Source organism: Saccharopolyspora montiporae (assembly GCF_015209505.1).
Taxonomy (GTDB): domain Bacteria; phylum Actinomycetota; class Actinomycetes; order Mycobacteriales; family Pseudonocardiaceae; genus Saccharopolyspora; species Saccharopolyspora montiporae.
In genome coordinates this window covers 1-56,345 of the sequence record NZ_JADEYC010000007.1, presented here as the reverse complement: position 1 = coordinate 56,345, position 56,345 = coordinate 1, and the positions used below count along the sequence as shown (strand labels likewise).

The window sequence follows — 56,345 nt, the reverse complement described above, 5'->3', positions numbered from 1 at the left end:
TCAGCCAGCCCGACGCGCCCGTCCTGGGCGCCCCCGGCCCTGGACCCGGAGCGCATGGAGGTCGCGCTGCGCTCGCTGGAGCTGACCGTGCGCGGCCGTCTGGACGGTCTGCTGCAGGGGAACCACCTCGGCCTCGTGCCCGGCCCGGGGACCGAACCGGGTGAGGCGCGCCCCTACCAGCCCGGCGACGACGTGCGCCGGATGGACTGGGCGGTCACCGCGCGCACCGGTGAGCCGCACCTGCGCCAGTCCATCGCCGATCGCGAGCTGGAGACCTGGGCGGCCGTCGACCTCTCGGCCAGCCTCGACTTCGGTTCCGGAGCCTGCGACAAGCGCGAGCTCGCGATCGCGGCGCTGGCCGCGATCATCTTCCTGACCAGCGGCGGCGGCAACCGCGTCGGTGCGGTGGTGGACAACGGTTCCGGCCCGGTGCGCATCCCGGCGCGGGGCGGGCGTGCGCACGAGCGGGCCGCGCTCAAGCGCGTCGCCGAGCTCCCGCGGGCGGCCGAGGGCACGCGCGGGGACCTGGCCGCGCTGCTGGAGTCGCTGCGCCGCCCGCCCCGGCGGCGCGGGATGGCGGTGGTCATCTCGGACTTCCTCGGTCCGCTGGAGTGGCAGTCGGCGCTGCGCGGGATCGCCGCGCGGCATTCGGTGCTGGCGGTGGAAGTGCTCGACCCGCGCGATGTCGAGCTGCCGGACGTGGGCACGGTGGTGCTGTCGGACCCGGAGACTGGCAAGCAGCGGGAAGTGCACACGACGCCGGTGCTGCGCCGGGAGTTCGCGGCGGCGGCCGCGGCTCATCGCGACGAGGTGGCGACGGTGCTGCGGCGCGCCGGGTGCGGGCATCTGGTCCTGCGCACCGATTCGGACTGGATCGCCGATGTGGTGCGGTTCGTCGTGGCGCGCAAGCGCGGGTGGTCCGGGGGAGTGTCCTGAATGCTGAGCCTGTCCGGGTTCGCCTCGCCGTGGTGGTTGCTGTTGCTGCTGCCGGTCGCGGCCCTGATCGCGGCCTACGTGTGGGCGCTGCGCAAGCGCAGGCGGGAGGCGCTGCGGTTCAGCAACATGGCCGCGCTGGATCGGGCTGCTGCCGCGAGCCGGCGCGAGTGGGTCAAGCACGTGCCGCCTGCGCTGCTGGCGGTGGCGCTGATCATGCTGACCGTGGCGCTGAGCGGTCCGACCTCGGAGCAGCGGATCCCGCGCAACCGGGCGACGGTGATGCTGGCCGTGGACGTGTCGCTGTCGATGAAGGCGACCGATGTGGAGCCGAACCGGTTGGAAGCGGCCAAGGGAGCGGCCAAGGAGTTCGCCGACAAGCTCACGCCCGGGATCAACCTCGGGTTGGTGTCGTTCGCGGGGACCGCGACGGTGATGACGATGCCGACCACCGACCGCGGCGCGGTCAAGCAGGCCATCGACAGCCTGAAGCTGTCCGAGGCGACCGCGACCGGGGACGGGATCAACGCGGGGATGCAGGCGATCGACTCGTTCGGCAAGATGGTCGGCGGTCCGGGCGGGCCGCCTCCGGCGCGGATCGTGCTGATGGCCGACGGAGGTCAGACGATCCCGCGCGAGATGGATGCGCCGCGCGGGGCGTACACGAAGGCGAATGAAGCGCGGGACGCCGGTATTCCGATTTCGACGATCTCGTTCGGCACCAAGCACGGCACGGTGGAGATCGAGGGCCAGCGGGAGTGGGTCGAGGTCGACGACGCGGCGATGGACGAGATCGCGCGGCTGTCGGACGGGGAGTTCCACAAGGCGGCGAGTGCCCAGCAGCTGCGCGAGGTTTACGACACGCTCGGTGAGCAGATCGGCTACGAGACCAAGCGAGCCGATGCCAGCAGGCCGTGGTTGGTGCTGGGGACGTTGGCCGCGATCGTGGCGGCGGGGGTGTCGATCTTCTTCGGGCGACGACTGCCCTGAGCGCGCGGTGGGCCGAGCCCGGTGCGCTGGGTTAGGTTCGGTGCGTGGCCGATCAGGTGGTCTCCGGGCTCGATGAGGTGCCGCTGCTGGTCGAGTTGGGCACGGCGCTGCTGCTGTCGAGCGCGATCGGACTGGAGCGCGAAGGCCGGGCCAAGAGCGCGGGATTGCGCACGCACGCCCTGGTGGGCATCGGTGCTGCGCTGTTCATGCTGGTGTCGAAGTACGCGTTCGGTGATCTGTTGGCGGTGGACCACGTGTCCTTCGACCCGTCGCGGGTGGCGGCGCAGATCGTGTCCGGCATCGGGTTCATCGGCGGCGGGCTGATTTTCGTGCGCCGGGATGCGGTGCGCGGGCTGACCACGGCGGCCACGGTGTGGGTGGTCGCTGCGGTCGGGATGGCCTGCGGTGGTGGGCTGGTGGTGCTGGCTGCGGCCACCACGGGGGTGCATTTCCTGGTGGTGCTCGGCTATCCGTGGTTGTTGCGGGTGCTGGGCCCGGCCGGGCGGGCGCCGCGCCTGCTGCGGGTGGGCTACCTGGACGGGTACGGGGTGCTGCGCGGTGTGCTGACGATGTGCACGAGTGCGGGCTGGACGGTGATCGACCTGCAGGTCGAGCGTGAGGATTCCGATGCGGACCAGCGCACGGCCGTGGTGGCGGTGGGTCTGCGCGGCAAGGGGTCGGTGAGTGACCTCGTGCGCGGTGTCGGCGAGTTGCCGGGTGTGCTGCACGTGGCCGCGGGCGAGTCCCCGGAGTCGGGGTTCTGACCGGTCCGGGGCTCGCGCCGTTCCGCACCCGCCTGCGGTCACTGCGCCGAGGCGCGGACCTGCTGCATGTCGACCTCGCGGGCTTGCCGGATGAGGTCCTCGAACACGTGCTCGGGCAGCGCGCCGGCCTGCTGGAAGATCACCGTGCCCTCGCGCACGATCGCCAGCGTGGGGATCGACTGGACTTCGAAGGCCTTGGCCAGTTCGGGCTGGTCCTCGGTGTCGACCTTGGCGAAGGTGATGTCGTCGTGCTGGTCGGCGGCGCGTTCGAAGACGGGCGCGAACATGCGGCACGGACCGCACCAGGAGGCCCAGAAGTCGATGATGACGAAGGTGCCACCGGAGACGACGTCCTCGAAGTTGTCGGTGGTGAGCGTGACGGGTGCCATGATGTCTCCTCCCTGGTCGCGATACCGGAGTGGGGTATCTGCTGCCGGGCTCAACGCGGGGGAGCGGGTGCGCATTCCCGCAGGTGGCCGCCGGGGCGGCGGCGTATGTTGCGGGGCATGGGTGAGGTGCTGGTGGGCACGGCGTCGTGGACCGACCGGACCCTGGTGCAATCGGGCTGGTATCCACCGGGGGTGAACACGGCGGCCGAGCGGCTGCGGTTCTACGCCGAGCACTTCCCGCTGGTCGAGGTGGATGCGACCTACTACCACCCGCCGGCCGAGCGCACCGCCGAGCTGTGGGCCGAACGTACTCCGGCCGGGTTCACGTTCAACGTCAAGGCGTTGAGCTTGTTCACCCGGCACCCGACCCGCCCGGAGGCGTTGCCGGTCGATCTGCGCACCGAGCCACCGCCGAACCGCTCGACGCTGTACCTCAAGGACGTGGCCGACGGCGTCGTCGAGCAGATGTGGCAGCGGTTCCTCGGTGCGCTGGAGCCGTTGCGCGCGGCGGGAAAGCTCGGGGCGCTGCTGCTGCAGTTCCCCCAGTGGTTCCCGATTTCGCGGGCCAACAAGGACTACCTGCTGGCCTGCCGGGACCGGGCCGATCCCGTGCCGGTGTGCGTGGAGTTCCGCAACCACACGTGGCTCGACGAGCGCAATCGCGCGGAGACGCTGGATTTCCTGCGTCGGCACGAGGTGCCCTACGTGGTGGTGGACATGCCGCAGGGCCACGCGAGTTCGATACCGCCGGTGGTGGCGGCGACGGCAGAACTAGCGGTGGTGCGGTTCCACGGCAGGTCGCAACACTGGGACAGCCGTGATGTGCACGAGCGGTTCGGCTACCACTACGCGCCGGAGGAACTGGCGGCGTGGGTACCGGACCTGCGTGAGCTGTCCGGGCAGGCCCGCACCACGCACGTGCTGATGAACAACTGCTACAGCGACTACGCGCAGACCAATGCGGCGGATCTGGTGCGCATGCTGGGGTGAGCGCGTCAGTCGTGACGGGGCGGATCCAGCGCGCGGGCGAGGAGTTCGGCCAGGTGCAGCGGTTGCGCGTCCGAGGTCTGGCGCAGTTGGGTGCGGCAGCTGAAACCGTCGGCGAGGACGGCGGTGCCCGGGTCGGCGGCGCGGACGGCGGGCAGCAGGGCGTGTTCGGCGCAGGCCACGGATACGTCGTGGTGCCCGCGCTCGAAACCGAAATTGCCTGCCAGACCGCAGCATCCGGCGTCGAGCACCCGGGTCGGCGAGCCGGCGGCCTCGGCCACCGCCCGGTCGGCGCGGTATCCGGTCTCGGCGTACTGGTGGCAGTGCACCTGGGCCAGCAGCGGTGGGCCGGACTCGGCGGGACGAGCCCAGCGCGCGGTGGTCGGTTCGAGCAGTTCGGCGAAGGTGGTCGCCGCGGTGGACACGCGCTGCACGTCGGGGTCGTCGGGGGCGAGTTCGCCGGCGTCGGCGCGCAGGAAGGCGGTGCAGCTGGGTTCCAGGCCCACCAGCGGTGCGCCGCGCTGCAGGTGGGGGCGCAGGGTGCGGGCGGTGCGGCGCAGCACGGTGCGGGCGGTGCCGAGTTGGCCGGTGGAGTGCCAGGTCAGTCCGCAGCACACCGATCCCTGCGGCAGCTCGACGGCGTGCCCGAGTTCTTCGAGCACGGCCACCGCGTCGCGGCCGATGTCGGGCTCGAAGTGGTTGGTGAAGGTGTCCGGGAACAGCACCACGCGACGGGAATCGCGGGGGCGCTGCCTGCGGGGCCGTTCGGCGAACCACGTCTGCAAGGACTGCTGCGCGGGTTGCGGGATGTCGCGGCGGGGTTCGATGCCGCCGAGACGTTTGAGCAGGTGCTGCAGCGGGGAGGACAGCGCACGTGCGGTCAGCCGGGGTGCCCGCGAGCCCAGTGCCAGCCACAGCGGCAGGAAGCCCATCGAGTAGTGCGCGGCCGGCCGCAGTCGGCGGCGGTAGTGGTGGTGCAGGAACTCGGCCTTGTAGGTGGCCATGTCGACCCCGACGGGGCAGTCGGTCTTGCAGCCCTTGCAGGACAGGCACAGGTCGAGCGCGTCGCGGACTTCGGGGGAGCGCCATCCGCGGGTGATGACCTGTCCGGACAGCATTTCGAACAGCAGGTGCGCGCGGCCGCGGGTGGAGTGCTGCTCTTCGCCGGTGGCGCGGTAGCTGGGACACATCACGCCGCCGGTGCTGTCCAGGCATTTGCCCATACCGACGCAGCGGCGGGTGGCCGGGGCGAGATCGCCGCCGTCGTCGGGCAGGGCGAGTTCGGTGCGGCTGGGGATCACCGGTGGGGCCACGATGGTGCGCAGGTCGGCGTCGACGGGGCGGGGGCGCACGATCTGGCCGGGGTTGAGCAAGTCCTCGGGGTCGAAGGCGGTTTTGAACCGTTCGAAGGCGGTGATGATCTCGGGCGGGTACATGCGCGGCAGCAGGGCCGAGCGGGCGCGGCCGTCGCCGTGTTCGCCGGAGACCGAGCCGCCGTGACCGACCACGAGGTCGGCGGCGGCTTCCAGGAAGTCGCGGTAGGTGGTGCCGCCGGACCGGCTCAGCAGGTCGAAGTCGATGCGCACGTGCACGCAGCCGTCGCCGTAGTGGCCGTAGGTCACGCCGCGCAGGCCGAACCGGGCCAGCAGCGCGTCGAAGTCGCGCAGGTAGCTGCCCAGCGCCTCGGGTGGCACGGCGGCGTCTTCCCAGCCCGACCAGCGTTGGGTGCCGTCGAGGAGGGTGGCGTAGCCGGATCCTTCCTCGCGGATCTTCCACAGCGCGGCGGTGCGCGCCGGGTCGGTGTGCACGACGTGGTCGGCCCGCTCGCCCAGGGCGGCGGCGATGCGTTCGGCGCCGGCGCGGGCTTCGGCTTCGTCGGCGCCGCCGGTCTCCACGAGTAGCCAGCTGCGCCCGCCCGGCAGCAGGGGAAGGGCCGGCGAGCGCGGGTTGCGGCGGCGCACCACGTCGACGAGTTCGGCGCTGAGCCCTTCGATGGCCAGGGCGTTGAGTCCGCGCAGGCGGGGGACTTCGTCGGCGGCGGCGTAGGTGTCGGCGAAACCGAGCACGGTGACGGCGCGGGCGCGGGGTGCCTCGACGAGGTCCACGGTGGCGCCGAGCACGGTGGCGCAGGTTCCTTCGGAGCCGACCAGGGCGCGGGCGAGGTGGAACCCGTTCTCCGGCAGCAGGTGGTCGAGGTTGTATCCGGACACGCGCCGGGTCAGGTCCGGGAACCGGGTGCGCACTGCCGGAGCGGTTTCGTCGCGCAGGTCGCGCAGCGTCCGGTACAAGGTGCCGGTGCGGTCGCCGCGCAGGCAGGCGCGTTGCAGATCGGCTTCGGAGGTGGCGCCGACCTGCAGCCGGGTCCCGTCGGTGAGCAGCACGTCGAGTTCGCGGACGTTGTCGACGGTTTTGCCCCAGGCCACCGAGTGGGTGCCACACGAGTTGTTGCCGATCATGCCGCCGAGGGTGCAGCGGCTGTGCGTGGAGGGATCGGGCCCGAAGGTCAGCCCGTGTTCTGCGGCGGCGGCGCGCAGGGAGTCGAGCACGACGCCGGGCTGCACCCGGGCGGTCCTGCGGTCCGGGTCGAGGTGCTCGATGTGGTCGAGGTGGCGGGCGAAGTCGAGGACCAGACCGGGGCCGCAGGCGTTGCCGGCGATGCTGGTGCCCGCGCCGCGGCTGGTGATGGGCACACCGTGTTCGCGGGCCAGCGCGGTGGCCGCGGCGACGTCGTCGGTGCTGCGCGGCTGGACCACCGCCACGGGGACTTGCCGGTAGTTGGAGGCGTCGGTGCTGTAGAGCGCGCGATGGCCGGGATCCGTGCGCACCGGGCCGGCCAGCGCGCGGCGGAGTTCGGCGGCGAAGGCGGCGTGCGGGTCGGCCATCGACGACTCCTCGGCGTCGTTGCGGGTGCTCGCAGCGCAGTCTGCCTGGCGGGCGGGCTGTAGGTGAACCACGACACGAGTGCTCGTTTTCTGTGCGGAGGCGACAGGCGTCGGCGGTGCGCGGGCCGATACTGTCGCTGCGGACGAGCACCGGGGGTTGAAGGGAGATCCACATTGGCACGGTCCGTACTGGTGACCGGCGGCAATCGGGGCATCGGGTTGGCGATCGCCGAGGCGTTCCAGGCCGCGGGGGACAAGGTCGCGGTCACCCACCGCGGATCGGGAGCTCCGGACGGGTTGTTCGGTGTGCAGTGCGATGTCACCGATCCGGACCAGGTGTCGGCGGCATTCGACGAGGTCGAGGCGGTGCACGGCCGGGTCGAGGTGTTGGTGTCCAACGCGGGGATCACCGAGGACGGTCTGCTGCTGCGCATGGGTGAGGAGCAGTTCGGGCGGGTCGTGGACGCGAATTTGGCCGGTTCGTACCGGGTCGCCAAGCGGGCGGCGAGCAGCATGCTGCGCAACCGGTCGGGACGGATGATCTTCATTTCCTCGGTCGTGGGGTTGTCCGGGGGAGCCGGTCAGGCCAACTACGCGGCGAGCAAGGCCGGTCTGGTGGGGTTGGCGCGGTCGGTGGCCCGCGAACTCGGTTCCCGGTCGATCACGGCGAACGTGGTGGCGCCGGGGTTCGTGCGTACCGACATGACCGAGGAGCTCTCCGAGCAGCGCCGCGCGGAGATCCTCGGGCAGGTCCCGATGGGTCGGTTGGCGGATCCGGCCGAAGTGGCGGGCACGGTGCAGTTCCTGGCGTCGGATGCCGCGGCCTACGTCACCGGCGCGGTCATTCCGGTCGACGGTGGTTTGGGCATGGGGCACTGATCGCCGCGGCGTAGCCGGTGTGGTGGGGGCCGGGTCGGCCCGGAGGTCGCGGGTGCCGTTCGGCACCCGCTGTCGAATGCGGAGGGTTTCTCGTGAGCGGATTGCTCGAAGGCAAGCGGATTCTGGTGACCGGGGTGATCACCGACGCGTCGATCGCGTTCCACGCGGCGAAAACGGCCCAGGAGCAGGGTGCCGAGGTGGTGTTGACCGGGTTCGGTCGGCTCAGCCTGGTCGAGCGGATCGCGTCGCGGCTGCCGAAACCGGCGCCGGTGGTCGAGCTCGACGTCACCGACGACGGGCAGCTGGAGTCGCTGTCCGAGCGGGTGGGCGAGCACGTGTCCGGATTGGACGGTGTGCTGCACTCGATCGGTTATGCGCCGCCGTCGTGCCTGGGTGCGGATTTCATGGCCGCACCGTGGGAGGACGTGTCCACGGCGGTGCAGATCTCGGCGTATTCGCTGAAGTCACTCAGCGCCGCGGCCCTGCCGCTGCTGGGGCAGGGCGGGTCCATCGTGGGCATGGACTTCGATGCCCGGGTGGCGTGGCCGGCCTACGACTGGATGGGTGTGGCCAAGGCGGCGCTGGAGTCGACGAACCGCTACCTGGCGCGCGAGCTGGGCCAGCAGGGCGTGCGGGTGAACCTGGTGTCGGCGGGCCCGGTGCGCACCATGGCGGCCAAGTCGATCCCCGGGTTCGGTGAGCTGGAGGACAGCTGGGGGACGCGTGCCCCGTTGGGTTGGGACGTCAACGATCCCACCCCGGTGGCGCAGACCGTGTGCGCGGTGCTGTCGGACTGGTTGCCCAAGACCACCGGTTCGATGATCATGGCCGACGGCGGGGTGCACGCGCTGGGGATCTAGCGGACACGCCGCCCCCGGTGCCCGCTGCGTGGTTGCGCAGCGTCATCATGGACGGGTGACTTTCGATGCGCTGCTGTTCCTGTCGTTCGGGGGCCCGGAGGGGCCCGAGGAAGTTCGCCCGTTCCTGGAGAACGTGACGCGGGGGCGGGGCGTGCCGCCGGAGCGGCTGGACGAGGTCGCCGAGCATTACCACCACTTCGGCGGTGTCTCGCCGATCAACCGGCTCAACCGGGACATCATGGTCGCGTTGCGCGGCGAGCTGGAATCGGCGGGGCGTGATCTGCCGGTCTACTTCGGCAACCGCAACTGGCACCCGATGGTCGAGGAGACGGTGGCGCAGATGGCCGCCGACGGGGTCGGGCGCGCGCTGGTGTTCGCGACGTCGGCGTGGGGCGGCTATTCGGGGTGCCGCCAGTACCACGAGGACATCGCCCGGGCGCGCGAGGCGGTGGGGCCGCGGGCGCCGGAACTGGTGAAACTGCGCCAGTTCTTCGACCACCCGCTGTTCGTGGAGGCCAACGCCGATGCGGTGCGGGCGGCGTTCACCGAGCTCGGGGCCGAGCCGGGGCAGGCGCGGCTGGTGTTCACCGCGCACTCGATCCCGCTGCGCGCCGACGAGGAGATCGGCCCGGACGGTGCGCCGAACTGGTATTCCCGCCAGGTCGCCGAGGCCGCGCGGCTGGTGGCCGGCCAGGTCGGGGTCGACGACTACGACGTGGTCTGGCAGTCGCGGTCGGGTCCGGCGCACGTGCCGTGGCTGGAGCCCGACATCGGCGATCACCTCGACGAGCTCTACGCGCAGGGGGTTCCTGCGGTCGTGGTGAGCCCGATCGGGTTCGTCTCCGATCATCTCGAAGTGGTCTGGGACCTGGACAACGAGGCCGCCGAGCTGGCCGAGGAGCTCGGGATCCGGTTCCGCCGCGCGGCCACGGCCGGCACGGATCCGCGGTTCCCGCAGATGATCGTGGACCTGGTCGCCGAGGAGACCTCGGATGCGCCGGTGCAAAAGCTCTCGGACATGCCGACAGCCGGGCGGGGTGTCAACGGGGAACCCTGCGACGACGCCGGCTGCTGATCGCGGCCGGTCAGCTCCGCGGGGCGCTGTCGGCCAGCACGCGCACCATTTCCGCGACGGCCGCGCAGCGCGCCGAGCGCACCGCGTCGAACAGCGGGCGCAGCGCGTCGGTGCGCTTGCGCATGGCCGAGGCCGAAACCGCGGCGCCGGGCGCGTCCTCGGTGGCGACCTGCAGGATGGCCTGGACTTCGGCGGCGCGCTGCAACACCCGCACGGCCCGCTGCGGCGAACTGGCCGGCCACGCCGGTGCGGGCCGGGACTCCACCGCTCGGGCGATCTCCTCGCGCACCCCCGGGCGCTGCTTGGCGACGCCGAGGTCGACCAGCGTGCTGGCGGCTTCGCGCATGGTCGAGGACATGCCGTGTTCAGCCTCGCCGATGGGCACGTGCTCATCGGGGCGCCGTTCGCCCAGCGGGTGCGCGGTCCAGCGCAGGATCCCGTCGGCCACCTGCTCGGGCACCAGGCCGACGGCGGCGTCGGGCAGCACTGCGGCCTCTCCGGCCCGCATGGCCTGCCGCGCGAAGTCGGTCGATCCGTCCAGTCCGCGGACGTCGCCGGAGACCGGCAGCACCAGCACGCCCTGCCCGGCTCCGGCTCTGCGCAGCGCGGCGAGCAGCAGGGCGGGGCCGGCAGGGGTCTCTTCGGGTCCGGGCAGCTCCAGCCGGGTGGCCAGGGCGGGGTCGGCCGCGCGCACCTCGTGCATCTCGGCCCAGATCTGCAGGGCGTCGAGCACGTCGTCGGCCGCGGCGGCCCCGTGCAACCAGGCGGAGCTCCAGACGACCATCGTGGCGCTGGGGCAAGGCACGCCGAAAGGGTACGTTCCGGTGCCCGTCCCGCGCGTCGAGGGGTTGTACTCCCGAAGCTGTCCTGAGCAGCGACGTAGGGCCGCCTTCCATGCGCCCGTGTTGCCGCGGTCGCTCGGCGGGAGGTTCGGCGCCGGCCGCGGCGCCGGCCGCGGAGCGGGCCGCGGAGCGGGCCGGTGGCGCGGGCTACGGTCATGCCTGCTGCCGTTGCGGGGTATCTGCAACACCGCATGTCGCGGTCGGACACGGTCAGTGCGCGACGGTGCTCATGTGCGGTCGAGGCTCCTCGCGCGGCACGGCACGCACGTCAGTCGCGTCGGCGTCGTCGACGTCAGGTGGCGGAGAAGTCGGGCAGGGTGATCGTGCCGTCGTCCGCGAGTGCGAACCCGGGGTTGTAGGCGATCTCCCACGCGTGGCCGTCGAGGTCGCAGAACGCGCCGGCGTACCCGCCGTAGAACGTCTCGCCGGCGGCGCGCGTGATCGTTGCTCCCGCATCCCGCGCAGCGACGAGGATCTCGTCCACCTCGGTCGGCGAGCGCACGTTGTGCGCCAGCGCTACGCCGCCGAAGCCGTCAGCTGCCGGGTTGCTGATGCCGAGATCGGCGGCGAGTTTGTCCCGCGCCCAGAGGCTGACCGCTAGGCCGCCAGCCTGGAAGAAGACCGTTTCCTGCACCTCCTGCCCGTGCCATCCCAGGCGCTCGTAGAACGCGTGGGCGCGGTGCAGGTCGGTGACTCCCAGGGTGATCAGGCTCAGGCGCTGTTCCACGGAGCTGGAGATTACCCGGCGGTGAGCGCAGCGTCTTTCCGAAAGCGGACAGGTGTGGCGCCCCCGGCCAGGCGACGCACCCATGAGCACGCCGCCACAGGTTCACGACCGACCGGTCCTTCGTACTCGCGATCGGCAGGGACGGGACAGCACGCACGAACCCGCGAGCGCTTCCGTGCGGCTCAGGACGGCGTCGGACGTGCGGTGCCGTCGCGGCGCGCCGCCACCGCCGGTGTCGCCGATCGGGTTAACGTTTCGGTGTGCGTTCGGTGGATTACGGCGATGACGTCCTGCGCGGTGGCGGGCGGCGCAAGCAGGTCCCGCAGGTGCCCGCCGAGGCGGGCCTGGTGGTCGAGGACGCCGCGGGCGGGTTCTGCGGTGCGGTGGTGCGGTTGGACAAGGAAGGCGTCGTGCTGGAGGACCGGCACGGCAGTCAGCGGGTGTTCCCGCTACGCCCGGCCGCGTTCCTGCACGAGGGCACACCGGTGACGCTCGTTCCGCCGACCCCGGCCGGTTCCGGTGGCGGTGGCACGCGCTCGGCGTCCGGATCGGTGCGCGTCCAGGGGCTGCGGGCCCGGACCGCGCGCGGCAGCCGAATCTGGGTCGAGGGGCTGCACGACGCCGAGCTCGTGGAACGGGTCTGGGGGCATGACCTGCGGGTGGAAGGCGTCGTCGTCGAACCGCTGCACGGCATCGACGACCTGGCCGGCGCACTGGCCGACTTCGAGCCGGGACCGGGGCGCCGAGTGGGGGTGCTGGTGGACCACCTGGTGCCGGGCAGCAAGGAATCGGCGCTGGCCGAGCAGGTGCAGCACCCGCACGTCCACCTCACCGGTCACCCGTTCGTGGACGTCTGGCAGGCGGTGAAACCGGCGGCGGTCGGCATCGACGCGTGGCCGGACGTCCCGCCGGGCGAGGACTGGAAGACCGGCGTGTGCACCCGGCTCGGATGGGGCGAGCCGGCCGAAGGCTGGCGCCGCGTGCTCGGGGCGGTGTCCGGGTTCCGCGAACTCGACCCCGCGCTGCTGAACGCGGTCGAGCAGCTGATCGACTTCGTCACCGCCGACGCGACCGGCGACATCACGCCTTGATCACGCCCGGGCACATTCCGAGCCCGGGTGTTGGACCGTCTGCCACCATGGCTGTATGAATCCCGCGCTGCTGTGGCTGATAGCCGGGGTGGTACTCGTCGTGGCCGAGGTGCTCTCCGGCGAGTTCGTCCTGGTCATGCTCGGCGTCGCTGCGTTCGGAGCAGCCGGAGCCTCGGCGCTGGGGGTGCCGTTGCCGCTGGACGCGGCGGTGTTCGCCGCGCTGGGACTGGGGCTGATCTTCCTGGCGCGTCCGGCGCTCAAGCGCCGGGTGCAGATCCAGCGGGAGCTCAAGACCAATGTGGACGCTCTGGTCGGCAAGACCGCGATCGTCGAGTCCACCGTGGATGCCCACCAGGGGCAGGTGCGGATGGACGGCGAGCTCTGGTCGGCACGGGCGTTCGACGAGACACAAGTGCTGCAGGTCGGCGAGACGGTGACGGTGATGGAGATCTCCGGCGCGACCGCCGTCGTCTGGGCCGAGCCGTGAGGAGATAGATGTGGGCCCGACCGAACTGATCATCCTGCTGGTCGTGGTGCTGGTGGTGATCATCGTCGCCGTCAAGTCCGTGCTGGTGGTTCCGCAAGCCCAGGCTTCGGTCGTGGAGCGGCTGGGCAAGTTCCGCGGTGTGGCCGGGCCGGGGCTGAACTTCCTGGTGCCGTTCCTGGACCGGGTGCGGGCGCGGATCGACCTGCGCGAGCAGGTGGTGTCCTTCCCGCCGCAGCCGGTGATCACCCAGGACAACCTGACCGTCTCGATCGACACCGTGGTCTACTTCCAGGTGACCGATTCCCGCTCGGCGGTTTACGAGATCAACAACTACATCGAGGGCGTCGAGCAGCTCACCACCACCACGCTGCGCAACGTGGTCGGCGGGATGAGCCTGGAGGAGACGCTGACCTCCCGCGACCAGATCAACACCCAGCTGCGCGGAGAACTGGACAAGGCCACCGGCCGCTGGGGCATCCGCGTGGCGCGGGTGGAGCTCAAGGCGATCGACCCGCCGCCGTCCATCCAGGACTCGATGGAAAAGCAGATGCGGGCCGACCGCGAGAAGCGGGCGATGATCCTCAACGCCGAAGGCGAGCGGGAGTCGGCGATCAAGACGGCCGAGGGCGAGAAGCAGGCCGCGATCCTGGCCGCTGAAGGCCAGAAGCAGGCCGCCATCCTGGAAGCCGAGGCCGGGCGCCAGTCCAGCATCCTGCGGGCGCAGGGCCAGCGGGCCAGCCGCTACCTGGAGGCGCAGGGCCAGGCCAAGGCGATCGAGAAGGTCTTCGCCGCGGTCAAGCGCGGCAAGCCCACCCCCGAACTGCTGGCCTACCAATACCTGCAGACGCTGCCGCAGATGGCGCAGGGCGACGCGAACAAGGTGTGGATGCTGCCCAACGACTTCGGCAAGTCGCTGGAGGGCTTCGCGAAGCTGCTCGGCGCACCCGGCGAGGACGGGGTGTTCCGCTACGAGCCGCCGAAGGAGGAAGCACCGACCACGCCTCCCGAGGAAGAGGAGGCGTCGGTGCAGGCCTGGTTCGACACGTCCTCGACGCCCGAGGTCGCCGAGGCGGTGCGCGCGGCCGAGGCCGTGGCCCGCAAGCAGGTGCCGAGCCCGGGTGTCGGCGACTCGTCGAGCGGAGCCGGGACGTTGGGCGAGCCGGGTGCGCTCGCGCAGCCGCCCGCGGATTCGGCCCCGCCGGCCCGCCGCGAGGAGGACGAGCAGCAGTAGGCCGCGACGACGAACGAGGCCGGCGGCGGGACGTGGTTCCCGCCGCCGGCCTCGTCATTTCGGGCGGCACGGCTCTCAGCTGTCCGCGGAGGTATCGAGCCGGTGGATGCGTGAACCCGGGTTGTTGGGCAGTTCACTCGACCAAGGGGGCCAGCAGCTCCTCGACGGCCGCGGCGACCGCGGCGGGCTCGGTTGCCGCGGCCAGGTGGTGCGCGTCGACGCGGCGGACGGGCATGCCGAGTGCAGCGGCTTCAGCGGATGCGGCGCCGTAGGCCTCGCTGAGCTGGACGTAGCCGGCCGGACCGCGCCAGGTCGTCCCCGGATGCGGTTCGCCGAGGAATCCGAGCGAGACATCGGGTTCCTCGGCGGCCAGCGCGGCGCGCAGGTCCGGATCAGAGACGAGTGCGGTGAGCGGGTCGGTGTCGAACCAGTTGTGCCAGCGAGGGAGCAGCGGGCCCCGGGCGTGCTGGTGCAGCTGGTCGGCGAGCCTCGCCGGCGTGATGTCCAGCCAGCTCTGACCGGGTGTGGGCAGCCCGGCGTCGAGGTAGACCAGCGCCGACGGGGGCTGGGGGAGGGCAGCGGCGAAGCCGGGCAGCAGGGGACCGGCACCGCTGTGCCCGATGAGGACGGCCGGCCCGTCGACGGTTCGGACGGCGTCCGCGACGAGCGCGGTGAGCTGGGGGTGCACCGGATCATTGGCGACCGCCGCGCGCAGATCGGGTACGAGGGCGGGGCGGTCGCCGGCATCGAACCGGTCGGCCAGCGGCCGCAGGCTCGTGGGTCCGAGGAAGGGGCTGTGCACCAGGACCGCGGTGGCGGTGGGTGGGGTAGCCGACATGGCAGCAGGATCGCGCATCGCGACCAGCTCCACTCGTCCGCACCCCGTTGAGCAGACGTCGAGCGCGGGAACCTCAAACCTCAGGAAACCCTATTGCTTCAGTGTCGACTGAAATTTACCGTTCACGACCCACAACCAAACCCGACAACGACGCCGCAGAAGCCCTCATGACCGATACCGGTGACGCGGAGGAACGGCTCCCGGTGATGCTGATGCCGGGCGAGGGTCGGACGTATGCGATGGGCGACCTCTCGGCGGTGTTCAAGGCCGACGGCGCGGAGACCAGTGGGCAGTACTCGATCTCCGAATGGTGGCTCGACCCGCACACGAAAGGCCCCGGCCCGCATTCCCATCCGGAAGACGACGTGTTCTACGTCCTGGCGGGCACGATGAGCCTGTTGGTCGGCAGTGACTGGATCGACGCGGGCGCAGGAGCGTTCGTGCTGGTACCCGGCAACGTCACGCATTCCTTCGAGAATCGAGGGGCTGAACCCGCCGGGATGCTCAACATCTCCGCCCCTGGCAATGTCGAAGCCCGCATGCCGGGGATCGCGCACTGGTTCCGCGAGCGTTCAGCCGCCGACTCCCGCGCCTGATCCACACCTCGCCGCAGCCCCGGCCGGGTCGTCGCGGACGCGGACCGCATGCGATGCGGGCACGACGAGGCCGGGCCCGCTCCGTCGCTGACGAGTCGCAGGACCTGGACATCGAGCCCGGATCTCGCCCAGCACACCGCTCGGCGCACGAGCACCCTTACTCGGACTCCGCCCCGAGGTAGTTGCCGCCGGTCAGGCCGAACGCGCGGACCGTGCCGAGCAGGTGCTCGCGCAGTGCGGCCTTGGCGAGGTCCGGGTCGCCGGAGCGCACGGCTTCGGCCAGTGCCGTGTGCTGGCTGGTGATGCGGGGGCGGGCGGTGTGCGTGCGGGCGGTGGAGGTGATGCGCATCTGCCGGTCGCGCAGCCGGTCGTAGAGGTCGGTGACCACGGGGTTGCCCGCGGCGGCCACGAGTTGGGCGTGGAAGGCGCGGTCGGTTTCGTGCAGCTGGGCGTCGTCGAGGTCGGAGCCGTCGCAGGCGGGGTGGGCGGCCAGGCCGGCGCCGACGTCGTCCATGGCCTGCTGTCCCTGGGCGGCGAGTTTGTCGATGGCGAAGCTCTCCAGGGCCAGGCGGGCTTCGATGACCGATCGGGCTTCCTCGGGGGTGACCGGCACGACCAGCGCTCCGCGTTTCGGGTACAGCCGCAGGAACCCTTCGCCCTGCAGCCGCAGGAACGCCTCGCGCACCGGTGTGCGGGACATGGCCAGGTCGGTGGCGATCTCGCCTTCGCTGAGCAGCTCGCCATCTGGGTAGCTGCCGTCCAGCAGCCCGGCTTTGACGTGCTGGTAGGCGCGGTCGGCGGCCGGGGGTTCGCCGGTGGCCGGGGATCCGGATGATGTTGCGCTCGACACGCGCCCATCGTACTTCCACCCTCCTTGTATCTATGATGAATACAAGAAGACGTGCCCTGCAGGAGAGGAACCGCCACCGATGTGCACCGCCCAGCCGCCGGAGTCCCGGTCGTGACCGCGCAGCCGGTCACCGAACCACCGCAGCAGGCACCCGCGACCGACCCGCGCCACCGCGCCGCGTGGGCGGTATGGGGCATCGGCGCGCTGTGCTACTTCCTCGCGCTGTTCCACCGCGCCAGCCTCGGCGTGGCCGCACCGGAAGCACTGGAGCGGTTCGGCACCGGACCGGCGGTGCTGGCGGTGTTCTCCGCGCTGCAGCTCGGCGTGTACCTGGTGCTGCAGGTGCCTTCCGGATTGCTGGCCGACCGGCTCGGGCCCCGCCGCGTGATCACCGCGGGCATGCTCGCGCTCGCCATCGGGTCGGCCGTGTTCGCGGTGAGCGGGTCCATCGTCGGCGGCATCGCGGGCCGGGTCCTCATCGGATTCGGCGACGCGTTCATGTTCACCAACGTGCTGCGGCTGGCCGCGTTGTGGTTCCCGCCGCGCAGGTTCGGCAAGATCGCCGCCCTGACCGGGCTGGCCGGCGGGCTCGGCCAGATCGTGTCGACGACCCCGCTGAGCGCGTCGCTGCACGGTCTGGGGTGGTTGCCGACCTTCCTGGGCGCGGGCGTGCTGACGGCCCTGGTGGCGCTGGTGGCCTGGCTGGTGATCCGGGATCGCCCGGGCAGCGCGGTGCCCGTCGCGCCGGAACCGGTCTCGACCGAGCCGATCTCTCGGACGCTGCGCGCGGTGGTGGCCCGGCGCGGGACGCGGCACTCGTTCTGGGTGCACTTCGTGCTCATGGCCCAGTTCCTGGCCGTGACGACGCTGTGGGGTGCACCGTGGCTGACCGAGTCCCAGGGGCATGCCCGCGACGAGGTGGGATCGCTGCTGCTGGTGTCGGTGCTGGCGTTCGTGGCGGGCACCTGGTTCGCCGGGCAATACGTGGCCGGACGCGTGCTGCGCAGGCAGCGGTTCACGTTGGGGCTGTCGATGGCGACCGCGCTGGCGTGGGCGGTGCTGGTCGTGTGGCCGGGTGTGCTGCCGATGCCGGTCCTGCTGGCGGTGCTCGTCGTGATCGGCGTGGCCGGTGGCGCGGCCATGCTGGCCTTCGACGGTGCGCGCGCGGCCAACGAGGCGCACCGTTCCGGCGCGGCAACCGGGGTGGTCAACATGGGCGGGTTCACCGCCGCCGTGCTGATCCAGCTGCTGGTCGGTCTGGTGCTGCAGCTGGTGGCGGATCTGCCTGCCGATGTGGCCTACCGGTGGGCGTTCCTGCCGGTGCTGCTGTTGCTGGTGGTGGGCACGGCCGCCCAGTTCCGGCTGGGCCGCCCCGCCGGTCACCGGTAATGCCGCCCGGGTGCGGCCTGGCCTGACCATCCGCCGCGATGGAGGCGCGCCACGTCGGACGGGACCGTTTCCCCGGGGATACTGGGGTTTCCGCTCGTGGGAAGGGGCTGCTGGTGCTGTTGGTGACGGGGCCGTCGGGCAATGTGGGCGCTGAGCTGGTCGGGCTGCTCCGCGAGCGCGTCGAGGGCGCCTGGCGGGTGGGAAGCAGGCACCCCGAGCAGTGGGGATCCGGGCTCGGCGCGGGTGAGGCGGTGCGGCTGGACTTCTTCGACCCGACGAGCTGGCCTGCGGCGCTGGACGGCGTGGACACGCTGTTCCTGCTGTTCCCGCTGCCGAGCAACGAGGCCGCTCGCAGCGGGATCGTGCCGTTCCTCGACGCGGCGCAGCGGGCGGGTTGTCGGCATGTGGTGTACGTGTCGGTGTTCGGTGCTGATCGCGCCCGGTTCCTGCCGCACCACAAGGTCGAGCAGGCACTGTTGGCCTCGTCGATGAGCTGGACGGTGCTGCGGTGCAGCTTCTTCGTGCAGAACCTGCACCGGCACCTGTCCACCCACGGCAGCGACATCGCCGACCGCGGTGAGCTGTTCGTGCCCGCCGGTGGTGGGCGCACGACGTTCCTCGATGCGCGCGATGCCGCGGCGGTGGCCGTCGACGCCCTTCTGGCCCCGGACCGGCACCGCAACCGGGTGCATGAGCTGACCGGGCCGGAGGCGCTGACGATGCCGGAGGTCGCCGCCGCGCTGACCCGACACCTGCAGCGTCCGGTGCGCTACACGCGTCCGAGCGTGCCGCGGTTCGCCGGCCGGTTGCGCCGCCGCGGAGTCGGGTGGGACACGATCCTGTTCATGTCCGCCGTCTACACCCTGACCCGGGTGGGGCTGAACCAGCCGATCACCGGCGAGGTCGAGCAGCTGCTCGGTCGGGCTCCGCGCACCCTGGACGATTGCCTCGCGGACAGCGCGTGGCGCTGGCAGCAGCGGGCTTGGACGTGAGTCGTCGATCTCGGGTGGTTCAGCCCGGTGGTTCAGCCCGGTGGTGCGGGCCGGGTGACGGGGTGGGTCTGCTCGTAGGCGTGCGCGGCGCGCAGCACGCGGGCGTCGTCGTGGCGGGCGCCGACGATCTGCAGTCCGATGGGCAGACCTTCGGTGGTGAAGCCGCAGGGGATGCTGGCGGCGGGCTGCTGGGTCATGTTGAACGGGTAGCTCAGCGGGGTCCAGCCGGTCCAGCGGGTGTGGCCGGATCCGGGCGGGACTTCGGGTCCGGCGTCGAAGGCCGCGATCGGCACGCTGGGGGTCAGCAGCAGGTCGTAGGTGCGGTGGAAGGCGCCGGCGAGCTGGCCCATGCGCATGCGGGTGTTCATGGCGTCGAGGTAGTCCAGGGCGCTGTAGGTGCGGCCCTGTTCGCAGATCTCGGCCAGCCCGGGGTCCAGCAGCGCGCGTTGCCGGTCGGTGAGGTGCTCGGTGGATTTGGCGGCGCCGCTGAACCACAGGACGTGGAAGTCGTCGGCGCAGTCGGGGAATCCGGGGTCGGCGTGTTCGACGTGCGCGCCCAGGTCGGCGAAGGTGCGGGCGGCGGTGAGCACTGCCTCGGCGATCTCCGGGTCGACGGTGGCGTGGCCGAGGTCGGTGCTCACGGCGATGCGCAGCCCGGCCACCCCGTCGTCGAGGCCGGCGGTGGTGGGTTCGGGTGGCGCCAGCGCGGCCCAGTCGCGGTCGTCGGGCTCGGACAGCACGTCCAGCAGCAGGGCGGTTTCGGCGGTGGTGGTGGTGATGGGTCCGGCGTGGGCGAGGCTGCCGAACGGGCTGGCGGGGTAGTGCGGCACCCGGCCGAAGGTGGGTTTGATGGTGGTGACGCCGCAGAAGGCGGCGGGGATGCGGACGCTGCCGCCGCCGTCCGTGCCGATGGCCAGGGGCGCCATGCCGAGCGCGACGGCGGCTGCTGCGCCGCCGCTGGATCCGCCTGCGGTGCGGGCGGGGTTCCAGGGGTTGCGGGTGATGCCGTGCAGCGGGCTGTCGGTGACGCCTTTCCACGCGAGTTCGGGGGTGGTGGTCTTGCCGACGAGCACGGCGTTGTGCTCGCGCAGCCGGGCCACGGTGGGTGCGTCCTCGGTCGGCGGCTGTTCGGGGTCGCTGGTGCGTGAGCCGCGCAGCGTGGGCAAGCCTGCGGTGAGGAAGATGTCTTTGACCGAGGTGGGAACCCCGTCGAGGTGTCCTTCGGGTTCGCCGCGCTGCCAGCGCTTTTCGGATTCGCGGGCCTGTTGCATGGCTGCGTCGGGGGTGTGCAGGCAGTAGGCGTTGACGGTGGGGTCGGCCTCGGCGATGCGCTGCAGGGTGGCTTCGGTGGCGTCGACGGGGGAGAGGTCGCCGGTGCGGTAGGCGTCAAGCAGTTCGGTGGCGGTGAGGTCGGCCGCGGTGCGTTGTGCCGGGTGGGTGTGTGCCATCAGTGCTCCGTTCCGCTGACGTAACCGCGTTGTTTGTTGACCGTGTTGTGCAGGGTCTGGCCGTGGCGGTAGCTGCGCAGGTTGGCCAGGAACAGGTCGAGCAGTTCGTCGATCCAGCCGGTGGTGTCGCCGGACATGTGCGGGGAGACGAGCACGTTCGGCAGTTGCCACAGGGGTGAGTCGGTGGGCAGGGGTTCGGTGTCGAAGACGTCGAGGGCCGCGCCGGCGATGGTGGAGGTGCGCAGCGCGTCGATGAGGTCTGCTTCGACGACGAGTTCGCCGCGGCCGACGTTGATGATGCGTGCGGTGGGGGCGCAGCGGGACAGGACGGCGGCGTCGAGCAGGCCGGTGGTCTGCTCGGTCAGCGGGGCGGCGAGCACGATGTAGTCGTGCTCGCCGATGTAGGAGGGCAGGTCGGCGGAGGCGTGCACGGTGCCGAAGTCGGGGTCGTCGTCGCGGGCGCTGCGTCCGGCCGCGGTGACGTGCATGCCGGCGGCGGTGAGTTGTGCGGCGATGGCGCGCCCGATGGGGCCGGTGCCGATGATCAGGGCGCTGCGTCCGGCGATGCGTTCGGTGACGCGGTGCTGCCAGTGCAGGCGGTCCTGCTGGCGCAGGGTGGTGTGCAGGTCTTTGGCGAAGGTGAGCACGCAGGCCAGCACGTACTCGGCCATCGGCTGGTCGAAGACGCCGCGGGAGTTGGTGATGGTGACCGCGGAGTCGAGGACGTCCGGGGTCAGCAGGTGGTCGACGCCGGCGGTGGCGGTGTGGATCCAGGTCAGCTGGTCGGCGGCCGGCCAGGCCCGCGGGAGGGCTTCGGTGCGGAAGTCCCAGACGAACAGCACGTCGGCGCCGGGCAGTGCCTCGGGTAGCTGGTCGGCGGTGGCGTAGCGCAGCTCGGCGTGCGGCTGGATGCGGGTCATCTCGGCGGGCGGGGTTCCGCCGTGCAGGACGACGACCACCGGGGCGGGGTTGTGCATGGGCCTGACCTTAGAGCGGGTTCTGCGGGGGGCGCGGGTCGGTGTGGTGCGGCCCGGGGTGGGGTCAGGCCGAGGCATTGACACGCTAGAAAGCGCTCGTAGGATTGTCAACAATCTGCGGATCGGTGCGGTTCGTGCTGGTCGCGGCCCGGTTTCCGCTGGATGTCTGCTGCGTGTGCCCGTGAGTGCGCCGAAAGGGGAGTGGCCGATGCCCCGGTACCTGTCGATCTCGTTGGACAAGCGCGGTGTGTCGTGCGTGGCTGAGCTGCTGGACAAGGACGCGCCGCGCACGTGCGAGGCGGTGTGGCAGGCGCTGCCGCAGGTGGGGCCGGTGCACCACGCGAAGTACGCGCGCAACGAGGTGTACACGATGGTCGAGCGCTTCGCCGACCACGAGCCGGGTCAGGAGAATCCGACGGTGACGCCGATTCCCGGCGATGTCGTGTACTTCTCGTTTCCCGGCGGGATGCTGGATCGGGAGTTCAAGCAGGACAAGGGCATCGAGCAGCTGCCGGGGGTCATTGATCTGGCGTTGTTCTACGGGCGCAACAACCTGCTGCTCAACGGTGATGTGGGCTGGGTGCCGGGCAACGTCTATGCCTCGATCGTCGAGGGGCTGGATCGGATGGCCGAGGCGTGCAACGACGTGTGGCGCAGCGGCAGTGTCGGCGAGGCGCTGCGTTACGAGCGCTACGCCGGGTGAGCGGGGTGCTCGGGGAGGGGCCCGCGGTGCTGTCCGGTCCGGTCTGCCAGCGCGGGGTGGGCGTGATCGTGCCCTACGACATGGCGTTGGACCGCGAGTTGTGGCGCTGGTTGCCCGGCGGGGTGTCGTTGCACGTGACCCGCACGGCGTTCGTGCAGGCGCCGGTGTCGGTGGAGCAGGCGAGCCTGGTCCGCGACGAGTCCGCGGTGCGCACGGCGACGCGTGATCTGCTGACGCCGGAGCCGGAGGTGGTGGCCTACAGCTGCACGTCGGGCAGTTTCGTCGACGGTGCTGCCGGTGAGCAGGAGCTGGTCGCGATGATGCGCGATGCGGGTGCGCAGCGGGCGGTGACCACATCGGGGTCGCTGGTGCGGGGGCTGCGGACGTTGGGGTCGGTGCGGGTGGCGATCGCGACGCCGTACGTGGCCAGCGTGACCGACCGGCTGGTGGCGTTCTTCGCCGAGCACGGGGTGCAGGTGGTCGCCAGCGCGGGGTTGGGGTTGTCCGGCCAGATCTGGAAGACGAGTTACCGGCAGGTCGTGGAGATCGTGCGGGCGGCGGATCATCCGGAGGCCGAGGCGATGGTGATCAGCTGCACGAATCTGCCGACCTACGAGATCATCGGGCCGCTGGAGCGGGAGCTGGGCAAGCCGGTGCTGTCGGCGAACCAGGTGACGGTGTGGGCGGCGCTGCGCGAGATGGGGCTGCAGGCCGTGCCCGGTGAGCAGCGGTTGGTGCAGGCGGAGACCGAACAGGCCGCGTGACGAAACCGTCACAGGCGTGTCAGCGGCGGTGTCGGCCGGGTTAAGATTGTCGACAATTGACCGGTCGTTGGGTGCTGGCCGCTGTGCCCTGCGCCGGGGGTGTCCCGGGTGGGGTCGATGTCCACGAGACGGGAGCTGCTGGTGACGATCAGTGCGGGGATCCTGTATCCGGGGTTCAGCGCCGAGGACGATTTTCCCCTGCTGCAGGGGCTGCTGGGTGCTGATGTGGCGCTGCCGTTGGTGCACACGCTGATGCGGGAGGACGCGCACCGGGTGGATGCGTTGCTCGATGTCGGCGGCGCGGAGGTGCTGGCCGACGGGGCGCGGCGGCTGCTGGCCGAGCACTCGGTGGATTCGGTCGTGTGGGCCTGCACGAGCGGGAGTTTCGTGTTCGGCCGGGATGGGGCGCGCGAGCAGGTCGAGCGGCTCGAACAGGTCGTGGGGCTGCCGGCGTCGTCGACGTCGTTCGCGTTCGAGCACGCTGCCGCGCAGCTGGGATTGACCCGGGTGGCGGTGGCGGCGACGTATCCGGCGGAGGTGGCCGAGCGGTTCGTGCGGTTCTTGGCCGGGGCCGGGTTGGAGGTGGTGCGGATGTCGGCGCGCGGGATCGTCACCGCCGCCGAGGTCGGCACGCTGGGCCGCGAGCAGGTGCTGGAGTTCGCCGCCGCGCATGATCACGAGCGGGCCGAGGCGCTGCTGCTGCCGGACACGGCGCTGCACACGGCGGCGTGGTTGGACGAGCTGGAGCGGCATGTGGGCAAGCCGGTGCTGACCGCCAACCAGGTCAGCGCGTGGGAAGGGCTGCGGCTGGCCGGGGGTGCCGGTCGGCGTGGCGGAGTGGGAAGCCTGTTCGGCGGCGGGGTGTCCGCGTCCGCGGCCGGGTGGCAGGGGGTGTCCCGTGGTTGAGGAGATGGTGTCAGGTGCTGGGAACCGATGAGCACAACCAGCAGCCGGGTGATTTAGAGCCGGTGCAGCGCAAGTCGACCGCGGCGATCGTGGCCGACCAGCTGCGGGCGGCGATCATGTACGGGTCGCTGCCGCCGGGCAGTCAGCTCGGCGAAGCTGAGCTGGCGCACCGGCTGGGCGTGAGCCGGGGACCGCTGCGGGAGGCGATGCAGCGTCTGGTGGCCGAGGGCCTGTTGCGCAGCGAGCCGCACCGGGGGTTGTTCGTGATGTCGTTGGACGCCGAGGACGTGCGCGACATCTACCTGGCGCGGCTGGCGGTCGAACGGGCGGCGTGCGAGCAGATCGTGCGGCATCACCGGGTGGAGGCGGTGGCGGAGCTGACCGCCGCGCACAGCCGGATGGTGGCGGCGGCGGGTTCGGGTGGCCGGGACGGGCTTGCCGATGCCGATCAGGAGTTCCACGAGACGTTGGTGCGGGTCTCGGGCAGCGCGCGGCTGCAGCGGATGGCGCAGACGCTGCTGGTGGAGAAGCGGATGTGCTTGGCGGCGTTGCAGGACAAGTACCAGGCCGATGTGCAGGCGCTGGTGGATGAGCACCGCGGGCTGGTGGATGCGATCGAGACCGGTGACGAGCAGCTGGTGCTGCAGCGGCTGGCCGCGCACATGAACGATGCGCTGCACCGGTTGGGCCTGGATTCCTGAAGCTGCCCCAAGGGGCGAAGTGGTCGGGGCGCTGGACCTCACCTGTTGGTTTGCGGTCGGTGCCCCGCTCGGTACGGCGCTCGTCGGTGCGTGCGCCAGCCGGTCGACGTCTCCCGCGGCCAACCAGAACCTGGCGCCAGAACCCGACGATCACCAGCTCACAAGCCTAGCGAGGCATGTCCGCCCGATTGTCGACGAGTACGACGCGACGCCCTGGGATCAGCTCCGGGGTTTCAGGACCCGGTTGGGCGAGTCGTTCGAGCAGCGGTAGCGGGGCGGACCCGGGCCGACCGGATCCGCCCCGGTGTTCACATCCCGCCGATGGAGACGTACTTGGTTTCCAGGAATTCGTCGATGCCGACCTTGCCGCCTTCGCGGCCCAGCCCGGACTGTTTGACGCCCCCGAACGGGGCGGCCGGGTTGGACACGACGCCCTGGTTGAGCCCGATCATGCCGGCTTCCAGGTTTTCCGACACGCGCAGCGACCGCTGCAGGTCGCGGGTGTAGACGTAGCTGACCAGCCCGAATTCGGTGTCGTTGGCGCGGCGCACCGCTTCGTCCTCGTCGGTGAAGGTGGCGATGGGGGCCACGGGTCCGAAGATCTCCTCGGTGTTCATCCGGGCCGCGGCCGGCACGTCGGTGAGCACGGTGGGTTCGTAGAAGTGCCCGTCGCCGCCGCTGCGCCGCCCGCCGGTGACGACCTGGGCGCCGGCTTCGACGGCGTCGCCGACGAGATCGGCAACTTTGCCGAGCTGGGTGGCGTCGATGAGCGGCCCGACCTGCACGCCGTCGGCGACACCGCGGCCCACGGGCATGGCGGACATGCGTTGAGCGAGTTTGCGGGAGAACTCGTCGGCGACGTCGCGGTGCACGTAGAAGCGGTTGGCGGCGGTGCAGGCTTCGCCGATGTTGCGCATCTTGGCCTGCACGGCGCCGTCGACGGCGGCGTCGAGGTCGGCGTCGTCGAACACGAGGAACGGGGCGTTGCCGCCGAGTTCCATGGACACGTTGAGCACGTTGTCGGCGGACTGCTCGATGAGGGTGCGGCCCACGGCCGTGGAGCCGGTGAAGGAGAGCTTGCGGGCGCGGCCGTCGCGGATCATCGGTTCCACGAGGGTGCCCGCGCTGCGGGAGGTGACGACGTTGAGCACCCCGTCGGGCAGCCCGGCTTCGGTGAGGATCTCGGCCAGCGCCAGCATCGACAACGGGGTCTGGTGCGCGGGTTTGATCACCGAGGTGCAGCCGGCGGCGATGGCGGGCCCGATCTTGCGGGTTCCCATGGCCAGCGGGAAGTTCCACGGGGTGATCAGCAGTGCCGGCCCGACGGGCTGGTGCATCACCAGGAAGCGTCCGCTGCCGTTGGGGGCCACGGCGTAGTCACCGCCGATGCGCACGGCTTCTTCGGCGAACCAGCGGAAGAATTCGGCGGCGTAGGCGATCTCGCCGCGCGCTTCGGCCAGTGGTTTGCCCATTTCGAGCGTCATCAGTAGGGCCAGGTCGTCCTGGCGGCTGATCATCGTCTCGTAGGCGCGGCGCAGGATCTCGCCGCGTTCGCGGGCGGGGTGGCGTGCCCAGTCGTGCTGGGCAGCGGTGGCGGCGTCGAGGGCGGCGATCCCGTCGGCGGCGGTGGCGTCGGCGACCGGGCACAGGGCGCGGCCGGTGGAGGGGTCTTCGACGTCGTAGGTGCGGTCGCCGTCGGCGGGGCGCCACTTGCCGCCGATGAGCAGTTGCTTGGGGGCTGCTTCGACGACGGTGCTCTCGCGGGGATGCTGCTGGGTCTGGGCGGTCATGGCGGTGGCGGCCTTCCTTTCCGGCGGTGGACACCGACGCTGGCTGATGGTTGCATGTCCAGCTAGATTGTCAACAATCCTACATTTCGCTCGACAGGTTGGAGTCGATCATGGCTGAGCTCTCGCCGGTGCTGAAGCAGGCCACTCCGGTCCTGGCTGCCCGCGGCGAAGGGGTCTACCTCTTCGACGAACAGGATCGTCGCTACCTGGACTTCACCGCCGGGATCGGGGTCACCAGCACCGGCCACTGCCACCCCGAGGTGGTGGCCGCGGCCCAGCGGCAGGTCGGCACGCTCATCCACGGCCAGTACACAACGGTGATGCACCGGCCGCTGCTCGACCTCACCGATCGGCTCGGCGACGTCCTGCCGCAGGGCCTGGACCGGCTGTTCTACGTCAACTCCGGCAGCGAGGCCGTGGAGGCGTCCGTGCGGCTGGCCCGGCAGGCCACCGGCAGGCAGAACGTGGTGGCCTTCGCCGGCGGGTTCCACGGGCGCACCATGGGTGCGGCCTCGTTGACCAGTTCCGGGGTGAAGGTCCGCGCGGGGATCGGCCCGATGATGCCGGGGGTGGCATTCACCCCGTTCCCGGAGTCCTACCGGCACGGCATCAGCGAGGCCGAGGCGGTGCGCTCGGCGCTGGCCGAGTTCGACCAGCTGCTGGCGACGGTGACCTCGCCGAAGGACACGGCGGCGGTGATCGTGGAACCGGTGCTGGGCGAGGGCGGCTACATCCCGGCGCCGCCCGCGTTCCTGGAGGGGCTGCGCGAGCGTGCCGACCGGCACGGCATCCTGCTCATCCTCGACGAGGTACAGACCGGGGTGGGCCGCACCGGCCGGTTCTGGGGCCACGAGCACTCGGCGATCGCCCCGGACATCCTCATCACCGCCAAGGGCCTGGCGTCCGGCTTCCCGCTGTCGGCCATCGCCGCGGGCAGCGAGCTGATGGGCCGCGCGTGGCCGGGGTCGCAGGGCGGCACCTACGGCGGCAACGCGGTGGCCGCGGCCGCGGCACTGGCCACCCTGGATGTGGTGCGCGACGAGAAGCTGGTGGACAACGCCGCCGAACAGGGCCGCAGGCTGGCCGAGGGGCTGCGCAAGGTCGCCGCCGAGCACCCGGTGATCGGGGACGTGCGCGGGCTGGGGCTCATGCTCGGCAACGAGTTCACCACCGAGGACGGGCGTCCGGACACCGACACCGCCACCCGCGCGCACGCCGCCGCGGCCGAGAAGGGTCTGCTGCTGCTGACCTGCGGTCCGCACGGCAACGTGGTGCGTATGATCCCGCCGCTGATCGTGACCGCCGAGCAGGTCGACGCCGCGCTGGAGCTGTGGCAGGAGGCGGTGCGCAGCGCGGTGTCCTGACCGCCGGGCTCGCGGCCGTGTTCCGGCCACCGAGTCCTCGACCGTCCGTGGTGCCCGCCGCGTGCCCGTTTCGGCACGCGGCGGGCGCTTGTGTGCGGTGCCGGTGAGCCGACACACCCCACCCGGGTCACCACGCCCGTGGTGGAACGGGTGGGGGGTGCGGTTACCATCGACGCTCGGGCAGTGCGCTGCCGCGGGGGAGACCGGGGCCCGAAGGTCACCGTTCAGCTGCGATACGCACCGCGGCACCAGCCGTCTGGGATGCTCCACGTCGAGGACAGGCCAGGCCGGACGTGTGCCCGGCGAGTCGACGGACGCGGATGTGAGGTCATGAGCGATTGGTCGGCGGCAGAACCGCCGAGGGGCCGCAGGCAGGCCGGCCGCTACGACTACTACGGCGACAACCGCGCGCGCGGCAACGCTGCGGGCGCGGGAAGGGGCCGGCCCCCGCAGCCCCCGCCGGGCGGCGGCCGCGGCAACCAGCCGCCGGCGCGGCCCCCGGTGCGCACGCGCCGCAAGCGGCGCTGGCCGCGCAGGCTGGCGATCGCGCTCGTGGCACTGCTGGTGCTGCTGGGTGCCGGCGTGTTCTACGTCGACTCCACGCTGCAGCGCACCGACGCGCTGGCCTTCGATGACCGCGTCGAGGACACCCCCGGCACGAACTGGCTGATCGTGGGCTCCGACAGCCGGGAAGGCCTCGACGACACCCAGCGCGACGACCTCTCGGCCGGGGACGCCGGTGGACGCCGCACCGACAGCATGATGCTGGTGCACGTGCCCTCCGGCGGCGGCCAGCCCTCGATGATCAGCCTGCCGCGCGACTCGTCGGTGTCCATCCCCGGCTACGGCCGCGACAAGCTTAACGCGGCGTTCTCCTACGGTGGCCCGCAACTGCTGGGCCAGACCGTCGAGCAGGCCACCGGGGTGCACATCGACCATTACGCCGAGATCGGCTTCGGCGGCTTCGCCGAGCTCGTCGACGCCGTCGGCGGGGTGGACGTGCAGCTGGACGCGCCGATGAACGACGACATGGCCAACGTGCACCTGCCCGCCGGACCCAACACGCTCGACGGGGCCACCGCACTGAGCTTCGTGCGCGCCCGTTACTCGCTGGAAGGCGGCGACCTGGAACGCGCCGAGAACCAGCGCATGGTGATGGGAGCGTTGGTGGACAAGGCCACGAGCCCGGCCACCCTGCTCAACCCGTTCCGGATGGTGCCGCTGGTCAACGGCGCGGGGCAGACGTTCCTGCTCGACGACGGCGACCACGTCTGGCACCTGGGGTCGCTGGCGCTGGCACTGGGCGAGATCAGCCGCGGCGAGGGAGTGACCACCAGCGTGCCCTTCGGCGGGTTCGGCTACACCGACTCCGGCCAGTCGGTGGTCGAGTGGGACTCGGAGAACGCGCTGCGCATGTTCGACGCGATCGCCGCCGACGAACCCGTCCCGCCCGACCTCGTCGAACCGTAGCGGGCCGAACGGCAGCACGTCGGGCCCGCACGGCTCCGGACACGAGTCGGGCCGCCTCCCCGGATGGGAGGCGGCCCGACTCGCCGTTGGGAGGGACGATCAGGTGCTGAACCGGGCCAGCTGGTCGGGGTCGCCGTTGAACGCGTCCCGGCACCCCGGCAGCGGCGGCGCACCGGGCGAGTGCTGCCAGATCGTGTGGGTCTGCCAGCCGGCCGGCAGCTCACCCAGCTGCGGGCCGTAGCGCGCCACCCACAGCGGGTTGTTGGCCGCGAAGTCGGGATTGCCGCCGGTGCAGCGGTTCCACCAGCTCGTGGTCGTGTAGATCATGGGGAACCGGCCGGTGCGATCATGGTAGGTGTTGCTGAAATCGGCGATCCACCGCGACATGCTCGCCGGATCCATGCCGTAGCACGTCTCGCCGTAGGGGTTGTGCTCGATGTCGAGCGCTCCCGGCAGCGTGCGTCCGTCCGGGCTCCAGCCGCCGCCGTTGTCCACGAAGAAGTTCGCCTGCTCGGCGCCGCCGGAGGTGTCGGGCAGCGCGAAGTGGTACGCGCCGCGGGTCATGCCGACCTGGTAGGAACCGTTGTACTGGTGGTTGAACGCGTCGCTGCGAAAGCCCGTTCCCTCGGTGGCCTTCACCATCGCGAACCGGGCCCCGTCGGCCCACGCCCGCGGCCAGTCCACACTGCCCTGGTGCCCGCTGACGTCGATGCCGGTGACCCCGGCGGGCCCGGCGCCCTGGCGGGCACGCGACCCGTCGGCGCCGGCGCTGTAGCCGACCCAGGCCCCGTGGTCATCCGGGTCCAGCTGCGGCGCGCTGGGCGCCGGTTCCTCGGCGGGCACGGCCGCACCGGAGCCCTCCTCGCCCTCGGCCAGCGCGGGCGCGGCCATCGCGGTCGCGGCCAGCAGTGCGGTGACCAGCGGGGTGATCGTCGGCCGGTGGCCACGCCACCGGAAAGTGCTGCCAGCAGGGCGTTGCACAGCCTCGCCTCCTCGCCAACCGGACATCGGGGATCATGCGTGATCGGACACTAACCCGGCGTGTGCGATCTCGCCCGCTGTCGCAGCACCGCGGCTGTCCACAGTGGTGGCCGTGACGCTGACCTCCCGATTGGATAAACGCCAGCCCATCGGGTAGTTCTCGGGGCATGGCACAGCGAACAGGCGGCCCTTCGGGGGGACGGTCCGGCGACCGCGGTCGGCGCGGGCCCGGCGCGCGCGGATCCGACAGCAGGCCGGGCCCGACCCGGCGCGACGAACAAGGCCTGCGCCAAGAACTGCGATCGATGCACGGCGGCAGCTACGGACGCTACAAATCGCTGTCGGGCACGTGGGACTACGACGGCTTCACCCTCGACGTGCAGAAGGTGCAGCCCGACCCCTACGCCCCGGCCAGCCGCTGCCAGGTGCGCGTGCCGGCCGACACCGCCGGGTTCCCGCAGCACCTGCGCTCGAACGAGGTCCGCGCCCGCGCCCTGGCGGGCTTCCTGCTGCGCGCGGCGCACTGGCAGCTCAAGCGCAGCCACCTGCGGGTGGACCCGGGACGGCAGGAAGTCCTCGACCGCAGTGCCTGCCAGATCCGCGACGGCGAGGTGGTGCTGCGGCTGGGCATCGACCTGCCCGGGCGCGGCCGCACCATCGAGGGCCGGCAAGCCGAACAGGCGCTGTGCGAGGACCTGCCCGCAGCGGTGCAGGCGGCACTGCGCTACGACACCGCCGACCAGTCCGCCCTGGAACGCTTCGTCGACTCCCTGGAGGACACCGACGCGCTGCGCCGCGCCCTGCCGCAGCAGGGCCTGGTGGCGTTCGTGGCCGACGGGGCCGTGCTGCCGCGCCGCAGCGGGGTCGACGACCACCCGCTGCCGGACGGGGTGCCGTTCGCCTCGCCGGAGTCGATGCGGGTGCGCCTGCAGGTGCCCAACCGCGGCGAGATCACCGGCATGGGCATCCCGGAAGGGATCACGCTGGTCGTCGGCGGCGGCTTCCACGGCAAATCAACGCTGCTGCGCGCCCTGGAGTACGGGGTCTACGACCACGTGCACGGTGACGGGCGCGAACTGGTCGTGTGCCGCGACGACACCGTCAAGGTCCGCGCCGAGGACGGCAGGCGGGTGCACCGGGTCGACGTGAGCCCGTTCGTCAGCCACCTGCCCACCGGCGCCGACACCGCCGACTTCTCCACCGACAACGCCTCCGGGTCGACCTCGCAGGCCGCGTCGATCGTGGAAGCGGTCGAGGCCGGCGCCAAGGTGCTGCTGCTCGATGAGGACACCGCCGCGACCAACCTGATGATCCGCGACGCGCGGATGCAGACCCTGGTGGCCAAGGAATCCGAGCCGCTGACCCCGTTCCTGGACCTGATCCGCCCGCTGCACGGCCAGCGCGGCGTGTCCACGGTGCTGGTGATGGGCGGGTCCGGCGACTACATGGACGTCGCCGACCAGGTGCTGATGATGGATGCCTACCGGGCTCGTGACGTGACCGGCCGCGCCCGCGAGTTGGCCGCCGAAGCCACCGGCCGCCATGCCGAGGCCGAGACGTTCCCGCCGGTGCGCCGGCGGATCGTCGATCCCCGGTCGGTGGCCACCGACCGCCCCAAGATCCGCGCCCGCGGTGTCGATGCGCTCAGCCTCGGCGATTCCACAGTGGAACTGCGGGCCGTGGAGCAGCTGGCCGACTCCGGGCAGGTCACCGGGATCGGACTGGCGCTGGTGAGCATGGTGCGCCGCGGGCTGCTCGACGGGCGGCGCACGCTGGCCGAGGTGCTCGACGCGTTCGACGCCGAGGTCGCCGAACGCGGTGTGGCCGCCGTCGACGACCGCTACGTGGGCGATTTCGCGGTGCCGCGCCGCTACGAACTCGCCGCCGCGCTCAACCGGCTGCGCACCCTGCAGGTGTCGGGTTTTCGCACCTGAGCCCGCCGACCTCGGGCGGGGTTTGCCACCGCCGCGGCCCGGGGCACCATCGGGGCGAACCTGGTAGCAGCGCGGCGGGAGGCGCGGCGATGCCCCGCAGGAATGCGTCCGAGTCGACCACGGTCGGCTACGACGACCGCGCGCACGCCGGGCGGGTGCTGGCCGGTCACCTCACGGCTGCGGCGTTGACCGACCCTGTGGTGCTCGGTCTGGCCCGCGGCGGCGTGCCGGTGGCCGCCGAGGTGGCGCGCGCTCTGCACGCCCCGCTGCGGGTGTGCGTGGCCCGCAAGATCGGCGCGCCGGGCCAGCCGGAGTTGGCCGTGGGGGCGGTGACCGCCGAGGGACCTGCCGATTTCGACGAGCGGATGCTGCGCTCGTTCGGGCTGGACACCGCGGGCATGCAGCAGGCCACCGACCGGGAACGTGCCGAGGCCCGGCGCCGCGAGCAGCGGTTCGGTTCGCCCGGGGCCGAGGCGCTGCGCGGGCGGGAAGCGGTGCTCGTCGACGACGGGCTGGCGACCGGGGCCACGGCCCGCGCGGCGGTGCGGATGGTGCGCGCGGCCGGTGCGGCCCGGGTGGTGCTGGCCGTGCCGGTGGGTGCCCGCGACGCGGTGGCCGCGCTGCGCGGGGAGGCCGACGAGGTGGTGTGCGTGCTGCAGCCGGTCTCGTTCGCGGCGGTGGGGCAGTGGTATCGCGACTTCGCCGCCACCGATGATGCCGAGATCGACCGGCTGCTGGCCGAGCTCGGTGCAGCCTAGCGGCCCGGCCGCGCCCGCGACCATGTGCACTTCCCAACATTGAAAACGTTTGTTCGTTCAGTGTTTGATGAATTCGACGGTGCACACCAACCCATACTGGCCTGCGCGCCGAGGAGGTAGCCTCACCTCACCTGTGCGCCGCCGAGGATGGGTGGCGCCGGGCGCGAAGCGAGCACGGGTCTCTGGTTGATTGGTTGGCTATGACTGCCACTGGACATTCCGACAAGCAGCCCTCGCAGTCCGGGCGGCACGGTCCGGAACGGCGTTCGGGGGCCCGACGGGGTTCCGATTCCGGTCAAACGGGGCAGTCCGCCGATATCGCGTGGCAGGTGGGCGAGGCCGCCGCCGCGCTGGCCGACCGGCTGCGCGATCCGTCCGTGGCGCACTCGGTCGAGGAGATCGAGAAGGTGCTGCGCGGTTTCTCGGCCACCGTGGACGGCATGTCCGACGGGGTCGGCGGCATCACCGAATGGCTGCGCGCGGCCGGGCACACCGGCCAGCTCACCGGCCACTCCAGCGTGGTGGCCGACCGGATGTCGCACTTGGGCAAGGAATTGCAGCGGTTGGCCGAGGCGATTCAGGAGGCGCAGGAGGACCGCTGACCGGACACCGGTGCCTGCCGCGGCGGGATCGCTGAACAGGGGCGGCGGGCGGCTCAGTATGTTGGGGGCGGCACCGCACCCCCGCTCGGGCCGGTCGCGGTGCGCCGCCCGCACCGGGTGTCGGCCTCAGCGACGCCGTTCGGCGGGTGGTGCGAGGCGGTTTCGGCGGCAGGCCCGGCCTGCCTTGTCCCGGGAGGTGTACCTGTGGGTCGCGGCAGTGCCGGTGATTCGTCTGCGGCCTTCGATGCGCTGTTCAGCGAAGTGTTCACCCAGCCCCGGCCGGACGAGTCGGCCGGGGACGGGCTGCGGCTGCGTTCGCTGCTGGATCCGCACGCCTACGAGGTCGTCTCGCACGCCGCACGGGCCACTGTGGACTGGTCCAGCCGCGAACTCGACAGCACGCACCTGCTGTGGGCGGTCACCCAGGTCCCGGCCACGGCCGGCATGCTGTCCGACTCCGGAGTGCGGGTCGCCGAGCTGGCTTCGGCCGTGCGCGCGGCGGTCGCGGCCGCGGCCGAACCACCCGGCGCCGGCGCACCGGTCCTGTCGTCCTCAGCACGCATGGCGCTGCTGCGCGCCTACCAGCAGGCCCTCGGCGAAGGCGCCGAGGTCGTCGGCGCGCGCCACCTGCTGCAGGGCCTGTCCGCCGACGGGGACTCGGTGGCCGGGCGCACGCTGGCCCGCGCCGTGGGCCACGACGGGGCCGGGCAGCAGGCGCTGAGCGTGACTCCGCGGCTCGACGAGTTCGGCACGGACATGACCGAACTGGCCCGCAGCCGGGCGCTGGATCCGGTCGTGGGCCGCGACGAGGAGATCGAGCAGGCCATCGAGGTGCTCGGCCGCCGCTCGAAGAACAACCCGGTGTTCGTCGGCGACCCCGGCGTCGGCAAGACCGCGGTCGTGGAGGGCCTGGCCCAGCGCATCATCAACGGCGACGTGCCCTGGTCGCTGGCCGAGGCGCGGATCGTGTCGCTGGACCTGGCCGGCATGGTCGCCGGCGCGAAGTACCGCGGCGAGTTCGAGCAGCGGTTCCGCGAGGTGCTCGCCGAACTGCGTCGGCACCGCGACCACGTGGTCGTGTTCATCGACGAGATCCACAGCATCGTCGGCGCCGGCGCCGGGGAGGGGTCGATGGATGCCGGCACCATGCTCAAACCGGCGCTGGCCCGCGGCGAGATCCGGCTCATCGGCGCGACCACCGTCGAGGAATATCGCCGCGACGTGGACAAGGACCCGGCGTTGGAGCGCCGGTTCGCGCCGATCCCGGTGCCCGAACCCGGGGTGGGCGAGGCCGTGCAGGTGCTGGAGGGGCTGCGCACCCGCTTCCAGCAGCACCACCGGGTGCGCATCGACGACGCCGCGCTGCAGGCCGCCGCCGGGTTGTCCGACCGGTTCATCCCCGACCGGTTCCTGCCGGACAAAGCGGTGGACCTGCTCGACCAGGCGTGCTCGCGGGTGCGCAGGCGCCGCGGTGGTTCGGTGCGCGAGGAGGCCGCGTTCGAGCCCACGGTCGGTGCCGACGATGTGGCCGAGGTGGTGGCCACCCGCACCGGCATCCCGGTCTCCGAGGTCGACACGCCGGACGTGGACCGGCTGCTGGACCTGGAGGCCCAGCTCGGCGAGCGGGTCGTGGGCCAGGAGCAGGCGGTGCGCACGGTCGCCGAGGCGGTGCGCCGCGCCCGGGTGGGGCTGGCCGATCCGCAGCGCCCGATCGGCAGTTTCCTGTTCCTGGGCCCCACCGGGGTGGGCAAGACCGAGCTGGCTCGCGCGCTGGCCGAGGCGGTCTTCGGGGACGGGCAGCACCTGGTGCGGCTGGACATGGGCGAGTTCCAGGAAAAGCACACGGTCTCGCGGCTCATCGGCGCACCACCCGGTTACGTCGGCTACGGCGAGGCCGGTCAGCTCACCGATCCGGTGCGGCGGCGGCCGTATTCGGTGGTGCTGCTCGACGAGGTGGAAAAGGCTCACCCGGATGTGTTCAACACGTTGCTGCAGCTGCTGGACGCGGGGCGGCTGACCGACGCGCAGGGCCGGTGCGTGGATTTCCGCAACGTGGTGGTGATCATGACCTCCAACATCGGTGCGGGACGCATCGCCGATTCCGGGGCGGATGCGGCGGTGTCGGCGCGGGTGGTGCTGGAGGAGCTGCGGGCGTTCTTCCGCCCGGAGTTCATCAACCGCATCGACGACGTGGTGGCGTTCCGGCCGCTGGGCGGCCCTGAGCTGCGGTGGATCACGCGGCTGCTGCTGCACCGCACGCACGAGCAGCTGCAGGCCAAGGGCATCGGCCTGGTCGTCGGTGAGGACGCGGTGGACTGGCTGGTCGAGCAGGGATATCAGCCGGAGTTCGGGGCGCGGCCGCTGCGGCGGGTGATCCAGCGCGATCTCGACACCCCGCTGTCGTCGATGGTGCTGCGCGCGCAGGCCGGGCCCGGTGACGAGATCACCGTCGGTGCCGCGGGCGGGCAGCTGTCGTTCTCGGTGGCCGCCGTGTGGGAACCGGTGGCCGGGGGGCGGCACGCGGCGCCGGCCGCGGACCCGCACACCGCGCCGCAGCAGCATTCGGTGCCCGGTTAGCCCCCGGGCGGTGGCCGATCGGGTGATCACCGGTGGTGGTTCGGATCGTCTGCCCGCTGCCGCGGACGGCGCTGCGTAGCGTGCCGGCCCGGAGTGTTCGGCTGCCGCGCGGGTGCGCGGCGATCTTCGGGGAGGGCCCGTGCTGGTCAGTCGCAGGTCGGTGCTGTGGGGTGCGGGGGCTGCTGCGGCCACCGCGATGCTGCCGGGTACGGGGGTGGTGGCCGCCGCGTCCCGCGACCCCGGGGTGGAGGTGCTGGCTGATCTCAGTTACGCGCCGCGGGTGGGCAATGCGCACCGCCTGGACCTGTACCTGCCGGCCGGTGGTGGCGGGCCGTGGCCGGTGGTGCTGTGGAGCCGGGGTTCGGCCTGGGAATCCGACGACGGCAACACCGGGGGAGAGCGGGTGGCCCGAGCGCTGTCCGGCCGGGGGTATGCGGTCGCGGCGGTGGCGGTGCGCTCCAGCGAGCAGGCGCGGTTCCCCGCCCAGGTGCACGACGGCAAGGCGGCGGTGCGGTGGGTGCGGGCGCACGCCGGTGAGTTCGGGCTCGACGCGCAGCGGCTGGCGTTCATGGGCTCGTCGTCGGGCGGCTGGCTGGCGGCCATGGTCGGCGCGACCGCCGGCGTGACGGCCTTGGAGGGATCGGTCGGCGAGACCGGCAGGTCCAGTGCGGTGGACGCGGTGGTGGACCTGTTCGGGCCGAGCGATTTCGGGCTGCTGACCCGGCAGATGCCGGAGGGCGCGTGCCCGGACTACAACCGGGCCGAAGGGCTCTCGGGCTGCCACGATGATCCGGGCTCGCCGGAGTCGCGGCTGCTGGGCACCCCGGTGGGATCGGATCCGCAGCGGGTGGCGCGGGCCGACCCGGGCCGCTACGTCTCGGCGGGTGGGCCGCGTTGGCTGCTCATGCACGGCACGGGCGACCGGACGGTGCCGGTGGGGCAGAGCGAGGTCCTGCACGAGGCGTTGACGCGTGTCGGGGCCGACAGCACCTTCTACCGGCTACAGACCCGCGCGCACGACGACGCGTTCTTGGACGAGACCGCCGGGCACACCGGCAGGCAGGTGTTGTCCAGCTCCGCGGGGGGCAGCCGTGAGGTGCAGGCGGGGCCGGCGACGTGGTCGGCGGTGGCGGACTTCCTCGACCGCGCGCTGCCGGCCCGCCTCGGGTGAGAGTCGCCCGCGAGTGCGGTGCGGTCAGAAGGCGCCGAGGTCGGAGGAGATCCAGCGCTGCGGCTGCATGTGGATGGCGATGTGCTCGCCGAGCTGGGTGTGCTGGTAGTCGACGAAGTCGGCGACCAGCTCGGCGGGCAGGTAGCGCGCCGCCAGCAGGCGGGTCTGTTCGCGGTCGACGGTGCTGGTGCCGGTCACCGGGCCTTCCACCGACACGTAGCGCACGGTCGGCGCGGTGCGCTGCACGAGCAGGCTGAACCGGCCGGCCGCGTGGATGGCGTGCGCCTTGCGGGCCTCGGGGCCGGTGTGCACGGTCAGCGGCCCGCCCGGTTCGTACTCGTACCAGATCGGCACGATCAGCGGGCCCCGGTCGGTGTGCTCCTGCACCGACAGCGCACCGATGTGCGGCTCGGCGAGGAACTGCTCGCGTTCCTGTTTCGACAGTGCCATGCCCGCAACCTAGCCGATGATGCTGCCCGTGACGCGGCAGCCGTCGATCGTTCGTGCCGACACCGTGATCACCTGGTCCGGGAATTCGTGCACGGACAGTGGTGGCCGGTGCCGGGGACTCCCGACTCCGGCGAACCCCGAACCGGCCGCGGTAACACGAACGTGGCGAACCTTGTTGGTGCTGTCGAGCGGCTCCTACCGTGGGCGCAACGGGCCGGGGAAGCGGCGGACTCACCCCGCCGAGACGACCCGTGCGACACGCCCACCAGGGAGTTGATGTGATCGTTTCCGAATCCGGAGCCACCGCGGCCAACACGGAGGCACCGACGATCGCGGCACCGCGCCACGCCGCCGACCCGCCCGTGCACGCCGGCGCCCGCGGCTCGACGCTGCGCCTGGCGGTGGACTGGCCCGCTCCCGGCATCGTCCTGGTCCGCGTCGGCGGCGACATCGACCTCGCCGGCGTCCCCCGGCTCACCGAACTCGTCCGGCAACGCCTCACCGCCGCCACCCTGTCGGCCGTGGTCGTCGACCTCACCGACGTGACCTTCTGCGGCAGCGCCGCTCTGGAACTGCTCCTGCAGGCCCAGCACCGCACCGACCAGCGCGGCACCGCCCTGTACGTGGTGCCCGGCCCGGTCATGGGCAGACTCCTCGACCTCACCGGCCTGCGCCACCGGTTCAGCTGCCGCGACGACACCGCGCACGCCATCGCCGCGGCCTGCGCGGGCTGAAGCCGCCCACCCTCACCGGCCCTGCCAGCGGTACTCGGTCTTGTCCACGAACGACCGCACCCCGCCCCGGAAGTCCTCGCTGCCGAACACCGCCCGCACGAGATCATCACCGTCGGGCAGCGCGGCCACCCGCAACCGCCGCACCGCCTCCTTGGACGCCCACATCGTCAACGGCGCGTGCTCGCACACCCGCGCCGCCACCTGCGCGGCCACCTCGTCGAGCTCCTCCGGCGCGCAGACCTCGCCGACGAACCCCGCCGCCAGCGCCTGCTCGGCATCCAGCAGCCGAGCCCGCAGCAGCATGTCCAACGCCCGCCCGGGCCCGAGATGGTGCACCAGCAGCGAATAGGTGTTCATCGACAGGCAATTGCCCAACGTGCGCGCCACCGGCACCCCGAACCGTGCCGTCGTCGAAGCCACCCGCAGATCGCAGCACGCCGCGATCGCCAGCCCCGCACCCACGCAGTACCCGGACACCGCCGCCACCACCGGCACCGGCAGCCCCTCCACCCGGTCCAGCACCCGCTGCATGTGCCGCTCGTAGTCCACCCCGTCCTGCCCGCCGCAGAACTCCTGGAACTGGGCGATATCGGTGCCGGCCACGAACGCCTCCCGGCCCCCCGACAACACCAGCACCCGCACACCCTGCTCGGACTCGGCCCGATCGCAGGCCGCCAACAACCCCTCGTACATGCCCCAGGTCAACGCATTGCGCTGCGCCGGGCGGTGGAACCGCACGTGCAGCACCGACCCGGACCGCTCGACCAGCAACTCCTCGGACACCGCGCTCACCCCACCGCTACCGATCCCGCCGCGCACAACCGATCCAACTGCGCGGCATCCACACCCAACTCCGCCAGCACCGCACCCGTGTCCGCACCCAGCACCGGGCCCGCCGACTCCCGCCGACCCGGCGACTGCGACATCCGCATCGGCGAACCCAGCTGCCGCACCGACCCCAGCGCCGGATGCGGCGCCTCCCAGAAGAAATCCCGCTCGGCCAGGTGCTCGTCGGTCAACGCCGCGCCGGTGTCGGCGATCGGCGCGCACGGCACCCCGGCCTCCACCAGCAGCGCCACGATCCGCTCGGTACCCAGGCGGGTCGTGGCGACCTCGATCTCACCGATCAGCGCCTCCCGGTGGCGGTAACGCTCGTAGGAGCCCGCGTAGCGCGGCTCGTCCAGCAATCCCTCCAGACCCAGCGCCCGGCAGAACGCAGGCCACGTCTTCTCGGTCGTGGCCCCGACCGTCACCCACCCGTCGGCCGTGCGCACCGCCTGATACGGGGCGCTGTTCTGATGCGCCGAACCATGCCGACGCCCCGACTCGCCGGTGGCGAAGAACGTGCCCGCCTCCCACACCTCCAACGACACCCCCGACTCGAACAGCGACACGTCCACGTGCTGCCCCACCCCGCTGCTGTCGCGCTCGCGCAACGCGGCCACCGCCGCCAACGCCGAGTACAACCCGCACGCCAGATCGCACACCGGCACCCCGACCTTCGTCGGCGCCGCCTGCGGCTCCCCGGTGATGCTCATCAGCCCCGACCGGGCCTGAGCCATGATGTCCAGCCCCGGTTGCGGCGCCAGCGGACCGTCCTGACCCCATCCGGACGCCGAGACGTACACCAGCCCCGGATGCCTGCCGTGCACCTGCTCGAAATCCAACCCCAGCCGCGCCAACGCCCCCGGGCGCAGGTTCTGCACCAGCACATCGGCCGTGCCCAGCAACCGCTCCAGCAGCGCCAACCCCTGCTCGTCCTTGAGGTCCAGCGCCACCGACCGCTTGTTGCGGTTCAACCGCACGAACGGCGAGCTGTATCCGTCCAGGAACGGACCGCTCTGCCGCACCGGATCACCCCCATCGGGGTTCTCCACCTTGATGACCTCGGCACCGAGATCGGCCAACTGCATCGCCGCGAACGGCGCGGCCATGAACGCACCGATCTCCACGACGCGCACACCGTGCAACGGAGGCTTGCTGATCATGCGTGGCTCCCCGCGACGCCGGAGGTGTACCGTGACACCGCTCACCTGACTTTTGTCTACAGCAGGCAGAACGCGCCTGACAACCGCGACCCGGGAGGTTGGGCCGGGCGGAGCAGCCCGCACCGACGCCGGCCCGGACACCACCCGGCACCGGCCCGCGCAAAGGACCAGTCGTTGACCGAACCCACCGATCCCCCCGGCCGGATCACCCACCCGCCCAGCCTCGTCGACCTCGCCGCCGCGTCCCTGCGCCGCATGATCGTTGGCGGAGACCTGCTGTGCGGCCAGCGGATCGTGGAGAACCGGCTGACCACCGCCCTCGGCATCTCCCGCCCGCCCCTGCGCGAAGCACTGCGCGTGCTCGAACGCGAAGGACTCGTGCAAGCCCAACCCCGCCGCGGCGTCATCGTCACCCCGCTGACGCTGCACGACATCTACGAAATCGTCACCCTGCGCGGCGAATACGAACGCATGGCCGTGCGCCTGGGCGTGCCCTGCACCGACCCCGAGCGACTGCACCGCTGCCGCACCGAACTGGCCGGCATGGCCGATGCCGCCGGCGACGACGATCGGGCCACCTACCTCGACCGCTCCTTCCGGTTCCACGTCTCGCTGGTGGGCCTGGCCGGCCACCGCCGCCTCGAAGACGGATACCGGTCCCTGCAGCTGCAGCTGATGCTGGCCATGGCCCGCAACCGCCGCGCCCGCGAACCCACCGAAGACCTGCGCGGAGACCTGGCCCGCCACCAGCAGCTGCTGGACGTGGTCGAACACGGCGACCCGCAGGAGGTCCTGGCCGAGCTCGCCGCGCACGGCGACCGCACCTTCCTCGACGACATCGAGGCAGAAGTGGACGGACACACCGACGTCGCGCTGCGCTGGCTGGCCCAGCAACGCGGCAGGCAGGAGGAGCAGTGAACCCCCAGCCCCACATCATGGCCGTGGACGGCATCGAGCCGGTCATCGACCCGGACGCCTTCGTGGCCCCCGGCGCCAGTGTCCTCGGACGCGTGCACCTGGGACCGCGCGCCAGCGTTTGGTACTCGGCCGTGCTGCGCGGCGACCAGGAGGACATCAGCATCGGCGAAGCCAGCAACATCCAGGACGGCTGCGTCCTGCACGCCGACCCCGGGTTGCCCGCCGCCATCGCGGAGGGCGTCACCGTCGGGCACAAGGCCGTGCTGCACGGCTGCACCGTCGAACCCGGCTGCCTGATCGGCATGGGCTCGGTGGTGCTCAACGGCGCCCGCATCGGCACCGGATCCCTGGTCGCCGCCGGCGCCGTCGTGCTGGAAGGCACCGAGATCCCACCCGGCTCCCTGGTGGCAGGCACTCCCGCCAAGGTGCGCCGCGACCTCTCCGACGACGAACGCGCCGCGCTGCCACTGTCCGCCGACCACTACGTGCAGCTGGCCGCCAAGCACCGCCACGCGCTGACCTGAGCCCACCGCGCCGCGGTGCCCCGGCCCGCTCGGGGCGCCGCGGCGCGGTCAGCCGGCCATACCGCCGGCGAACGGCGCGTCCCGCCACTGCTCGACGGCCGGCTGCAGGTACTGCGCCAGCACCGGCTGCTGCGGCACCAGCGCCAACGAGGCCACGATCCGCACCATCCCCACCGCGTTGACGAACCGCAGCACCCCGGGGTCCAGCTCGCGCATCCCGGCGCGACGCGCACCTCGGTCGTAGGCGGCCGTGAGCTCCGGGCCGATCCCGGCCAGATCCCACTCCACCGGCCCGAACGTCACCAGTTCGAAGTCCGCGAACCGGTACCCGTCCACGCCGGCGAACAGATTCGCCGGCGGCGAATCCCCGTGCAGCGGCTGCAGATCGATGCCGGGGAACGCGTCGGCGAAGGCCGCGCGGGACCGCACCAGCGGCTCCAGCACCTGCCACTCCCGCCGCGCCCGGTCCACATCGGCGGCCGCGGCGAGATCCGGCCGATCGTCGAGCGCGTGCAAGCTCGCGGTGATCGAGTCCGGATCGGCCGCCGACAGGAACGGCAGCCGCCCCGGATACGACCGCAGCGCGGCGTGCAGCTCGGCGGTGCGCTCGGCGTTGACCACGTAATCGGGTTCGGTGTCGGCGACCTGTTCGACGAACTGCCACAACGTCAGGCAGAACCCGTCGCGCCGCACCGGTTCGCGCGGCACGAGCGGACTGGGCGCGAGCACGGGCGTGCCCTGCTCGTCCAGCCACCGGGTCACGTCCAGTTCGGCCTGCTGGCGGCGGGCCATCTCGGCGGGATCGGTCCCGGGCGCGAGCACGGTCGGGATCCGGGCCACGACCGGGGCAGGGGACAGGTGCACGACCACGGAGAACAGGTCGTGCAGCACTTCGGCATCGGTGACGGTCAGGCCGCGCTCACGTCCTGCCGCAACAGCCGCGTCCACGGCCGCGCCGGTGCGCCGCGCGAGCTGTTGTGGGGTCAGGAATTCGGTCATGGCGGCAGTATCGCCGACTCGGCGCTGCGGGGTGCGCAGGCGGTCGCTGCAGGGCAGGGGAGCGGGCTCGACGCACCACCCGGGGCAGGGATACGAAAACCGGGCCCGGGTGCGGACGATGCCGCAGCCCGGGCCCGGTGCGCTGTTCAGCAAGTCATCGCGACGGCCGCTAGAGCATGCTTGGTCGTGGCTGTCGTTGTTGCCTTGGTGTTCCGGTAGCGGCCAGGCCGCCCCTCGACCCGACGGTCAACCACTCTCAGCCGGTTTGAGGTGGTCCTCGGGGCTGACGGGTGTCAGCGCCCGATGCGGTGCTGGGTGGCGGCGTCCGGCTGCGGGTTCCGCATCACGGTGCGGGCCCGCTGCATCTCGCGCGCCATACCACCCAGCCAGCGAACCAGACCTGCCATTTCGGTCCTCCACTGCGTTCCGAGGGGAATCAATCGACACACCCGGAGCCCGCTGTCAAGTCATGGAACACGACATCCGGGGTGAACCGGACGGGCTGAAGGTGTCTCACCCAGCATATCGACGCAGGCCGGAGCGGTGTTTCCGGGGTGAGGTAACGAACGTGTAACGACTGTTCACAGCGTCGGTACACCCGACCCACACCCGCAGCCCACCTGTCAACCCGGATGCGCCCCCACCGCATCCCGCAGCCCCTCCGCAACATCAACACCCGACTCCCGCGCGCAATGCGCGCAGCAGAAGAACCGACCACTCGCCTCCAGGCCATGCCCCAAGATCCGGCACCCGCAGTGCTCGCACCGCGGCGCCAACCGCTCCGCCGCACACTCGAACGAATCGAACGTGTGCACGAAACCGCCCACCGTGTGCACATCGAACGCCAACCAGTAGTCGTTGCCGCACACCTCGCACGCCGCCATACAACTCACGCTCCCCGACAGCTGACCAAAAACGACCACCGAAGCATGCGAGACCACCCCGACCCCGGCAACTCCGCACCCACCCCACGACAAAGGCGGGGCCCACGACAAAGGCGGGGCCCACCACAAAGGCAGGGCACCACCCGGCACCCCGCCCCATCACGTCACCGATCACCGCGCCAACAACCGCAACCACGTCCCCTCATCGACCACCCCCGACACCGCAACCCCCACCGACGCCTGAAACTCCCGCACCGACGACGCCGTACGCCGATCGAACCGACCCTGCTCACCCACCGCGAAACCACGCCACGTCAACAGAACCTGCACCGCCCGCACCGCAGCACCCGAACCCCCCGACACCACCGGCGCCAACCGCGCCCAATCCCGACCACCGAACACATCCGGCTCCGCTACCCGCGTCGCGAAACACGACGCCGAACCACCCCGCACCCCCGCAGTAGCCCGACCCGTCCGCGCGTCGAACACACCATCCACCGGCACCTCGGCCCCACCCGACCGCAACAACCACTGCAACGCGCTGACCACCGGCCCCCGCGAACCACCCCGCACCAACGGCCACACCACCGGATCCACCGCCACACCACCCACGGCAGCCGCCACCGCCTCGCGCAACTCCGGCAACCGCGCGTAGAGCACATCCCCCGGACACGCCGTCGACATGAAATCCCGATGCCCGTAGATCTCACCCGCACCGATCCCGTACTGCCCGACCATGTACGAGCACAACTCCACCAACGACTCCCACAACGCCGCCGGAACCTCGGCCTGCGAATACGTCCCCTCGTTCTCGATACCCAACGACACCGAGTTCTGCTCCCCGGCATGCGCACCCACCACGTGCTGCGAACCCGACTCCAGCGCCGCCAGGCTCTGATGCCGCCCCTCCAGCAGATACCCGCCCCGTGAGTTCGTGAAGTTCTGCCCCGTATCAACCCACCCGTTGGAGTCCATGTGGTACTCCTGCACCTGCTGCGCCAGCGCGAACGCCTGCTCCTGCGACGTGTCCTCGCTGTTCGGCGTCGCCGTGTGGTGCACCACGATCTTGTCCGGCGCGCTGTCGAGCACCTCGATCGCCCCCGACGCCTCCCGCGCACCCCAGTCCGACGTCGACGAGATCGACGGCGCCGCCACACCCGGCCGCCGCACCGCCGCCGCAGGCACCCCGCACACCCCGGCCGCCGTCACAGCCAGACCACCAGCAAGAAAACCACGGCGCGCCAACGGATTCCACACCCACATGTTCACTCCAGACCCAGACGGAACCGATCGCCGACAGCGATCCCGCCAAAGCCTGCACGCCACCACCAACCCGCGAAAAAGCTTGGCAACAAACCGCCACCACCGGGCCACCACGACCCACCCACCGCGCGACCAGCACCCCGCGCCCGCATGCGAACCCCCACACCCGGTGCCAGAGTTGCACCCACCCCACCACCACCGGGAAGACACCCATGCGCGCAATCCCCCCGACCCTGGGCCTGACCACCGAGCAGACCCGCGACCTGCTCGCCCTCGCCGGCCGCGCACCCTCCCTGCACAACACCCAACCCTGGCGCTTCACCCCGCACCCCGACGTCCTCGAAGTCCACGCCGACCCGCAGCGACGCCTCCCGCACACCGACCCCGACGACCGCGAACTCCGCCTGGCCTGCGGCGCTGCCGTCCTCAACCTCCGCCTGGCCCTGCAGCAACACGGCCTACGCCCGCAGACCACCCTGCTCCCGCACGGCCCCGACAGCACCACGCTGGCCGCCATCCACACCGCAGGCCAGATCGCGGCCCCCACCGACACCGCCCTCTACCGCGCCATCACCCAACGCCGCACCACCCGCAAACCCTTCCGCCCCGAACCCGTGCCCACCACCGACCTGCACGCCCTGCGCGCCGCCGCCGACACCGAACACGCCACCCTGCACCCCATCGACCGCGACCAACGCGCCCCACTCCTGCGCCTGGCCCGGCACGCCCACCACACCCAGCAAGACGACCCCGGCATCCGCACCGAATTCGCCACCTGGACCGGACGCGACCCGACCACCGCCGACGGCGTACCCGCCACCTCGACCGGGCCCCGCCCCGAACCCCAGGACGAATGGGTGCTGCGCGACTTCTCCCGCGGCAACGCCGGCACCCGCACCCCCGGCAAGGACTTCGAAGACGACCCGCTCATCGCCGTGCTCACCACCACCGACACCGGACACAAAGCCGACCTGCGCGCAGGCCAAGCCATGCAGCGCACCCTCCTGCAAGCCACCGCCCGCGGCCTGGCCACCTCGTTCCTGTCCCAGATCGTCGAAGACCCCACCACCCGCCAGCAGCTGCACGACCTACTCGGCGCCCCACCCGCCGCCGTCCTGCGCATCGGCTACGGACCACCCGTCCCCGCCACACCCCGCCGCGACCCGACCGATCTGCTCACCTGACCGCACCCACCCCAGGAAGGCGCGCATGGCCACCACCCACCTCGTCGGCATCGACGGCTCGGAAACCGCCCTCAACGCCCTGACCTGGGCAGCCCACGACGCCGTCCTGCACGAGGCCACCCTGCACCTGATCAGCGTCGCCACCCAACCCGACCTCGCCCGCAACACCCGCTGGCTGCAGCAGGCCCAGCAGATCGCCACCGACGCCGGAGCCAACACCGAAACCCGCATCACCCGCGGAAAACCCGCCACCGAACTCATCGAAGCCTCCACCGGCGCCGAACGCATCACCGTCGGCAACCGCGGACTGGCCGACAACACCGGCACCCACCTGCCACTGGGCTCCACCGCCGAAACCGTGGCCATGCGCGCACACTGCCCGGCCGCCGTGATCCCCTCCACCAGCCGACCCGACCCCACCGCACCGGTCATCGTCGGCGTCGACGGTTCCGCGCTCAGCGACCCCGCACTGCGCACCGCCTTCGACGAAGCCTCCGCCCGCGGCGTCGGACTGATCGCCGTGCACGTCTACAGCGACACGGCCGTCGACGAGGTCTGGGGCCAGATCGAGGACTGGTACGAACTGCGCCAGCGTGAGGAAGAAGTCCTCGCCGAACGACTCGCCGGCTGGCACGAGCAGTACCCCGACGTCTCCGTGCAACGCGTCGTCGAACGCGACCGCCCGGTGCGCTACCTCGCCAACCACGCCGCCACCGCCCAACTCATCGTCGTCGGCAGCCGCGGCCGCGGCGGCATGACCGGCATGCTGCTCGGCTCCACCAGCCGCGCGCTCCTGCACATCGCACCATGTCCGGTGCTCGTGGTACGGCTGCAGCACGAATCACCGGCAGGGCAGTAGGGGAGACCACGCCGACAGAGCACCACCACCCCAACCGGCCCCGATCCGGTGGTCGCGGCTGCTCCGACGCTCCTGGGAGAAACTCGTGCGGAAGGCCCTACTGCCGCCCGCGATGCTGCAGCGAGTTCCGGCACCAACGAGCCACCGCGCCGCGAGCACGCGAGTCACGACCTCCGCGATATCCCTACTGCGTCAACGAGCGGACCGACAGGATCTGCTCCGCGCGGCCCACGGGGCCTCCGGTGTCGTGGAGAACGGTGCTGGTGAGGCCCGTCCCGTCGCTGCCGAACACGACGTTGGTGTCGAGCCCGGTCCACCGGCCTTCCGGCTGGCGGTGCAGGTGGATCGTCAGGTCGACGTTGGGGAACATCCACTCGGTCGGGTCCTGCCGCACGGCGATCCCGTTGGCGGTGTCGACCAGTGCCACGTAGGACGCCAGCGGGCTGGCCGACTCACCGGCCACCAGATCGAGGGGAGTGGAGATCCAAGCCGTGGTGCGCCCGGGTTGCGGTGTGCCGACGGCCCGCGCGTCCACCGAGGCGATGAACCCACCGGGCCAGAGGTCGCTCAGCGGCCAGGGCTGCACCGACTCGGGCGCCGGCAGCGGGTCCGGCGCACCACCCGCGACGGTGCCGGTGTCCTGCGCCGCGAGGAACCAGGCCCGTGCCCGGACCACCGCCCGGCCGGCGATGACCGCGGTGGCTTCCACCAACTCGATGGTGCGGCCCGGCCGCAGCGTCTCCACGTGGACGTCGAAATCGTTCAGGTCGATCTTGCCCAGGATGTCGAAGCTGATGCGGCTCAGCAGCAGGTCGGGACGCCCCTCGGCGGCTCGCACCTGCTCGATCTCGTGGACGATGAGCCCGCCCAGCGGGCTGAAGTGCTGCTCATCGCTGTGCCACGCGCCGCTGGTGTCGGCGGTCGGTGTGAAACTGTGCGCGCCGAGCCGTTCGAAGTAGCCGGCGGCCGGATCGGTCGTGTCGGTCAACGAAATCTCTCTTCTCGATCGTCATCCGACTACAGGGTATTTGCGGCAACGGCGGCGCAGGCTGTGTCGATCCCCACGCCGGCCGCAGGTCCAGAACCGAGCACGGCTGCCCGCCCGCAGCGGCCGAACACGACCTTGCGGCCGCCGCACTGCCGCCGATGCGCACGCTGCCTCGCGTCGTCCGGCTAGCTGGCCGTGTAGCGCGTGAACACGACGCCGCCGCGGAACGACTTCGCTTCCTGCATCCGCAGCGTCGGTATCTGCAGGCGCTCCGGGAACAGGCGACGCCCGCGCCCTTGCACCACGGGGAAGGTGAACAGCCGGTACTCGTCGACGAGACGCGCCTCGATCAGCGCGTGGCACAGCTGGATGCTGCCGGTGCACACGATGTCCGCGCCGGCGCGCTGTTTGAGCGCGGCCACCTCGCGCACCGGGTCCCCGGCGAGCACTTCGGTGTTGCTCCAGGCCGGGTCGGTCATCGTCGTCGACACCACGTATTTGGCGACCTGGTCGAGGTAGGCACTGATGCCGGTGGGGTCGTCGTGTAGCTGCGGCCAGTATCCGCGGAAGTCCTCGAACGTCCGGCGGCCCAGCAGCAGCCCGTCCGCGGACTCGTCCTGCCGGTGCAGCTCGGCGAGCAGGTCCGCCGACTGAACGTCGTTGCCGCCCTGGGGATCGAACCAGTCGTCGAGCATCTCGATGGAGCCGTCCAGGGTGATGTTCTGAGTGATCGCGAGCGTGCGCACGGTCGCCTCCGATGTCGTGGGTGCCTGTGTGCGGACCAGACCAGCGCGGGGCGGTGGCGTCATCGGGACACCGAGCGACGACCCGGTAGTGCACCCGAACGGGGGAGGGTAGGGGCTCGGGGGAAGCACGGGGGAGCGTCGAGGAGTCGGGTGGCGCTGCGGGAGTGGGAGAGTGCTGCGCCGGCGGGCCGAATACAGAAGAACGGATGCGGGCGGAACGGCTCGACCGGCCTCGCGGTCTCCGCAGCCGGAACCGCGACATTGATGGATAACGTTGATTATCCATCAATTGGAGAGAGGTTCCGGTGCCTCGTTCGGCGGGGGATCCCGGTGCCCGACACCGGAATCGGTGGCGCCCGCCGGAGTCGTTCACCGCGCGGGTGCACCGCCGCGCGGACACAGCCTGCTCCGGGCTGCCGGCCGGTGCGCCGGGACTCCGGCAGCGATGCGCGCCCGCCGTCGATCCGCCGCGGATGCCCGCGCACCCTGGACGTCGTTCGACCCGTTCAGCAGGGATATATTCGTCACAGTGACGCAAATCCGCGTGGCGAGCCCGCTCGGGATGATCGCGGTAAGTCGGGGTCGGGCGAGCGTCCTCGACGCAGCCGGTGACCGAGCGAGCCGTCCGCGGAAGCCACGGCACCTTCGAGGCGACCAACGACCCCGCGCGCCCGAACCGAAGGACCGCTGAGCCCGACGGCGCCCCTGGCCGCTGCGCGAACTGCGGACCGCGAAACGGCCGCCGAGACCCCTCTCCGGCCGATGACCTCCAGGTCGACACAGTGCCGATAAGATACATTATGTTAAGTAAAGGAGGAGAAGCCGCTCCCCGCTTGCCCACTCGGAGCGCCGTGCGGTCAGTTCAACTCGATACCCCGCGGCGCCGGATGCTCCGGTGCCCCGGCAGCCGGCCGCGTGCCGATGACCACCGTCGCGTTGAGATCGGCCGAACTGGCCGTGCGCGGGATCAGCCCGCTGCGGGCGAACACTTCCGCCAGCTGCAGCGCCTGCTGCTCCCCTGCCTCCACGATCACGTGACCACCCGGGGCCAGCCAGCGCACCGCCTGCACCCCGACTTCACGCAGCACGTCCAAGCCGTCGGCGCCACCGTCCAACGCGGTCCGCGGCTCGTGGGCGCGGGCCTCCGGGGGCAGCATCGCGATGTCGTCGCTGGGCACGTACGGGGCGTTGACGGTCAGCAGGCCGATCGTGCCGCGCAGGCGGTGCGGCAGCGCCTGGTACAGATCACCCCGGTGCACCTCGGCCCCGGCGGGCAGGTTGCCGCGCGCGCACGCCACGGCGACCGGGTCCAGATCGGCGGCGTGCAGCACGATGTCGCGCAGCGAGGCGGACAGCGCCGCCCCCACGGCCCCCGATCCGCAGCACAGGTCGACCACGACCGGCCCCGGGCGCACCAGCGCGGCGGCTTGGCGCACGAGGAACTGGGTGCGGCGCCGCGGGACGAACACCCCGGGCGCGAGCCGGATCCGCAGGCCGCAGAACTGCGCCCAGCCCAGCACCTGCTCCAGCGGCAGTCCGCTGGTGCGGCGTTGGACCATGTCGGCGAGTTCGTCGTGGGTGGGCGCTTCGGACAGCAGCAGTCGGGCCTCGTCCTCGGCGAAGACGCAGCCGGCGGCGCGCAGGCGTGTGATGATCGCGGATTCGCTGGATACGGTCATGGGAACGCCTTTCGGTTGCCGTGGTGCTGCGCCGGTCGGCGGCGTTGCACGACCGCGGGTGCGCACACCCGGCACCGTCGAAGGTAGCCGGGTTGGTGTCCTCAGTACTGGCAGTGTCGGGTGTGCCACAACGAGGACACGCCGTGTGGACGGGTTCTCGCCGCAGGTCCCCCCGGTGGTGCGCTCCCCTCCCCTGTGCGCCGGGTCAGCGGGGCAGCACCGCTTGGGTCTGGGTGGTGTGCGCGATGCGGCGGGCGGTGTCGTCGAGCAGCTCGGTCTGCACGGTGATGACGGTCGTGCCGACGTGCAGCGGGCGGCTGATGGCGTGCAGGTGGCCTTCGCGCAGAGCGCTGAAGAAGTTGGTCTTGGATTCGATGGTGGCAGTGCCGGCCCCTTCGGGCAGGTTGAGGTGGGCGCAGATCGCGCCGACGCTGTCGGCGAGGGCCATCACGGCGCCACCGTGCAGGATGCCGCCTGCGGTGGTGTGCCGGGGTGCCCAGGCGAGGTGGCCGCGGACCTCGTCGGGGTCGGCGGCGTCCAACCGCACGTCGAGCTCCGAGGCCAGCGGCATCAGGTCGACGAGCCGTTGCAGGTCGGTCATGGAAGCTCCGATCGATCGAGTCGACGCGCGGCGGTGCGGATGAGTTCGGCGTTGTCGGTGGCGATGGTTCCGTCCGGCAGCAGCAGGGTGTCTTCGAGGCCGATGCGGGTGTCGAGTCCGCGGTCGACGGCCAGGTCGAGGACGTGCCAGGCGCCTGCGGCGGTGCCGTGCAGCAGGACGGGCGCCGGTGCCGGGTGCAGGCGGTCGAGCAGTCCGGCTGCGGTGGTGGCTGCGCGGGTGGTGGGGTCGTTGACTTCGGCGAGCACGCGCAGCAGGTGGTGGCGCAGTGGTGAGGTGCGCAGGCGGGTTTCGGCGCCGGTGCCGGAGTGGATGCCGGCTTCGATGCCGATGCCGCGTCGGTGCAGGGCGGTGGCGATGTCGTCGGCGGCGGGTTCGTGCCAGTTGACCGAGGCGTGGTCGGGCAGGACGGTCCAGGCGCGGATGCTGCGCAGCAGGGTGTGCGGGTCGGGGGTGGTCCAGGCGCCGGTGGTGATGCCGATCGGGGTGGTGGGTGCGGCGGCGCGGACGGCGCGCAGGGTGGCGGCCACGAGGTGGGGTTCGAGGCTGTCGGCGCCGTCGGGGGTTTTCGGGTGCAGGTGCAGGTCGGTGGCGCCTGCGGCGACGGCGTCGGCGGCGGCTGCTGCCAGGTCTGCCGGGCTGGTGGGCAGGTGGTGGTGTTCGCGGGGTGTGCGGGCGCCGTTGAGGCATGCCTGGAGCATGGCTGGATTGTCGCGCGATGTCGGGTGCGGTGGTAGTCGGTGCGGCGGGTCGTAGCGTGGTGGTGTGCTGCTGAGTGCTCGGGTGCTGCGTGGGGTGCGGTCCGGTGAGATCGGTGTGGTGTTCTTCCGGTGGGGTGAGCCGCTGTTGGAGCCGGGTTCGCGGTTGGTGACGCCGGTGGGGCTGGTCGGTGTGGAGTCGGTGCGGCGGGTCGGGTTGGCGTCGATCGATGAGCCGGAGGCGCGGTTGGCGGGGTTTTCCTCGGCGGCCGGGTTGCGGTCGATGCTGGCGGAGCGTGGGTCGGGGTCGGTGTTCCGGGTCGGGTTGCGGTATCTGGGGCCTGCTGGGCGGGAGGAGTCCGAGCGGGATCGGCCGGTGGTGTTGTCGTCCGGTGAGCGGGACCGGTTGGTGCGGGAGTTGGCGCGGTTGGACGTGTCGGCGGCGCGGGGTGGCTGGACGTGGTGGGTGTTGGAGTTGGTGGGGCGTCGTCCCGGTGTGCGGGTGGCGGAGGTGGCTGCCGAGTGGGGGCGTCCGGTGGCGCGGTGCAAGTCGGACGTGTGGCGGTTGCGGCAGTTGGGGTTGGTGGAGCCGGTGCCGGGTGGGGTGCGGTTGTCGGCGGTCGGGCGGGCGTTGCTGCAGGGGTGAGTGCGCTCGTGGGGCCGCTCCCCTGGTGTGGCGGTGCCTCGTCGGTCAGCGGGGGCGGATGATGCCGCGGTCGAGGGCGGTGGTGATGGCGGCGGTGCGGTTGTCGACGCCGAGCTTGTCGTAGATGTGCACCAGGTGGGTCTTCACGGTGGCTTCGCTGATGTAGAGCTGTTTGGACAGGGCGCGGTTGGACAGGCCCTGGGCGAGGAGTTTGAGGATTTCGACTTCGCGGGGGCTCAGTGCAGGGCGGGGTTCGCGCAGGTGTCCGAGCAGGCGTGCGGCGACGTGGGGTGCGAGGGCGGTCTGGCCGGCGGCGGCGCGTTGGACGGCTTCGGCGAGTTCGTCGGGTGGGGTGTCTTTGAGCATGTAGCCGGTGGCGCCGGCTTCGACGGCGGCGAGGATGTCGGCGTCGCTGTCGTAGGTGGTGAGCACGAGCACGGGTGGGCCGCCGGTGCTGGTGATGGTGCGGGTGGCGGTGACGCCGTCCATGCCGGTGGGCATTTGCAGGTCCATGAGGACGATGTCGATGTCGGTGGTGGTGAGGGTGTCGATGGCTGCTTGGCCGTCGGTGGCTTCGGCGGTGACGGTCATGTCGTCGCGGTCGTCGAACATGGCGCGCAGGCCGTGGCGGACGACGGGGTGGTCGTCGACGAGCAGGATGCGCAGGGTCATCAGGTGTCCTGGCCGGTCAGTGGGAGTCCGATGGCCACGGCGGTGCCGTGTCCGGGGGTGGATTCGATGGTCATGCGGCCGCCGAGTGCGGTGATGCGTTCGTGCAGGGCCAGGAGGCCGTAGCCGCTGCCGTCGTCGCGAGGGCGGGTGGTGTCGGGGTCGAAGCCGGTGCCGTCGTCGTAGATGTCGAGGGTGACTTCGGTGTCGAGCAGGCCGAGGGTGATCACGGCGGTGGTGGCTCGGGCGTGGCGGGTGACGTTGCTGAGGGTGGCTTGGGCGGCGCGCAGCAGGGCGATCTCGTAGGTGGCCGGTAGTGCGGTGGTGCCTTCGTCGATGCGCAGGTGGCAGTGGATGCCGGTGTCGTGTTCGGTGTGCCGGCAGAGGCGTTCGAGGGCTTGGGGCAGGGAGTTCTCGGTGAGTGAGGGTGGGCGCAGGTCGCGGACGAAGCGGCGGGCTTCGGAGAGGTTGTCGGTGGCGGTGCGTTCGGCTTCGGTGATGCGGGAGCGGGCTTTGTCGGCGTCGGGGGGTAGTGCGGTGTCGGCGGCGCGCAGCAGCAGGATGATGCTGGAGAGGCCTTGGGCGAGGGTGTCGTGGATTTCGCGGGCGAGGCGTTCGCGTTCGGCGGCCACGCCTGCTTGGTGCTGGGTGGTGGCGAGTTCGCTGCGGGTGCGGGTGAGGTCGTCGATGAGTTCTTGGCGGCGGCGGCTTTCGTGGTAGATGGCTTGGTAGCCGCGGGCGATGACGATCGCGGAGGCGGCGCCGATGAGCGGGCCGATGGTGGTGCCGGTGGCGAAGCCGGTGTGCAGGGTTTGGGTGGTGATGACCAGGCCGGTGATGGCGGCCACGGCGGTGATGGCGTGCCAGCCGCGCAGCAGGTGCAGGTGCAGGAAGAACAGTGGGAAGGCGACCCAGGAGTAGTCGGGGCTGGTGACCAGCAGGGCGGCCCACAGGGCGGTGACGATGGCCAGCCAGGTCATGGCGGCGGTGCGGTTGTGCTGGGTGCGGCCGGTGGTGGCGCCGGTGAGGTAGGCGGCGGCGAGCAGGGCTGATCCGGTCAGGGCCAGCAGGCTGGCGGGGCCCGCGGAGTGGGTGAGGAACACGCGGGTGGTGGCGATGGCCAGCAGCAGGACGAAGCCGGTGTGCAGTGCGATGCGCAGCAGGCGCAGGATGACGCCTGCGGTGGGCCGGTCGTCGTTGCTGGTGGTGGGGGTGTGCGGCACTGGGGACAGCATAGGTGTGTTCAGCGTGCCGGGCGGGGTGTCGGGCGCGCATCGTTCGTTCGGTTGAGCCGGGTGTGCACCGGGTGGGTCGGTGCGGATCAACCTGTCCTGCGATGGCGGGGCGGGCGTGTTCGGCCAGTGTGGATGGCGGAATTGGACACCGAACGAAAGTTGAACTCCAGTGTTCCTCGCGATCCGTGATATTCGCTTCGCCCGAGGGCGTTTCGCGTTGATGGGCTCGGTCGTCGGGTTGATCACGCTGTTGATCGTGCTGTTGTCGGGGTTGACCGCTGGGTTGGCCCATCAGTCGACGTCGGCGATCGATGAGCTGCCCGCGAGTCATGTCGCTTTCGGCACCGCTGGTGCCGCGGAAGAACCCGAGGTGTCTTTTGAGGACAGTTCGGTCACCGGTGCGCAGGTCGATGCGTATGCGCAGTCGCCGGGGGTGGACAGTGCCGCCCCGTTGGGGATCGCGCAGACCCGGTTGGAAGGTGCCTCGGGTGGTGATTCGGCCACGGTGTTCGGGGTGCGCGGTTCGGACGGGTTGGCGCCCGAGCCGGTGTCGGACGGGTCGTTGGTGATCAGTGAGGAGCTGGCCACCGAGACCGGGATGCAGGTCGGTGACGAGGTGCAGGCGGGCGGGGTTCCGCTGCGGATCTCGTCGGTGGTGGAGTCGCAGTACTACAGCCACACGCCGGTGGTGTGGACGTCGTTGGACACGTGGTCGCAGGTGGCGCCGCCGAAGGCGGGTGATCCGGTGGCGACGGTGGTCGCGGCGGATCTGGCTGACGGTGCCGATCCTGCGGCGGTCGACGGGCAGGTGGGCACGGTGTCGGCGACGACGTCGGAGAGCTTGTCCGGGATTGCGGCGTATTCGTCAGAGAACGGGTCGCTGCTGATGATGCAGGCGTTCTTGTACGCGATTTCGGCGCTGGTGATCGGGGCGTTCATGACGGTGTGGACGATCCAGCGCAGCGGGGATATCGCGATCTTGAAGGCGTTGGGTGGTTCGACGGGGTATCTGCTGCGCGATTCGTTGGCGCAGTCGGTGATCGTGCTGGTGATCGGTGCCGGTGTCGGTGGTGTCGCCGGTGTCGGGCTGGGTGCGTTGGCCCAGTCGGTGGTGCCGTTCCAGTTGACGGCGGTGACCACGGTGCTGCCGGTCGGTTTGATGATCGTGCTGGGTCTGGTGGGTGCTGTGCTGGCGGTGCGGCGCATCACGGCGGTGGACCCGCTGACGGCGTTGGGAGCTGTGCGATGAGTGTGGATCTGCGGAATGTGCGGTTGACGTATCCGGATGGGGATCGGGCGTTGACGGCGTTGGACGAGGTGTCGCTGCGGGTGGATCCGGGTCGCTTTCAGGCGGTTGCGGGCCCGTCGGGGTCGGGCAAGTCGAGTCTGCTGGCGGTGGCGGCGACGCTGCAGCGTCCGGATTCGGGGTCGGTGCTGGTCGGCGGGGTCGATGCCAGTGGGTTGTCGGCGGCGGAGCGGACGCGGTTGCGGTTGGACGAGGTCGGGATCGTGTTCCAGCAGCCGAATCTGGTGAGTTCGTTGACGGCGATCGAGCAGTTGGTGGCGATGCGGCATATGCGGGGTGGTTCGCCGAAGCGGTATCGGGCGGAGGCGTCGGACCTGCTGGCCACGGTGGGGTTGGACGGCAAGCAGCATCGGCGTCCGCACCAGTTGTCCGGTGGTGAGCGCCAGCGGGTGAACATCGCGCGGGCGCTGGTGGGTGGTCCGTCGGTGTTGCTGGTGGATGAGCCCACGGCGGCGTTGGATCATGATCGCGGTGCGCGGATCGTGGAGCTGTTGGGCGAGATCACGCGCAATCATCAGGTGGCGACGGTGATGGTCACGCACGATACGGAGTATCTGGAGTCGGTGGACGGGGTGGCTTCGATGCGGGATGGGAGGTTGTCGACCGCGTCGGTGGCGGGTGTGCCTCGCTGAGCGCACTTCGTCGAGCGTCGTTTCGGCGATGGCGTCGACGGTCTGGTTGCCCTCGTGCAGGATCCGGTGCAGTTCGGTCGGGTCTTGCGCGAGGGTCTTCCTGTGTGCGCGGCGGTGGCGAGGTGTCCGTTGCGGGGTTCGGTGCTCGTGGTGGTGTTTTCCGGGTGACCGCTCCCCTGCTGCCGATGTCGGCGGCGCTTGGCATCGGCGGTGTTCTGCCGGTGTTGATCGCGGTGCCGAGTGTCGGCAGGGCCTGACTCTTGTAGTGGAGCACCTGCTCCACTATGGTGCGGTCGTGCCTCGCTCGCGTGTACACGACCTCGATCAGGTGCTGGACGTCGGGGCCTGGTGCAGGGTTTGGTGACAGCTGCTTACG

The 56,345-nt window shown here is 71.4% G+C and carries 55 protein-coding genes; 32 read left to right on the top strand and 23 right to left on the bottom strand.

The genetic code is table 11. The features are described 5' to 3' along the window. Positions 1–54 precede the first annotated feature (54 nt). The 3 genes from IQ251_RS03950 to IQ251_RS03940 are packed head-to-tail and all read left to right on the top strand — an operon-like array spanning position 55 to position 2,687. Positions 55–936, top strand: a complete 882-nt coding sequence (locus tag IQ251_RS03950; protein ID WP_193927276.1) for a DUF58 domain-containing protein — start codon at positions 55–57, stop codon at positions 934–936. 3 nt (positions 937–939) lie between these two features. Further along, entirely contained in the window at positions 940–1,923 is a 984-nt protein-coding gene (locus IQ251_RS03945; RefSeq protein WP_228046127.1) for a VWA domain-containing protein, read from the top strand. Between the two features lie 44 nt (positions 1,924–1,967). Next, a complete protein-coding gene (locus IQ251_RS03940; protein ID WP_193927047.1) occupies positions 1,968–2,687 on the top strand; it encodes an MgtC/SapB family protein in 720 nt (239 codons plus the stop codon). 38 nt (positions 2,688–2,725) lie between these two features. Here the strand turns inward: IQ251_RS03940 and trxA are convergent, their stop codons facing one another. Beyond that, positions 2,726–3,076: a thioredoxin gene (gene trxA / locus IQ251_RS03935; protein ID WP_193927046.1), complete on the bottom strand. Its 351-nt coding sequence runs from the start codon at positions 3,074–3,076 to the stop codon at positions 2,726–2,728. 117 nt (positions 3,077–3,193) lie between these two features. Here trxA and IQ251_RS03930 point away from each other — a divergent pair, with 117 nt between their 5' ends. Next, positions 3,194–4,066, top strand: a complete 873-nt coding sequence (locus IQ251_RS03930; protein WP_193927045.1) for a DUF72 domain-containing protein — start codon at positions 3,194–3,196, stop codon at positions 4,064–4,066. 5 nt (positions 4,067–4,071) lie between these two features. On the opposite strand, the gene IQ251_RS03925 is transcribed toward IQ251_RS03930, so the two are convergent. After that, complete coding sequence (locus IQ251_RS03925) at positions 4,072–6,945, bottom strand: FAD-binding and (Fe-S)-binding domain-containing protein (RefSeq protein ID WP_193927044.1); 2,874 nt, start codon at positions 6,943–6,945, stop codon at positions 4,072–4,074. Between the two features lie 174 nt (positions 6,946–7,119). On the opposite strand from IQ251_RS03925, the gene fabG reads away from it, so the two are divergent. From fabG to IQ251_RS03910, 3 genes are all read left to right on the top strand, one after another. Continuing rightward, the gene (fabG, locus tag IQ251_RS03920; RefSeq protein WP_193927043.1) at positions 7,120–7,824 is read left to right on the top strand and encodes a 3-oxoacyl-ACP reductase FabG; all 705 of its coding nucleotides are present in this window, start codon (positions 7,120–7,122) and stop codon (positions 7,822–7,824) included. 92 nt (positions 7,825–7,916) lie between these two features. Then, positions 7,917–8,684 (top strand): enoyl-ACP reductase FabI, encoded by a 768-nt coding sequence (fabI, locus tag IQ251_RS03915; protein WP_193927042.1) that lies wholly within the window; start codon positions 7,917–7,919, stop codon positions 8,682–8,684. Between the two features lie 55 nt (positions 8,685–8,739). After that, positions 8,740–9,759: a ferrochelatase gene (locus IQ251_RS03910; protein ID WP_193927041.1), complete on the top strand. Its 1,020-nt coding sequence runs from the start codon at positions 8,740–8,742 to the stop codon at positions 9,757–9,759. Between the two features lie 10 nt (positions 9,760–9,769). Here the strand turns inward: IQ251_RS03910 and IQ251_RS03905 are convergent, their stop codons facing one another. Then, positions 9,770–10,543 (bottom strand): Rv1486c family protein, encoded by a 774-nt coding sequence (locus IQ251_RS03905; RefSeq protein WP_193927275.1) that lies wholly within the window; start codon positions 10,541–10,543, stop codon positions 9,770–9,772. Between the two features lie 350 nt (positions 10,544–10,893). After that, positions 10,894–11,328: a VOC family protein gene (locus IQ251_RS03900; RefSeq protein ID WP_193927040.1), complete on the bottom strand. Its 435-nt coding sequence runs from the start codon at positions 11,326–11,328 to the stop codon at positions 10,894–10,896. A gap of 260 nt (positions 11,329–11,588) precedes the next feature. Here IQ251_RS03900 and IQ251_RS03895 point away from each other — a divergent pair, with 260 nt between their 5' ends. From IQ251_RS03895 to IQ251_RS03885, 3 genes are read left to right on the top strand one after another with little or no spacing between them, the layout of a single operon-like run. After that, complete coding sequence (locus tag IQ251_RS03895) at positions 11,589–12,419, top strand: DUF3097 domain-containing protein (protein WP_193927039.1); 831 nt, start codon at positions 11,589–11,591, stop codon at positions 12,417–12,419. A 55-nt stretch (positions 12,420–12,474) separates the two neighbouring features. After that, the gene (locus IQ251_RS03890; protein WP_193927038.1) at positions 12,475–12,906 is read left to right on the top strand and encodes an NfeD family protein; all 432 of its coding nucleotides are present in this window, start codon (positions 12,475–12,477) and stop codon (positions 12,904–12,906) included. 10 nt (positions 12,907–12,916) lie between these two features. Continuing rightward, positions 12,917–14,137 (top strand): SPFH domain-containing protein, encoded by a 1,221-nt coding sequence (locus tag IQ251_RS03885; protein WP_193927037.1) that lies wholly within the window; start codon positions 12,917–12,919, stop codon positions 14,135–14,137. Between the two features lie 133 nt (positions 14,138–14,270). Here IQ251_RS03885 and IQ251_RS03880 read toward each other — a convergent pair whose 3' ends face one another. Beyond that, positions 14,271–14,975 (bottom strand): hypothetical protein, encoded by a 705-nt coding sequence (locus IQ251_RS03880; RefSeq protein WP_193927036.1) that lies wholly within the window; start codon positions 14,973–14,975, stop codon positions 14,271–14,273. Between the two features lie 101 nt (positions 14,976–15,076). On the opposite strand from IQ251_RS03880, the gene IQ251_RS03875 reads away from it, so the two are divergent. After that, positions 15,077–15,571 carry a cupin domain-containing protein gene (locus IQ251_RS03875; RefSeq protein ID WP_370591187.1) on the top strand — a complete coding sequence of 165 codons (495 nt, stop codon included), beginning with the start codon at positions 15,077–15,079 and terminating at the stop codon, positions 15,569–15,571. 157 nt (positions 15,572–15,728) lie between these two features. On the opposite strand, the gene IQ251_RS03870 is transcribed toward IQ251_RS03875, so the two are convergent. Continuing rightward, positions 15,729–16,421, bottom strand: coding sequence for a GntR family transcriptional regulator (locus tag IQ251_RS03870; RefSeq protein ID WP_193927035.1), 693 nt, complete (start codon positions 16,419–16,421; stop codon positions 15,729–15,731). 111 nt (positions 16,422–16,532) lie between these two features. On the opposite strand from IQ251_RS03870, the gene IQ251_RS03865 reads away from it, so the two are divergent. Together IQ251_RS03865 and IQ251_RS03860 are read left to right on the top strand one after the other, a co-directional pair. Continuing rightward, positions 16,533–17,810: an MFS transporter gene (locus IQ251_RS03865; protein ID WP_193927034.1), complete on the top strand. Its 1,278-nt coding sequence runs from the start codon at positions 16,533–16,535 to the stop codon at positions 17,808–17,810. 113 nt (positions 17,811–17,923) lie between these two features. Beyond that, positions 17,924–18,802 carry an NmrA family NAD(P)-binding protein gene (locus IQ251_RS03860; protein ID WP_193927033.1) on the top strand — a complete coding sequence of 293 codons (879 nt, stop codon included), beginning with the start codon at positions 17,924–17,926 and terminating at the stop codon, positions 18,800–18,802. Positions 18,803–18,834: 32 nt separating this feature from the next. On the opposite strand, the gene IQ251_RS03855 is transcribed toward IQ251_RS03860, so the two are convergent. Together IQ251_RS03855 and IQ251_RS03850 are read right to left on the bottom strand one after the other, a co-directional pair. Then, a complete protein-coding gene (locus IQ251_RS03855; RefSeq protein ID WP_193927032.1) occupies positions 18,835–20,250 on the bottom strand; it encodes an amidase in 1,416 nt (471 codons plus the stop codon). Further along, the gene (locus IQ251_RS03850) at positions 20,250–21,227 is read right to left on the bottom strand and encodes a D-2-hydroxyacid dehydrogenase (protein WP_193927031.1); all 978 of its coding nucleotides are present in this window, start codon (positions 21,225–21,227) and stop codon (positions 20,250–20,252) included. Before IQ251_RS03850 ends, IQ251_RS03855 begins: the two co-directional genes overlap by 1 nt. 208 nt (positions 21,228–21,435) lie before the next feature. Here IQ251_RS03850 and IQ251_RS03845 point away from each other — a divergent pair, with 208 nt between their 5' ends. The 4 genes from IQ251_RS03845 (at position 21,436) to IQ251_RS03830 (ending at position 24,301) form a co-directional block, all read left to right on the top strand. Next, the gene (locus IQ251_RS03845; protein ID WP_193927030.1) at positions 21,436–21,930 is read left to right on the top strand and encodes a DUF3830 family protein; all 495 of its coding nucleotides are present in this window, start codon (positions 21,436–21,438) and stop codon (positions 21,928–21,930) included. A 5-nt stretch (positions 21,931–21,935) separates the two neighbouring features. Further along, a complete protein-coding gene (locus IQ251_RS03840; RefSeq protein WP_502362404.1) occupies positions 21,936–22,694 on the top strand; it encodes a maleate cis-trans isomerase family protein in 759 nt (252 codons plus the stop codon). Between the two features lie 117 nt (positions 22,695–22,811). After that, a complete protein-coding gene (locus IQ251_RS03835) occupies positions 22,812–23,600 on the top strand; it encodes a maleate cis-trans isomerase family protein (protein ID WP_193927029.1) in 789 nt (262 codons plus the stop codon). Positions 23,601–23,614: 14 nt separating this feature from the next. Continuing rightward, positions 23,615–24,301, top strand: a complete 687-nt coding sequence (locus IQ251_RS03830; protein WP_193927028.1) for a GntR family transcriptional regulator — start codon at positions 23,615–23,617, stop codon at positions 24,299–24,301. A 308-nt stretch (positions 24,302–24,609) separates the two neighbouring features. On the opposite strand, the gene IQ251_RS03825 is transcribed toward IQ251_RS03830, so the two are convergent. Next, a complete protein-coding gene (locus tag IQ251_RS03825) occupies positions 24,610–26,091 on the bottom strand; it encodes an NAD-dependent succinate-semialdehyde dehydrogenase (protein WP_193927027.1) in 1,482 nt (493 codons plus the stop codon). A 110-nt stretch (positions 26,092–26,201) separates the two neighbouring features. On the opposite strand from IQ251_RS03825, the gene IQ251_RS03820 reads away from it, so the two are divergent. Both IQ251_RS03820 and IQ251_RS03815 read left to right on the top strand, forming a co-directional pair. After that, positions 26,202–27,455: an aspartate aminotransferase family protein gene (locus IQ251_RS03820; RefSeq protein ID WP_193927026.1), complete on the top strand. Its 1,254-nt coding sequence runs from the start codon at positions 26,202–26,204 to the stop codon at positions 27,453–27,455. A 330-nt stretch (positions 27,456–27,785) separates the two neighbouring features. Continuing rightward, complete coding sequence (locus IQ251_RS03815) at positions 27,786–28,925, top strand: LCP family protein (protein WP_193927025.1); 1,140 nt, start codon at positions 27,786–27,788, stop codon at positions 28,923–28,925. Positions 28,926–29,024: 99 nt separating this feature from the next. Here the strand turns inward: IQ251_RS03815 and IQ251_RS03810 are convergent, their stop codons facing one another. Beyond that, the gene (locus IQ251_RS03810) at positions 29,025–29,816 is read right to left on the bottom strand and encodes a lysozyme (protein ID WP_193927272.1); all 792 of its coding nucleotides are present in this window, start codon (positions 29,814–29,816) and stop codon (positions 29,025–29,027) included. A gap of 257 nt (positions 29,817–30,073) precedes the next feature. On the opposite strand from IQ251_RS03810, the gene IQ251_RS03805 reads away from it, so the two are divergent. The 5 genes from IQ251_RS03805 (at position 30,074) to IQ251_RS03785 (ending at position 36,948) form a co-directional block, all read left to right on the top strand. Next, positions 30,074–31,840, top strand: coding sequence for an ABC-ATPase domain-containing protein (locus IQ251_RS03805; RefSeq protein WP_193927024.1), 1,767 nt, complete (start codon positions 30,074–30,076; stop codon positions 31,838–31,840). Positions 31,841–31,929: 89 nt separating this feature from the next. After that, complete coding sequence (locus tag IQ251_RS03800; RefSeq protein ID WP_193927023.1) at positions 31,930–32,598, top strand: phosphoribosyltransferase; 669 nt, start codon at positions 31,930–31,932, stop codon at positions 32,596–32,598. A gap of 329 nt (positions 32,599–32,927) precedes the next feature. Continuing rightward, positions 32,928–33,200: a hypothetical protein gene (locus tag IQ251_RS03795; RefSeq protein WP_228046095.1), complete on the top strand. Its 273-nt coding sequence runs from the start codon at positions 32,928–32,930 to the stop codon at positions 33,198–33,200. A 204-nt stretch (positions 33,201–33,404) separates the two neighbouring features. Continuing rightward, on the top strand, positions 33,405–35,777 hold the full coding sequence (locus IQ251_RS20075) for an ATP-dependent Clp protease ATP-binding subunit (RefSeq protein ID WP_193927021.1): 2,373 nt from the start codon (positions 33,405–33,407) through the stop codon (positions 35,775–35,777). A gap of 139 nt (positions 35,778–35,916) precedes the next feature. Next, positions 35,917–36,948 carry an alpha/beta hydrolase fold domain-containing protein gene (locus tag IQ251_RS03785; protein WP_193927020.1) on the top strand — a complete coding sequence of 344 codons (1,032 nt, stop codon included), beginning with the start codon at positions 35,917–35,919 and terminating at the stop codon, positions 36,946–36,948. 24 nt (positions 36,949–36,972) lie between these two features. Here the strand turns inward: IQ251_RS03785 and IQ251_RS03780 are convergent, their stop codons facing one another. Then, on the bottom strand, positions 36,973–37,398 hold the full coding sequence (locus tag IQ251_RS03780) for a pyridoxamine 5'-phosphate oxidase family protein (protein WP_193927019.1): 426 nt from the start codon (positions 37,396–37,398) through the stop codon (positions 36,973–36,975). A 278-nt stretch (positions 37,399–37,676) separates the two neighbouring features. On the opposite strand from IQ251_RS03780, the gene IQ251_RS03775 reads away from it, so the two are divergent. Next, complete coding sequence (locus IQ251_RS03775) at positions 37,677–38,132, top strand: STAS domain-containing protein (protein WP_193927018.1); 456 nt, start codon at positions 37,677–37,679, stop codon at positions 38,130–38,132. Between the two features lie 12 nt (positions 38,133–38,144). On the opposite strand, the gene IQ251_RS03770 is transcribed toward IQ251_RS03775, so the two are convergent. After that, positions 38,145–38,915 carry an enoyl-CoA hydratase/isomerase family protein gene (locus tag IQ251_RS03770; protein WP_193927017.1) on the bottom strand — a complete coding sequence of 257 codons (771 nt, stop codon included), beginning with the start codon at positions 38,913–38,915 and terminating at the stop codon, positions 38,145–38,147. A 5-nt stretch (positions 38,916–38,920) separates the two neighbouring features. Next, entirely contained in the window at positions 38,921–40,120 is a 1,200-nt protein-coding gene (locus tag IQ251_RS03765) for a CaiB/BaiF CoA transferase family protein (protein ID WP_193927016.1), read from the bottom strand. Between the two features lie 174 nt (positions 40,121–40,294). On the opposite strand from IQ251_RS03765, the gene IQ251_RS03760 reads away from it, so the two are divergent. Both IQ251_RS03760 and IQ251_RS03755 read left to right on the top strand, forming a co-directional pair. Then, positions 40,295–41,038: a GntR family transcriptional regulator gene (locus IQ251_RS03760; RefSeq protein ID WP_228046094.1), complete on the top strand. Its 744-nt coding sequence runs from the start codon at positions 40,295–40,297 to the stop codon at positions 41,036–41,038. 17 nt (positions 41,039–41,055) lie between these two features. Beyond that, on the top strand, positions 41,056–41,562 hold the full coding sequence (locus IQ251_RS03755) for a gamma carbonic anhydrase family protein (RefSeq protein ID WP_193927270.1): 507 nt from the start codon (positions 41,056–41,058) through the stop codon (positions 41,560–41,562). 48 nt (positions 41,563–41,610) lie between these two features. On the opposite strand, the gene IQ251_RS03750 is transcribed toward IQ251_RS03755, so the two are convergent. From IQ251_RS03750 to IQ251_RS03745, 3 genes are all read right to left on the bottom strand, one after another. Then, positions 41,611–42,561, bottom strand: a complete 951-nt coding sequence (locus IQ251_RS03750) for a phosphotransferase family protein (protein ID WP_193927015.1) — start codon at positions 42,559–42,561, stop codon at positions 41,611–41,613. A 623-nt stretch (positions 42,562–43,184) separates the two neighbouring features. Beyond that, a complete protein-coding gene (locus tag IQ251_RS19590; RefSeq protein WP_228046112.1) occupies positions 43,185–43,445 on the bottom strand; it encodes a metallothionein in 261 nt (86 codons plus the stop codon). 171 nt (positions 43,446–43,616) lie between these two features. Further along, positions 43,617–44,630, bottom strand: a complete 1,014-nt coding sequence (locus IQ251_RS03745; RefSeq protein ID WP_370591186.1) for a peptidoglycan recognition protein family protein — start codon at positions 44,628–44,630, stop codon at positions 43,617–43,619. A 290-nt stretch (positions 44,631–44,920) separates the two neighbouring features. Between IQ251_RS03745 and IQ251_RS03740 the strand changes: the two genes are divergently transcribed. Further along, positions 44,921–45,892, top strand: coding sequence for an Acg family FMN-binding oxidoreductase (locus IQ251_RS03740; protein ID WP_193927013.1), 972 nt, complete (start codon positions 44,921–44,923; stop codon positions 45,890–45,892). A gap of 25 nt (positions 45,893–45,917) precedes the next feature. Beyond that, on the top strand, positions 45,918–46,751 hold the full coding sequence (locus tag IQ251_RS03735) for a universal stress protein (protein WP_193927012.1): 834 nt from the start codon (positions 45,918–45,920) through the stop codon (positions 46,749–46,751). Positions 46,752–46,935: 184 nt separating this feature from the next. On the opposite strand, the gene IQ251_RS03730 is transcribed toward IQ251_RS03735, so the two are convergent. The 5 genes from IQ251_RS03730 to IQ251_RS03710 all read right to left on the bottom strand — a co-directional run bounded on the left by IQ251_RS03730 (position 46,936) and on the right by IQ251_RS03710 (position 51,484). Further along, positions 46,936–47,739, bottom strand: a complete 804-nt coding sequence (locus IQ251_RS03730) for a thioesterase family protein (RefSeq protein WP_193927011.1) — start codon at positions 47,737–47,739, stop codon at positions 46,936–46,938. Between the two features lie 185 nt (positions 47,740–47,924). Further along, positions 47,925–48,485 (bottom strand): dihydrofolate reductase family protein, encoded by a 561-nt coding sequence (locus IQ251_RS03725; protein WP_193927010.1) that lies wholly within the window; start codon positions 48,483–48,485, stop codon positions 47,925–47,927. Between the two features lie 857 nt (positions 48,486–49,342). Continuing rightward, positions 49,343–50,164 carry a putative protein N(5)-glutamine methyltransferase gene (locus tag IQ251_RS03720; protein ID WP_193927009.1) on the bottom strand — a complete coding sequence of 274 codons (822 nt, stop codon included), beginning with the start codon at positions 50,162–50,164 and terminating at the stop codon, positions 49,343–49,345. A gap of 205 nt (positions 50,165–50,369) precedes the next feature. Next, positions 50,370–50,765 (bottom strand): PaaI family thioesterase, encoded by a 396-nt coding sequence (locus IQ251_RS03715; RefSeq protein ID WP_193927008.1) that lies wholly within the window; start codon positions 50,763–50,765, stop codon positions 50,370–50,372. After that, positions 50,762–51,484, bottom strand: a complete 723-nt coding sequence (locus IQ251_RS03710) for a 3-keto-5-aminohexanoate cleavage protein (RefSeq protein ID WP_193927007.1) — start codon at positions 51,482–51,484, stop codon at positions 50,762–50,764. The genes IQ251_RS03715 and IQ251_RS03710 overlap by 4 nt, the downstream gene beginning before the upstream one ends. Positions 51,485–51,548: 64 nt before the next feature. On the opposite strand from IQ251_RS03710, the gene IQ251_RS03705 reads away from it, so the two are divergent. Beyond that, on the top strand, positions 51,549–52,127 hold the full coding sequence (locus IQ251_RS03705) for an ASCH domain-containing protein (protein WP_193927006.1): 579 nt from the start codon (positions 51,549–51,551) through the stop codon (positions 52,125–52,127). Between the two features lie 45 nt (positions 52,128–52,172). Here the strand turns inward: IQ251_RS03705 and IQ251_RS03700 are convergent, their stop codons facing one another. Both IQ251_RS03700 and IQ251_RS03695 read right to left on the bottom strand, forming a co-directional pair. Beyond that, entirely contained in the window at positions 52,173–52,799 is a 627-nt protein-coding gene (locus IQ251_RS03700) for a response regulator (protein ID WP_193927005.1), read from the bottom strand. Then, positions 52,799–54,019, bottom strand: coding sequence for a sensor histidine kinase (locus tag IQ251_RS03695; protein ID WP_370591185.1), 1,221 nt, complete (start codon positions 54,017–54,019; stop codon positions 52,799–52,801). The genes IQ251_RS03700 and IQ251_RS03695 overlap by 1 nt, the downstream gene beginning before the upstream one ends. A 232-nt stretch (positions 54,020–54,251) precedes the next feature. Here IQ251_RS03695 and IQ251_RS03690 point away from each other — a divergent pair, with 232 nt between their 5' ends. Further along, positions 54,252–55,280: an ABC transporter permease gene (locus IQ251_RS03690; RefSeq protein ID WP_228046092.1), complete on the top strand. Its 1,029-nt coding sequence runs from the start codon at positions 54,252–54,254 to the stop codon at positions 55,278–55,280. Further along, positions 55,277–55,969, top strand: a complete 693-nt coding sequence (locus IQ251_RS03685; RefSeq protein ID WP_193927002.1) for an ABC transporter ATP-binding protein — start codon at positions 55,277–55,279, stop codon at positions 55,967–55,969. Before IQ251_RS03690 ends, IQ251_RS03685 begins: the two co-directional genes overlap by 4 nt. Positions 55,970–56,345 lie beyond the last annotated feature (376 nt).

Coding starts and splice junctions, on each gene's coding strand:
- IQ251_RS03950 (WP_193927276.1), top strand. CDS start 55: ATGGAGGTCGCGCTGCGCTCGCTGGAGCTGACCGTGCGCGGCCGTCTG.
- trxA (WP_193927046.1), bottom strand. CDS start 3,076: ATGGCACCCGTCACGCTCACCACCGACAACTTCGAGGACGTCGTCTCC.
- IQ251_RS03930 (WP_193927045.1), top strand. CDS start 3,194: ATGGGTGAGGTGCTGGTGGGCACGGCGTCGTGGACCGACCGGACCCTG.
- IQ251_RS03925 (WP_193927044.1), bottom strand. CDS start 6,945: ATGGCCGACCCGCACGCCGCCTTCGCCGCCGAACTCCGCCGCGCGCTG.
- IQ251_RS03905 (WP_193927275.1), bottom strand. CDS start 10,543: ATGGTCGTCTGGAGCTCCGCCTGGTTGCACGGGGCCGCCGCGGCCGAC.
- IQ251_RS03890 (WP_193927038.1), top strand. CDS start 12,475: ATGAATCCCGCGCTGCTGTGGCTGATAGCCGGGGTGGTACTCGTCGTG.
- IQ251_RS03880 (WP_193927036.1), bottom strand. CDS start 14,975: ATGTCGGCTACCCCACCCACCGCCACCGCGGTCCTGGTGCACAGCCCC.
- IQ251_RS03855 (WP_193927032.1), bottom strand. CDS start 20,250: ATGGCACACACCCACCCGGCACAACGCACCGCGGCCGACCTCACCGCC.
- IQ251_RS03850 (WP_193927031.1), bottom strand. CDS start 21,227: ATGCACAACCCCGCCCCGGTGGTCGTCGTCCTGCACGGCGGAACCCCG.
- IQ251_RS03845 (WP_193927030.1), top strand. CDS start 21,436: ATGCCCCGGTACCTGTCGATCTCGTTGGACAAGCGCGGTGTGTCGTGC.
- IQ251_RS03835 (WP_193927029.1), top strand. CDS start 22,812: ATGTCCACGAGACGGGAGCTGCTGGTGACGATCAGTGCGGGGATCCTG.
- IQ251_RS03825 (WP_193927027.1), bottom strand. CDS start 26,091: ATGACCGCCCAGACCCAGCAGCATCCCCGCGAGAGCACCGTCGTCGAA.
- IQ251_RS03820 (WP_193927026.1), top strand. CDS start 26,202: ATGGCTGAGCTCTCGCCGGTGCTGAAGCAGGCCACTCCGGTCCTGGCT.
- IQ251_RS03815 (WP_193927025.1), top strand. CDS start 27,786: ATGAGCGATTGGTCGGCGGCAGAACCGCCGAGGGGCCGCAGGCAGGCC.
- IQ251_RS03810 (WP_193927272.1), bottom strand. CDS start 29,816: ATGGCCGCGCCCGCGCTGGCCGAGGGCGAGGAGGGCTCCGGTGCGGCC.
- IQ251_RS03805 (WP_193927024.1), top strand. CDS start 30,074: ATGGCACAGCGAACAGGCGGCCCTTCGGGGGGACGGTCCGGCGACCGC.
- IQ251_RS03800 (WP_193927023.1), top strand. CDS start 31,930: ATGCCCCGCAGGAATGCGTCCGAGTCGACCACGGTCGGCTACGACGAC.
- IQ251_RS03780 (WP_193927019.1), bottom strand. CDS start 37,398: ATGGCACTGTCGAAACAGGAACGCGAGCAGTTCCTCGCCGAGCCGCAC.
- IQ251_RS03765 (WP_193927016.1), bottom strand. CDS start 40,120: ATGATCAGCAAGCCTCCGTTGCACGGTGTGCGCGTCGTGGAGATCGGT.
- IQ251_RS03755 (WP_193927270.1), top strand. CDS start 41,056: ATGGCCGTGGACGGCATCGAGCCGGTCATCGACCCGGACGCCTTCGTG.
- IQ251_RS03750 (WP_193927015.1), bottom strand. CDS start 42,561: ATGACCGAATTCCTGACCCCACAACAGCTCGCGCGGCGCACCGGCGCG.
- IQ251_RS19590 (WP_228046112.1), bottom strand. CDS start 43,445: ATGGCGGCGTGCGAGGTGTGCGGCAACGACTACTGGTTGGCGTTCGAT.
- IQ251_RS03740 (WP_193927013.1), top strand. CDS start 44,921: ATGCGCGCAATCCCCCCGACCCTGGGCCTGACCACCGAGCAGACCCGC.
- IQ251_RS03735 (WP_193927012.1), top strand. CDS start 45,918: ATGGCCACCACCCACCTCGTCGGCATCGACGGCTCGGAAACCGCCCTC.
- IQ251_RS03720 (WP_193927009.1), bottom strand. CDS start 50,164: ATGACCGTATCCAGCGAATCCGCGATCATCACACGCCTGCGCGCCGCC.
- IQ251_RS03715 (WP_193927008.1), bottom strand. CDS start 50,765: ATGACCGACCTGCAACGGCTCGTCGACCTGATGCCGCTGGCCTCGGAG.
- IQ251_RS03710 (WP_193927007.1), bottom strand. CDS start 51,484: ATGCTCCAGGCATGCCTCAACGGCGCCCGCACACCCCGCGAACACCAC.
- IQ251_RS03700 (WP_193927005.1), bottom strand. CDS start 52,799: ATGACCCTGCGCATCCTGCTCGTCGACGACCACCCCGTCGTCCGCCAC.
- IQ251_RS03690 (WP_228046092.1), top strand. CDS start 54,252: ATGGGCTCGGTCGTCGGGTTGATCACGCTGTTGATCGTGCTGTTGTCG.
- IQ251_RS03685 (WP_193927002.1), top strand. CDS start 55,277: ATGAGTGTGGATCTGCGGAATGTGCGGTTGACGTATCCGGATGGGGAT.